General features: G+C 50.4%; 51 protein-coding genes and 1 riboswitch (1 of these 52 running past the window's edge). Of the genes, 29 read left to right on the top strand and 22 right to left on the bottom strand.

Annotation, left to right across the window (positions count from 1 at the left end):
- Positions 1-1,302 carry the 3' portion of a mechanosensitive ion channel family protein gene (locus tag TPRIMZ1_RS18365; protein WP_010254730.1) on the top strand. The gene continues 216 nt to the left of window position 1, outside the view, so only the last 1,302 of its 1,518 coding nucleotides appear in the window; the start codon falls outside the window, past its left edge; its stop codon occupies positions 1,300-1,302.
- A 107-nt stretch (positions 1,303-1,409) separates the two neighbouring features.
- A complete protein-coding gene (locus TPRIMZ1_RS0103470) occupies positions 1,410-3,074 on the top strand; it encodes a Na/Pi cotransporter family protein (protein WP_010254727.1) in 1,665 nt (554 codons plus the stop codon).
- A 62-nt stretch (positions 3,075-3,136) separates the two neighbouring features.
- Here TPRIMZ1_RS0103470 and TPRIMZ1_RS0103465 read toward each other — a convergent pair whose 3' ends face one another.
- Positions 3,137-4,399, bottom strand: a complete 1,263-nt coding sequence (locus tag TPRIMZ1_RS0103465) for an HD domain-containing protein (RefSeq protein ID WP_010254724.1) — start codon at positions 4,397-4,399, stop codon at positions 3,137-3,139.
- Between the two features lie 44 nt (positions 4,400-4,443).
- Here TPRIMZ1_RS0103465 and TPRIMZ1_RS20395 point away from each other — a divergent pair, with 44 nt between their 5' ends.
- Positions 4,444-4,599, top strand: a complete 156-nt coding sequence (locus TPRIMZ1_RS20395) for a hypothetical protein (RefSeq protein WP_157784172.1) — start codon at positions 4,444-4,446, stop codon at positions 4,597-4,599.
- 97 nt (positions 4,600-4,696) lie between these two features.
- Here TPRIMZ1_RS20395 and TPRIMZ1_RS18360 read toward each other — a convergent pair whose 3' ends face one another.
- From TPRIMZ1_RS18360 to TPRIMZ1_RS0103430, 6 genes are all read right to left on the bottom strand, one after another.
- Complete coding sequence (locus TPRIMZ1_RS18360; RefSeq protein ID WP_010254721.1) at positions 4,697-5,002, bottom strand: type II toxin-antitoxin system RelE/ParE family toxin; 306 nt, start codon at positions 5,000-5,002, stop codon at positions 4,697-4,699.
- Entirely contained in the window at positions 4,999-5,283 is a 285-nt protein-coding gene (locus tag TPRIMZ1_RS0103450) for a type II toxin-antitoxin system Phd/YefM family antitoxin (RefSeq protein WP_010254720.1), read from the bottom strand. Before TPRIMZ1_RS0103450 ends, TPRIMZ1_RS18360 begins: the two co-directional genes overlap by 4 nt.
- Positions 5,284-5,396: 113 nt before the next feature.
- Positions 5,397-6,299 carry a hypothetical protein gene (locus TPRIMZ1_RS0103445; RefSeq protein WP_010254718.1) on the bottom strand — a complete coding sequence of 301 codons (903 nt, stop codon included), beginning with the start codon at positions 6,297-6,299 and terminating at the stop codon, positions 5,397-5,399.
- A gap of 8 nt (positions 6,300-6,307) precedes the next feature.
- Positions 6,308-7,351: an MBOAT family O-acyltransferase gene (locus TPRIMZ1_RS0103440; RefSeq protein WP_198429892.1), complete on the bottom strand. Its 1,044-nt coding sequence runs from the start codon at positions 7,349-7,351 to the stop codon at positions 6,308-6,310.
- A 407-nt stretch (positions 7,352-7,758) separates the two neighbouring features.
- A complete protein-coding gene (locus tag TPRIMZ1_RS0103435) occupies positions 7,759-11,532 on the bottom strand; it encodes an alpha-amylase family glycosyl hydrolase (RefSeq protein WP_010254715.1) in 3,774 nt (1,257 codons plus the stop codon).
- A gap of 13 nt (positions 11,533-11,545) precedes the next feature.
- The gene (locus tag TPRIMZ1_RS0103430) at positions 11,546-13,567 is read right to left on the bottom strand and encodes a 4-alpha-glucanotransferase (RefSeq protein ID WP_010254714.1); all 2,022 of its coding nucleotides are present in this window, start codon (positions 13,565-13,567) and stop codon (positions 11,546-11,548) included.
- Between the two features lie 162 nt (positions 13,568-13,729).
- Here TPRIMZ1_RS0103430 and TPRIMZ1_RS0103425 point away from each other — a divergent pair, with 162 nt between their 5' ends.
- From TPRIMZ1_RS0103425 to TPRIMZ1_RS0103405, 5 genes are all read left to right on the top strand, one after another.
- Positions 13,730-15,298: a DUF1538 domain-containing protein gene (locus tag TPRIMZ1_RS0103425; protein WP_010254712.1), complete on the top strand. Its 1,569-nt coding sequence runs from the start codon at positions 13,730-13,732 to the stop codon at positions 15,296-15,298.
- Entirely contained in the window at positions 15,288-15,998 is a 711-nt protein-coding gene (locus TPRIMZ1_RS0103420) for a P-II family nitrogen regulator (RefSeq protein ID WP_010254711.1), read from the top strand. The genes TPRIMZ1_RS0103425 and TPRIMZ1_RS0103420 overlap by 11 nt, the downstream gene beginning before the upstream one ends.
- A gap of 82 nt (positions 15,999-16,080) precedes the next feature.
- Positions 16,081-17,304, top strand: a complete 1,224-nt coding sequence (locus tag TPRIMZ1_RS0103415; protein ID WP_010254709.1) for a hypothetical protein — start codon at positions 16,081-16,083, stop codon at positions 17,302-17,304.
- A 12-nt stretch (positions 17,305-17,316) separates the two neighbouring features.
- The gene (locus TPRIMZ1_RS0103410) at positions 17,317-18,702 is read left to right on the top strand and encodes a hypothetical protein (protein ID WP_010254708.1); all 1,386 of its coding nucleotides are present in this window, start codon (positions 17,317-17,319) and stop codon (positions 18,700-18,702) included.
- A 42-nt stretch (positions 18,703-18,744) separates the two neighbouring features.
- Positions 18,745-19,893 (top strand): Lsa36 family surface (lipo)protein, encoded by a 1,149-nt coding sequence (locus TPRIMZ1_RS0103405; protein WP_010254707.1) that lies wholly within the window; start codon positions 18,745-18,747, stop codon positions 19,891-19,893.
- Positions 19,894-19,909: 16 nt separating this feature from the next.
- Here TPRIMZ1_RS0103405 and TPRIMZ1_RS0103400 read toward each other — a convergent pair whose 3' ends face one another.
- The 6 genes from TPRIMZ1_RS0103400 to TPRIMZ1_RS18350 form a co-directional block, all read right to left on the bottom strand.
- Positions 19,910-20,836, bottom strand: a complete 927-nt coding sequence (locus tag TPRIMZ1_RS0103400) for an ABC transporter permease (protein ID WP_010254706.1) — start codon at positions 20,834-20,836, stop codon at positions 19,910-19,912.
- Positions 20,833-21,909, bottom strand: a complete 1,077-nt coding sequence (locus TPRIMZ1_RS0103395; protein ID WP_010254697.1) for an ABC transporter permease — start codon at positions 21,907-21,909, stop codon at positions 20,833-20,835. The genes TPRIMZ1_RS0103400 and TPRIMZ1_RS0103395 overlap by 4 nt, the downstream gene beginning before the upstream one ends.
- On the bottom strand, positions 21,902-23,524 hold the full coding sequence (locus TPRIMZ1_RS0103390) for an ATP-binding cassette domain-containing protein (RefSeq protein ID WP_010254695.1): 1,623 nt from the start codon (positions 23,522-23,524) through the stop codon (positions 21,902-21,904). Before TPRIMZ1_RS0103390 ends, TPRIMZ1_RS0103395 begins: the two co-directional genes overlap by 8 nt.
- An 18-nt stretch (positions 23,525-23,542) precedes the next feature.
- On the bottom strand, positions 23,543-24,559 hold the full coding sequence (locus TPRIMZ1_RS0103385) for a BMP family ABC transporter substrate-binding protein (protein WP_010254692.1): 1,017 nt from the start codon (positions 24,557-24,559) through the stop codon (positions 23,543-23,545).
- 112 nt (positions 24,560-24,671) lie between these two features.
- Positions 24,672-24,832: riboswitch (FMN riboswitch) on the bottom strand.
- A 42-nt stretch (positions 24,833-24,874) separates the two neighbouring features.
- The gene (locus TPRIMZ1_RS0103380) at positions 24,875-25,519 is read right to left on the bottom strand and encodes a TlpA disulfide reductase family protein (protein ID WP_010254686.1); all 645 of its coding nucleotides are present in this window, start codon (positions 25,517-25,519) and stop codon (positions 24,875-24,877) included.
- Between the two features lie 10 nt (positions 25,520-25,529).
- A complete protein-coding gene (locus tag TPRIMZ1_RS18350) occupies positions 25,530-26,447 on the bottom strand; it encodes a cytochrome c biogenesis CcdA family protein (protein WP_010254684.1) in 918 nt (305 codons plus the stop codon).
- Positions 26,448-26,564: 117 nt separating this feature from the next.
- Here TPRIMZ1_RS18350 and TPRIMZ1_RS0103370 point away from each other — a divergent pair, with 117 nt between their 5' ends.
- From TPRIMZ1_RS0103370 to TPRIMZ1_RS0103340, 7 genes are all read left to right on the top strand, one after another.
- The gene (locus tag TPRIMZ1_RS0103370) at positions 26,565-27,554 is read left to right on the top strand and encodes an ABC transporter substrate-binding protein (protein WP_010254682.1); all 990 of its coding nucleotides are present in this window, start codon (positions 26,565-26,567) and stop codon (positions 27,552-27,554) included.
- Positions 27,555-27,564: 10 nt separating this feature from the next.
- A complete protein-coding gene (locus TPRIMZ1_RS0103365) occupies positions 27,565-28,368 on the top strand; it encodes an ABC transporter ATP-binding protein (protein WP_010254680.1) in 804 nt (267 codons plus the stop codon).
- A complete protein-coding gene (locus TPRIMZ1_RS0103360) occupies positions 28,365-29,174 on the top strand; it encodes an ABC transporter permease (protein WP_010254678.1) in 810 nt (269 codons plus the stop codon). Before TPRIMZ1_RS0103365 ends, TPRIMZ1_RS0103360 begins: the two co-directional genes overlap by 4 nt.
- Before the next feature lie 815 nt (positions 29,175-29,989).
- Complete coding sequence (locus tag TPRIMZ1_RS21100; RefSeq protein WP_010254676.1) at positions 29,990-31,279, top strand: O-acetylhomoserine aminocarboxypropyltransferase/cysteine synthase family protein; 1,290 nt, start codon at positions 29,990-29,992, stop codon at positions 31,277-31,279.
- A 149-nt stretch (positions 31,280-31,428) separates the two neighbouring features.
- Entirely contained in the window at positions 31,429-31,848 is a 420-nt protein-coding gene (locus tag TPRIMZ1_RS0103350; protein ID WP_010254672.1) for a DUF4418 family protein, read from the top strand.
- Between the two features lie 13 nt (positions 31,849-31,861).
- Positions 31,862-33,073: an ABC transporter permease gene (locus TPRIMZ1_RS0103345; protein ID WP_010254671.1), complete on the top strand. Its 1,212-nt coding sequence runs from the start codon at positions 31,862-31,864 to the stop codon at positions 33,071-33,073.
- Position 33,074: 1 nt separating this feature from the next.
- Positions 33,075-33,755, top strand: a complete 681-nt coding sequence (locus tag TPRIMZ1_RS0103340) for an ABC transporter ATP-binding protein (RefSeq protein WP_010254669.1) — start codon at positions 33,075-33,077, stop codon at positions 33,753-33,755.
- Here TPRIMZ1_RS0103340 and TPRIMZ1_RS0103335 read toward each other — a convergent pair.
- Positions 33,735-34,235, bottom strand: coding sequence for a hypothetical protein (locus TPRIMZ1_RS0103335; protein ID WP_010254667.1), 501 nt, complete (start codon positions 34,233-34,235; stop codon positions 33,735-33,737). The two genes, TPRIMZ1_RS0103340 and TPRIMZ1_RS0103335, sit on opposite strands and share 21 nt — an antisense overlap.
- A 52-nt stretch (positions 34,236-34,287) precedes the next feature.
- Positions 34,288-34,839, bottom strand: a complete 552-nt coding sequence (locus TPRIMZ1_RS0103330) for an RNA polymerase sigma factor (RefSeq protein WP_010254666.1) — start codon at positions 34,837-34,839, stop codon at positions 34,288-34,290.
- 181 nt (positions 34,840-35,020) lie between these two features.
- Here TPRIMZ1_RS0103330 and TPRIMZ1_RS0103325 point away from each other — a divergent pair, with 181 nt between their 5' ends.
- A complete protein-coding gene (locus TPRIMZ1_RS0103325; protein WP_010254665.1) occupies positions 35,021-36,085 on the top strand; it encodes a virulence RhuM family protein in 1,065 nt (354 codons plus the stop codon).
- A gap of 16 nt (positions 36,086-36,101) precedes the next feature.
- Here the strand turns inward: TPRIMZ1_RS0103325 and TPRIMZ1_RS0103320 are convergent, their stop codons facing one another.
- Genes TPRIMZ1_RS0103320 through TPRIMZ1_RS0103310 form a run of 3 tightly spaced genes read right to left on the bottom strand, consistent with a single transcriptional unit; the run spans position 36,102 to position 38,237 of the window.
- Positions 36,102-36,989, bottom strand: a complete 888-nt coding sequence (locus TPRIMZ1_RS0103320; protein WP_010254664.1) for a transporter substrate-binding domain-containing protein — start codon at positions 36,987-36,989, stop codon at positions 36,102-36,104.
- A gap of 8 nt (positions 36,990-36,997) precedes the next feature.
- Entirely contained in the window at positions 36,998-37,717 is a 720-nt protein-coding gene (locus tag TPRIMZ1_RS0103315; RefSeq protein WP_010254662.1) for a hypothetical protein, read from the bottom strand.
- Positions 37,718-37,733: 16 nt separating this feature from the next.
- Entirely contained in the window at positions 37,734-38,237 is a 504-nt protein-coding gene (locus tag TPRIMZ1_RS0103310; protein ID WP_010254661.1) for a hypothetical protein, read from the bottom strand.
- 157 nt (positions 38,238-38,394) lie between these two features.
- On the opposite strand from TPRIMZ1_RS0103310, the gene ybaK reads away from it, so the two are divergent.
- The 10 genes from ybaK to TPRIMZ1_RS0103260 all read left to right on the top strand — a co-directional run bounded on the left by ybaK (position 38,395) and on the right by TPRIMZ1_RS0103260 (position 49,253).
- Positions 38,395-38,865, top strand: a complete 471-nt coding sequence (ybaK, locus tag TPRIMZ1_RS0103305) for a Cys-tRNA(Pro) deacylase (RefSeq protein WP_010254660.1) — start codon at positions 38,395-38,397, stop codon at positions 38,863-38,865.
- A 155-nt stretch (positions 38,866-39,020) separates the two neighbouring features.
- Complete coding sequence (locus tag TPRIMZ1_RS0103300) at positions 39,021-41,471, top strand: fibronectin type III domain-containing protein (protein ID WP_010254658.1); 2,451 nt, start codon at positions 39,021-39,023, stop codon at positions 41,469-41,471.
- An 11-nt stretch (positions 41,472-41,482) separates the two neighbouring features.
- Positions 41,483-42,700 carry a hypothetical protein gene (locus TPRIMZ1_RS0103295; protein WP_010254657.1) on the top strand — a complete coding sequence of 406 codons (1,218 nt, stop codon included), beginning with the start codon at positions 41,483-41,485 and terminating at the stop codon, positions 42,698-42,700.
- A 50-nt stretch (positions 42,701-42,750) separates the two neighbouring features.
- On the top strand, positions 42,751-44,184 hold the full coding sequence (locus tag TPRIMZ1_RS0103290) for a lyase family protein (protein ID WP_010254655.1): 1,434 nt from the start codon (positions 42,751-42,753) through the stop codon (positions 44,182-44,184).
- 27 nt (positions 44,185-44,211) lie between these two features.
- Positions 44,212-45,648: an IMP dehydrogenase gene (gene guaB, locus TPRIMZ1_RS0103285; protein ID WP_010254653.1), complete on the top strand. Its 1,437-nt coding sequence runs from the start codon at positions 44,212-44,214 to the stop codon at positions 45,646-45,648.
- Positions 45,649-45,733: 85 nt separating this feature from the next.
- A complete protein-coding gene (locus TPRIMZ1_RS0103280) occupies positions 45,734-46,006 on the top strand; it encodes a type II toxin-antitoxin system Phd/YefM family antitoxin (protein ID WP_010254650.1) in 273 nt (90 codons plus the stop codon).
- Between the two features lie 4 nt (positions 46,007-46,010).
- Positions 46,011-46,346 carry a type II toxin-antitoxin system RelE/ParE family toxin gene (locus TPRIMZ1_RS0103275; protein ID WP_010254648.1) on the top strand — a complete coding sequence of 112 codons (336 nt, stop codon included), beginning with the start codon at positions 46,011-46,013 and terminating at the stop codon, positions 46,344-46,346.
- Positions 46,347-46,550: 204 nt separating this feature from the next.
- Positions 46,551-47,540, top strand: a complete 990-nt coding sequence (locus TPRIMZ1_RS0103270; RefSeq protein WP_010254646.1) for an ABC transporter substrate-binding protein — start codon at positions 46,551-46,553, stop codon at positions 47,538-47,540.
- A 2-nt stretch (positions 47,541-47,542) separates the two neighbouring features.
- Positions 47,543-48,460, top strand: a complete 918-nt coding sequence (locus tag TPRIMZ1_RS0103265) for an ABC transporter permease (RefSeq protein ID WP_010254645.1) — start codon at positions 47,543-47,545, stop codon at positions 48,458-48,460.
- Entirely contained in the window at positions 48,453-49,253 is an 801-nt protein-coding gene (locus TPRIMZ1_RS0103260; RefSeq protein WP_010254644.1) for an ABC transporter ATP-binding protein, read from the top strand. The genes TPRIMZ1_RS0103265 and TPRIMZ1_RS0103260 overlap by 8 nt, the downstream gene beginning before the upstream one ends.
- On the opposite strand, the gene malQ is transcribed toward TPRIMZ1_RS0103260, so the two are convergent.
- The 4 genes from malQ to TPRIMZ1_RS0103240 form a co-directional block, all read right to left on the bottom strand.
- Positions 49,250-50,743, bottom strand: a complete 1,494-nt coding sequence (gene malQ, locus TPRIMZ1_RS0103255) for a 4-alpha-glucanotransferase (RefSeq protein WP_010254640.1) — start codon at positions 50,741-50,743, stop codon at positions 49,250-49,252. The two genes, TPRIMZ1_RS0103260 and malQ, sit on opposite strands and share 4 nt — an antisense overlap.
- Before the next feature lie 4 nt (positions 50,744-50,747).
- Complete coding sequence (locus TPRIMZ1_RS0103250) at positions 50,748-51,602, bottom strand: carbohydrate ABC transporter permease (protein WP_010254637.1); 855 nt, start codon at positions 51,600-51,602, stop codon at positions 50,748-50,750.
- Positions 51,599-52,441, bottom strand: coding sequence for a carbohydrate ABC transporter permease (locus tag TPRIMZ1_RS0103245; protein ID WP_010254635.1), 843 nt, complete (start codon positions 52,439-52,441; stop codon positions 51,599-51,601). The genes TPRIMZ1_RS0103250 and TPRIMZ1_RS0103245 overlap by 4 nt, the downstream gene beginning before the upstream one ends.
- Positions 52,442-52,521: 80 nt before the next feature.
- Entirely contained in the window at positions 52,522-53,847 is a 1,326-nt protein-coding gene (locus TPRIMZ1_RS0103240; RefSeq protein WP_010254633.1) for an ABC transporter substrate-binding protein, read from the bottom strand.
- Positions 53,848-54,091: 244 nt separating this feature from the next.
- On the opposite strand from TPRIMZ1_RS0103240, the gene purA reads away from it, so the two are divergent.
- From purA to TPRIMZ1_RS0103225, 3 genes are all read left to right on the top strand, one after another.
- On the top strand, positions 54,092-55,327 hold the full coding sequence (gene purA, locus TPRIMZ1_RS0103235) for an adenylosuccinate synthase (protein WP_010254631.1): 1,236 nt from the start codon (positions 54,092-54,094) through the stop codon (positions 55,325-55,327).
- Positions 55,306-56,976: a glutamine-hydrolyzing GMP synthase gene (gene guaA / locus TPRIMZ1_RS0103230; RefSeq protein ID WP_010254626.1), complete on the top strand. Its 1,671-nt coding sequence runs from the start codon at positions 55,306-55,308 to the stop codon at positions 56,974-56,976. The genes purA and guaA overlap by 22 nt, the downstream gene beginning before the upstream one ends.
- A 237-nt stretch (positions 56,977-57,213) precedes the next feature.
- The coding region (locus tag TPRIMZ1_RS0103225) for a sugar nucleotidyltransferase (RefSeq protein ID WP_010254624.1) at positions 57,214-57,671 on the top strand (458 nt) is incomplete at its 3' end.

The following is a 57,671-nucleotide window of genomic DNA, read 5'->3' as shown; positions in this document are numbered from 1 at the left end:
GCGGCATCCCACAAGGGGATCCTCGGGAATGCAGAAACACTGGGTGAGAATATAAAAAATGCCATCGAAGTGGATAACGGTTTTAAGCTGAATATCCTAATGCGCCTAGGAATTGCGGCGGCAATCATAATTGCCCAGGCCCTGTTTATACGGCTCATCTGGTATTTTTTTAAGTGGTTTCAGGGAAAGCTTACGATTTATGGGAGCAAACACTTTAAATCCCTGACCGTAAAAAAGTTCCATATCATGGATACCAAGCAGATACTGAACATACTTTTTACCCTATTAAAAATAGCTAAATATATTGTTACCGCCTTTCAGCTGTACCTTACCATTCCTATTGTATTCAGTCTGTTTACCCTGACCAAAAATCTAGCGGATAAATTATTCGGGTATGTTCTGAACCCCCTTAAAGACATCGGCCTTGGGATACTCGGTTATATTCCCAATGTTTTTACCATCGCAATTATCGTCATCATAACCAGATATGTAATTCAGACTCTCAAATTTTTCGCCCTTCGTATTGAAAAAGAAAGGCTGGTGATACCGGGTTTCTACGCCGACTGGGCCAGGCCTACCTTTAATATTTTACGGATCCTTTTATACGCCTTCATGGTGGCCATTATTTATCCCTATCTTCCCGGGGCCGAGTCTAATGCCTTCCAGGGAGTTTCCGTATTTGTGGGTATCATCGTTTCCCTGGGGTCCAGCTCCGCCATTGGAAACATGGTAGCCGGGATGGTGATTACCTATATGCGGCCATTTAAAATCGGAGACCGGATACAGCTCAACGATACGGTGGGCTTTGTGGTGGAGAAGTCGGCCATGGTTACCAGGATTATCACCCATAAGAATGAGTACGTTACTTTTCCTAATTTGATGGTCCTGTCCTCTAAAATCGTAAACTACCATACCTCCTCCACAGAAAACGAGGAAGGGCTGATCCTTCATGCGGAAGTTACCATGGGCTATGCGGTGCCCTGGCCCCAGGTACACGAGATTCTCCTTGCCGCCGCAAAAAAGACCGCTCTAACAGAAGAAAAGCCCGGTCCGTATGTATTACAAACCGCCCTGGATGATTATTACGCCCGGTACCAGATCAATGTATATACCAAGGCGGTAGAAAAAGTACCGGCCATCTACTCGGAGCTGTATCAAAACCTGCAGGATGGGTTCACCGAGGCGGGGATAAGCCTGACGGCGCCGGCTTACCAGATACGGCTGCCGCCTGAATCCTCCGCCGATCCTCAAACTCCCTCGCGTAAACGAGTTTTTGATTCCCCTCCGGAAGCGGGGAAGTAGGGTGGACAAAGAATTAGAAAATAGTATAATAGGGCATAGATGGAAATAATAAAAAATAGTTAATGTAATTAATTAAAAAACAATTGTTAGAAGGAAATCCATAAATTATGAAAATAATAGCAATTATATTTCAAATTTTTGGCAGCTTGGGATTCTTGCTGTACGGCATGAAGCTAATGAGTGACGGTATTCAAAAAAGCGCCGGGCAAACATTACACCGTGTTTTGAGCTTTATGACAAACAACCGTGTGATGGCGGTTTTAACCGGCGCCCTTATTACGCTTATCATTCAGTCTTCAAGCGCCTCAACGGTCATGGTCGTTTCTTTTGTCAATGCGGGAATTCTGACCCTTGAACAGTCCATAGGGGTAATTTTCGGCGCAAACATCGGAACAACCGGAACGGCATGGATTGTTTCACTTATTGGGTTTAAATTTAACATCACCGCCTTTGCGATTCCGGCATTTGGTATCGGTTTTCTTTTAATAACCCTAAAGCGCCTTCACCTGGAAAATTTAGGTGAAACCCTCATGGGTTTTTCGCTTCTTTTTTTAGGGCTGGAATGGTTGTCTGAGGCTATACCGGATTTAAACACCGATACTTTGCAGGTATTTTTATCGGGGATAGCAAGCTCAGGTGTAAAGGGTCTGCTTATTGGCGTCCTTGTGGGAGCGGTTGTTACCGCAATCGTCAATTCATCAAGCGCGGTAACCGCAATAATTATTACCATGGCCTATAACGGCTTGCTCACCTGGGAATTTGCCGCGGCACTGACGTTGGGCAGCAACATCGGTACCACAACAGACGCTCCTCTTGCTTCAATCGGCGCATTGGTAAACGCACGGCGCGCAGCGTTGGTACATGTTTTGTTTAACGTTTCCGGAACCATAATCGCCTGCTTATTTTTTAAACCCCTGCTTGCCCTGGTCGATTTTATTACACCGGGAACGGTGGAATCATCAATAGGAATTCACATTGCAATGTTCCATACCGTATTTAACGTTTTTTCTACAATTATTTTCCTGCCCTTTGTGAAACAAATAGCCCTATTTACCCAAAAAATTATCAAGGCCAATAACAGCGTAGAAATTCCCAGTGAATATCACCTTGAATTTATTTCGTCCGGTATAAAGGACAGCGGAGAAGCGCACATAATCCGTGTGGAGAAAGAAATAGCCGATATGACAATGGTCGTAAATACTATGTTTAAAGTTCTTAGGGAAGGATTTGTAGACTTAACGGATCAATTCGTTGAAAAAAAAATAGATATACTAGAAAAACAGGAAAATTATGCCGATCAGATGAAAGAGGAGATCTCAAACTATTTATTAAAATGCTCTGAATTATCTATAAACAAAAAAACAAAAAACAATATCCCTTTGTTGATCACCATTGTAAGCGACCTTGAAAATATGACGGATGATTGTTTTACCGTTGCAATGTTATTAAAACGCAGTCTTGAGAAGAAGATATCCTTTGAAAAAGCCGATTTTGAACGTCTTTTACCATATGCGGATATTACCAAAAAGTTTTTAGATTTCATTACGGTACATATTAACCGGCATTTGACCGGAGAAGAATTAAAAGAAGCAAAGGAATTTGAAATTCAAATTGATAGTCTTCGAAAGGAATTTAAGAAAATCGCTAAGAAACGGCTTAAAAACGGCGCTAATGTTAAAGCGGAGTTATTGTATATTGATCTTGTACGAAAAATAGAAAAAATCGGCGATTACGCATTCAGTATTTCTAAGAACCTTGCAAAAATTCAATAATTGATTTTGAAAAGATCCGGTCGATTACATTAATAAATTCCCATATAGCCGGGGGTGATAATTCAATATCCCCGGATGCTCCGTTTTCCCATCTTTTTTCCGTCTGCGGACCGGTATGGGTTACGGCGATTCCGCAGGTAGCTCTGATAGGCGGCGCTGCTTTCATAGTAGCCGTCCAGGCCCTTGAAGGACGAGGACTCGTCACAGCGGTAGAGTTCCAGCAGGGTAGGGAACAGGGGGGATTCCAAAATTTCCTGGGTTCTGATTAGGGGCAGCCTGGGCAAGGCCGCGGGGAGCATATGGTTTTTTACCAGGTAGTAAATATCTTCGATAAGCGGGGGATCGAATTCCAGGCGTTCCAGAAATTTCCGGGCCGCCCTGGCGCCCAACTCTGCATGACCATCGAAACGGCGGCTTCCGGAAGAGACTGCCAGGGGCTTCCCTACATCGTGGAGCAAAAGCCCCAGGGAAAGACGGAGATCGTAGGCCGAATGATTATGGGCCGTTTGGCCATTTCCCGAACTAGGGCCATGCCCTACAGTTTTCCGGTATCGAAAGGTTTCCAGGGTGTGCTTCCATACATTGCCTTCGGGATGGAATTCTTTGGAGTGATCCACGTCATCCAGAATAGCGAGTTCCGGCCAAAACTCCCGGATGAAACCGGCGGCCTTGAGAAGTTCCAGCCCCAGATCCGGACGTGGGGACACCAGGATGCCTGTTAGGAGGAGCCGTTGCGCTTCAGGTTTAGGCGTAAGACCCGGCTTAAGGGTATCCAGGAGCCGCAGAATTTTGACGATGGGTGGAGTGTGTGGATCAACGGTGGAATCCTCGTACTTGCCGTACCGGGCCAGGATGAGCGCGGCGTCCATGAGCGCCTGGTAACGATCGCCGCCGGGGGTAAGGCCGGTCCACCAGGGAGCGGAAACGGCGGGCTCGGGGATGGTGTTTTTTGGGGTGATGCCCCGGCCTTGGTCCCGTAGTTCCCGGATCAGGGGGTACATATCCAGGAGGTCCCGGAAACGTTTGGTTTTCCAATCCTGGGTTAGGGATAATAAGGTATAGGACGGATGGCGGATATCATCGGGATCAACACAGCGGAAGTACCAGCTTTGTCCATCCATATCCACCGCCCCATCGGCGATATCCGCGCCGGGAAAACGCAGCCCCTCCAGGAGCCGGGCCAATGCCGGAATATCGGCGCTGGTTTCCGCCAGGGTATAGGGCAAGGGGGCCAGTCTCATATAGCAATCCAGGGCGCTGAAACTATGAAGCCTTACCGAATAGCCTGCGGAAACAAGGGGGCCGAAGATTGCTGAATGGTCCATAAATTCAGTTTAGCACATCGACTTCCCTTGTAAAACCATCCGTGTTGGACGAAACCACTCGTCAGCGGGAATTGCAGCCCCTGCTTCTGATACGGGACAACTACGAGAAAACCATCCTTACCATGGACAAGACCTTCACCACTGATTACGAGGGAATACGGCTGCGGAATATCATCGACTTTTTGCTGGAGGCGCCATGAAACACGGTGTGATGAATAGGAGGCTCTTTGTGACTTCAGCAGTCCGGTTATGGGATGTACGATTGCTTTTACAATTTATTATCTATTACTTTACCTATTAATATTTTTCTATATTCCTTCTACCATCTAATACTAATAATATTTTTATTTTTTTGTTATCTTCATTTATTTTATAATATACTATCCATGGGTTTATTGTTAATTGATAAATATCATTTATTCCAATATCCTTTAATTCTGGGGATACCTTTGTTTTTATCTCATCAATTTGCAATAATTCTATTTCTTTATTAATTTTGTTAAATATTTTCCTTGCAGTATTTTCGTCGGCTCTTAAATAAAAATATTCTATAATTTCATTGAAGGAATCTTCCCCATCGGGAGTCCATTCTATTTTTCTCATTTTTTTATCTGCCGTAATGTTTTTTCAATTCTTTCCTTTACTTTCTCATGGGGTATTAATTTTCCATCTATTGCTGATTTTTCACTTAAATGTAATAATTTTGATAAAGCAACTGCATGAATTGTTTTTTCATAACTTTCTATATCCATTAAAACAGCCTTTGCTTCTCCATTTTGTGTAATTACAACAGGGGATCTTGAATCCCCAACATAATCCACAACCTCCGTAATATGGGCTTTTACATATGAAATTGGCTTTAAATCCTGTGTTAAATTTACCATAATACCCTCCGTAACCATATTACACTATTTTGTATTATTGGTCAATATATTGGTCAACATTTTAGCCAATATATTTCAATCGTATGCCGAATATTACTGAATGGTCCATAAATTCAGTTTAGCACATCTTCATTGTAATTGTCGTTAAGATACCGGGTGAATATCTCGGCACCCTTTGGATTTAAGTGCCCGATATCGCTGTATCCAAAATCCGGCAAGGGGAAATCAGAATAATCGAGGTAGTGGACACCTCTGTTTTCTAAATAACGGTGATAGTAATACCTGGCCAATTCCGGATTTCCATATTTTTCCGGCATATACGTAGGGGTATTGATCAAAACCAAGGTTATGCCGTTCTCCTCACACAGATCAATGATCTTCATCAAGTATTGGGATATTTGTAATTCCGTGTTTATCTCCTTATGTTTCACGTTTTCTTGATCTTCTGCGCTATCTTCATTAGGTATATTATTACTATTCGAATTTTTAAAACCGCCGATGTATAGATCTTTATAGCTAACTCTGCGGCGTATAATAAATTTTGCAATAGTTCTGACGTTTTTTAATGGCAATTTTAATATGGACCAATAAAAGTCCTTTCTATTTCTAAAAAAAGCAAATTCCTCAGCGGCAAACAATGTAATATATTTTGGGACAAACCTTACTATTCTATTATCTAAAATAGTCCGTCTGTAATCCTGGTTATTTAGAAAAACACTGCTGTGAAAAGACAACAGCAGCGTATCAATTTGGGGGTTATTTTTGATTAATTTTCTTAATTTGACATAAGAATACAGATAAGCGGTCGCACTTTCAGCCAGATTGACGGATTTAGTAAGAATACGGTCGTTAATTGCCCGTTCTGTATGAGAATCCCCTAGGATCAAAATGTTTTTATCCCTTGGCAGATTAAAACTTGCACTTGACACTATAAAGTAAGTCGCTCCAATAGAAAAACTCAGTACCCCTGCAACAATGGAGGTATATATCACAAATTTTTTGATGAATTTTTTCATATGTCCTCTCAAAATTGGAAATAGATGAATTCCTGCTGTGCGCCGCCTAATTCAACAATAACCATGGTGATACCTATAATGATGACCCATCGCAGCAATTTACTTTTTGGAAGTTTTTTAAGCCCGTATTCTTCGTCTCTGTTTATCCATTCGATACTGATAAGGATTATAATTGATATAAGGGCACCGACAATGCTGTATTTTGACACGATATTAAAAGCCGGTTTTTTAAAAATTGTTTTTGAAAATATTTTTGCTAAATAGCCCGCGCTGTCACGGATTGTATAGGAGCGAAAGAATATCCAGCCTATTACTGTCAGAAAAAAAGTACTAATGATCGATACCAGCTCTTTAAAACCAGGGAATGTTTTACCTGCCGCGGCAGTATCCTTGTTTTGACGGTTCCTTTTTAACAACATAAGGGGCAGAAAATAAAGGGCATTTATAAAGCCCCAGGCAATAAATGTCCAATTGGCGCCATGCCAGAATCCACTTACTAAAAAAATAATAAAAGTGTTTCTAATGCTTATAAGCGTATCCCGCTTGCTGCCTCCCAGGGGAATATAAACATAATCCCTGAACCAGGTGGTAAGGGATATATGCCATCTTCTCCAAAATTCTGCCATGTCCCGGGAAAAATAGGGGAACGCAAAATTTTTCATTAAGGTGACACCGAAAAGCTTGGATGTCCCTATGGCTATGTCGGAATAACCTGAAAAATCGCCGTATATCTGGAAAGCAAAAAGCACCGCCCCTAATAACAACGTACTGCCCGAATAGTTCTTATAATGGTCAAAAACCATATTTACATATACCGCGCAGTTATCGGCAATAACCATTTTTTTGAAAAAGCCCCACAAGATCTGCTTACAGCCGTCAGAAGCCTTCTCATAATTAAAAACCCTTTTTATATAAAACTGTGGCAGTAACTTTGCCGCCCGTTCTATGGGGCCTGCCACAAGCTGTGGGAAAAAAGCTACAAAAGCCGCAAAGGCGATAAAATTTTTTGTTGGCTCGAGTTTCTTTTTATATACATCAATTGAATAACTCATGGTTTGAAATGTATAAAAACTAATTCCCACCGGCAGGACGATATTTATATGCCTGAAGTTTATTGGTTTTCCAAAAAATGTAAATGCTGAAATAAAGCTATCAATAAAAAAATTGTAATACTTAAAGACCATAAGAAAAGTTAAGTTAACAAAAATACTTAGGGCCAAAAGAAATTTTCGCTTTTGTATATTCTGCTCGTTTAATAAGCCTAAACCGGTAAAAAAATCCGTAAGGGTACTGAAAAGCAGCAAAAATAAAAAACGCCAATCCCACCGGCCATAAAATATATAACTTGCTATAACGATCAATATATTTTGGGCTTTTAAGCTCTTTTTGGCGACAAACCAGTGTAAAAAGAAAACCAGTGGCAAAAAAACGGCGAAATCAAGAGAATTAAAAAGCATAATTACTTCTTAGGCCTTCCCGCCGAAAGCGCCCCCAGAAGTTCGTCAAGCTGGTACTCGGATTTTGCTTCCGCCTTGGCAAAGGTTTCGGCAAGGTCCGCTATCTTTGCAACCCGGTTCAGCCAGTTTTTGGCGGGCTCTGTCGAATCTGCTGCCTTTGTTTTGGCGGCGGCTTTTTTTAGCGGGCGCTTAACCGTTTCCAGGGCGCTGTCGCTTTCCAGGACTGTGAACAGGGGTGCGTAGAAAAGAACTTCCTCAAAGGCTTCCTTGTTGAACCATATGGTATCCTCAAAGATATTTACCCCCAGAAGCTTTCGGAAATCCTCCGCATGGTAATTGTCCAGGATAAGGGTTTCCGCTGGAGACAGAGTTTTGTCAACGGTTTTTGGAAGCGGTTTTTTCAATGCCGCAGCTTTTTTCTTTCCCGTGGTCTTTACTGGCTCCGTGGGAAAATCTGTTGAAAGCACAGGGCTGGTGCGGGCCAATACGGCCTTCATAATTTCCATGACCCGGTAGGCCTCGTCCCCGTTTATGCCGCTGCCAAAACATTCCCGCAGCTTCCGGTCCAGGGTCCAGTGATCCGAGAGGGCCTTGGCTTCAAGCCCGGAAGCTCCTGCGCCGATGATATTTCGCAGCAGTGATAGTGTTCCATAGGCATAGGCGAAGACTGCGATGGCCGGTCGGGCTATGATCTTTTCCCCCAGGCTCCGCAGAAAACGTATCGCCTGAGTATCAGCCTTGTGGGGTGTGCTGTATCCGTATTCCGTCAGGGTCTTCAGGCGGTCGAGGTAGGCGGCAAACTCTTTCCATATCTGTTCACCGGGTATTTTTTGGTAGGTCCATTCGGTGACAAAGGGATCGTACAGGGCGCCGTCAAGGAACTTTTCCGCAACGCTGATAAAGCTCAGGGCGGAATCTTTTAGGGAATCGATAAACTCCGCGATAGTAACACTGTTTTTGGCAGATTTTGACCGGGTGGATTTTGCTGCGCGGGGAACTTCGTTGCAAGTAGCGTCTTCCGCCGCCGGCTTTCCCGGTTTTTCAATGAGAATACTGAGCAGGGTATCCATATGGTCCCGCTTAAAGAGTTCGGTGAACCGGTAGTAAAGCTCACCAAGATAGATATCCTGGACCGCCGCGTGCACATCCTTGACGCCTCGGCCGTTGAGTTCCGCGTGAAGCCGGGCAAAACGTCCCCGCTTATCGTCTTCCACTTCGTGGATATCAATAAAGACCTGGGCTTCGTAGCCCTTGAGGGAAACAAAGAGCCCCCGTTCGGCGATTTCTTTGGAGGACCGGATATACCAGAGATCCTGCCGTTGTTCTTTGAGCAGGGCAAAAAAAGTACCCGATCCATGCAGGCCCAGGGATTGGCAGAGGCTGTCCTGGCGGAAACCGCCGTCTTTCTGGGGGATAGCCACCGCGCCCTTGTAGATCCAGCCGCCGGCTTCGGCATAGGCGTTGTTGAACAGCACCAAACTCCGGTCGTTACCGGCACTGTTGGAATAGGCAAACACATTTTCGTTCACCGAGCCCTGGGGGGTGTAAAGATCGTAGAGACAGAAATCGGCGCTTCCGGAATAAATATGGCGCTTCTTCATTAAGGGGAAGATTTCCCGTTCATGGCGATCCATCAGGTGGCGATCCGGCTTTTCATCCCGGTAAGCCCGGCGGTATTCCATGCCGTACTTTTCCTCAAAGCCCTCGATCTGGCCGTGGCCGAACATGGGGAGCCCCGGCATGGTTACCAGGAGGGTGGCAATGCCGAAGTACTTGTCCCCCTTGCCAAACTGGGCAACCGCAGTATCCTCATCGGGGTTGTTCATAAAGTTGACAAACCGTTTGAGAACCTCGGGATCAAACCCCAGGGTGTTTTTGATAGAAGCCCGGTATTTGGCGTTTTCTTCGTTTTTAAGCATGTTCATAAAGGCGGAGTTGTACACCCGGTGCATACCCAGTGTACGTACAAAGTACCCCTCCATCATCCAGAAGGCTTCCGCCAAAAGCAGGGTATGGGGAGCCTCTGCGGCACAGCGGTCCACCACTTCCCGCCAGAACTCGTTGGGGATACGGCGGTTAAATTCGTCTGCAGGAAGGGCGTGTTCGGCCCGGCTGGCTATGTCCCCGCCGTGTCCCGGTTCGGGGTACCAGAGCCGCTGGATATGCTTTTTGGCCAGGGTCATGGCCGCGTCAAAGCGGACTATGGAGAACTGCTGGCAGACCCCGATGATGGTGCGGATCACCGCTTCCCGGGCTTCGGGGTTCAGAAAGTCTATCTGTGCGGTATCGTTCCAGGGCATGGAGGTACCATCGTTACCGTGGTAGATGTAACGCACATCCCCGGTGTGGTGATCGATCCGTTTAAAAACCACCGCAGCGTCACTGCGGTTATAGTAATGGTCTTCAATCTGAACGGTAATACCATCCCGGTTGGAAAGGTTGCCGCCGTTAAACGTATAGGTAGGGAAAGGCGGGTAGCTGAGCTGAAGGAACCGGTCCGGATGTTCCATGACCCACCGGGAATCGATACCCGTGTGGTTGGGGACCATATCCGAACCAAGCCGTATACCCCGCTGGAAACAGCGTTCCCGAAGATTAGTCAGGGAACCCCATCCGCCCAGTTCCCCGGCGATGTCGTAGTCGTGGAGGCTATAGGCGCTGGCGGCGGCTTCGGGGTTTCCCGTCCACTGCTTAATAGTCTTAGAGGCGTTGCTCCGTTCCCAGAGGCCGATGAGCCAGAGCCCGGAAAAGCCCCGCCGGGCCAGTTCGTCCAATTCTTCGTCGGGGATCTGGTCCAACCGCTCAATGGGGCGGCCGTATTTTTTGGTCAGCTGATAGAGCCATACCAGGGTACTTTTTGCCATAAGCACCGTCCGGGGCATCCATTCCTGGTCCGGGCTGAACCGTTCGTATTCATCCAGCCCGTCGTAGGTATAGGCCTGGGTCGGTCCGGGGCCGAAAAACACGGGTTTATCCTCTTCCTTGATAACATCCAGGCCCATGAGAAGCCGGGCCATAAATTTCCCCAGCAGAATTCCCCATTTGTTCCGCATATATTCCAGCTGGCCGCTCAAGGTCGATGAAGCCAGAGCTGGGGCGCGAAGGAGGTCCCAGAGGTTCTGACCATCGGGACCAAAGGGGGGAGACTCCGTTAAATGGGCCCGCAGCACGGAAATCGCATCGGTATAGACCGTAGCGGTTTCCAGGTCCTTATCATCAAAGAGAAACGTAAAGGGGGTAAAGGCGGGGTTGAGGTTTGCCAGGGCCAGGAGCATCAGTTCCTCCAGGGCCAGGGATTTACAGCTCTCCCCTTCGTCTGTTCCCCGGAGATAGTCTATAACCGAAATTTTCCCGGCGTATACCCTTTGGGGCGGGAATTGGGCGCCAAAGGTTTCCAGAAGATGGGCGGTTTTTTCTTCCCCCAGGGACGTATTCAACCGCTCCAGGGCGGTTTCAAAGATGTCCTTTTGGATCTGCTGACGGTAGAGGGCAACTATAAAGTGAAGGATCTCGTCGATAAGGCCCATGGCATTAAGCTGTCCCGCCTTGATGATCCGTTCCGGATGGGCGGCGCCGTCCACCTTTGCGTTGAACTTCGCCGTAAGTTTCCGTACCTGCTGAAAATCCGCCAGGATTACGTTACCCCGGAGCGAAAAAAGGGCCGTATCAAGCCCATGCTCCATACGGACATCGTGACGAATATGAAACTCCATGGTAGCCCTCCGCTGCGCCGCCCATCCATCCTGAAAGGAAGTACCGATAGTAATTTTTTGCATAGAGTTTCCTTCTTTAATTTTTCTTTTTCTTCGGTACAACGACAGCTAACTCCTGAATCGATTTGATCAAAGACTCATCCGTCCCGATCTCCTTAATAGTCGCGGGAAGGCGATAGGTCCAGTTGAATTCGTTGACGTTACCGGGCACGTTGATCCGTTCCGATGCGGGATCCTCGGCATACCACTTGGTGGAAAGGTGAAGCAGGTCCTGGATCTGGAAGACCCGGAAACGGGATGCAGCAGCAGCGGCCTTGGAAAGGACAATCTTTGCCGTACCGGGATTATACACCTTCGGCAGGGAAGGAACCCCCAGGAAGGCGCTGAAGCCGTCCTGATCCGCTTCCCGGTCCCACCATTCCCGCAGGGTAGAGCTGTCATGAACCGAGGGGGTACATACGCTTAGTTCCGGGTACTCGTCGAAGGCATAGTAGGGCTGGCCCGGTTTGTCCCATTCGCGGTGCCACCGGATAACCCGAAGCCCCAGAATCTTGAGTTTTGCCAGTACCCGGGGCACACAATCCGGAACCGCCCCCAGATCTTCCGCACAGGGGAGCATTTTGGAGGATTCAAGCAGCACCGAAAGGAGTTTTTTGCCTTGAGTTTCCCAGGTTTTTTCCGATTCTTCCTGCCGCCTTTTCAATAAATCCTCCAGGGTGTTCCGTTCGTCCCCCGAGAGGGATTTGTAGGCCCGGGATTCCCGGAAAAGCCATAGGGGGAAGAACTTTCCCTTTTCATATTCCAGGAAGAGCCGGTTCCGCCAAGCCCAGCGCAGATAGTTGGTTGCAGCCGGGTGCAGTCCCAGGTCGGTAATATCCTTCTCGCCCCTGATGGTTTTTTTGAAGAGCCACAGCTCCTCACTGCCGATACGTTCCAATACCGTGGAGAAGATCTTCTCCGCCTCCGGAGCGGCGGCGCCGGTATCTTTCAGGGCGTCCCAGACTTCTCCGGTAGGGACATGCGGCTGGGAAAGCCAGCGGATCCGGGCTTCATCAAAGTGAAGCTCATCGAAGTCCTTTTTGGTAACCGGAGTATAGGGCACATAGCGGCCCAAAATAGCGTTATCGAAGTTGTTTTCCCGCAGGGAGGACCAGATACGGAAGAAACCGAGCACATGGTCTATGCGGTAGGCATTGTAGTACTTCTCTGCGGTTTTAAGCCGCAGGCGCCACCAGGAATAATCGTCCTTAGCCTGGGCGGTCCAGTTATAGGTGGGGAAACCCCAGTTCTGTCCGTTGGCATTGTACATATCCGGGGGCGCCCCGGCGGAAAGCTCGGGATAGAAATATTCAGGGTGCGCCCAGACATCGCAGCTATCTTCGTTCATCAGAATGGGAAGGTCCCCTTCCAGAAGTATCCCCTCCTTGTTCAGGGCCTTTGCGGCTTTACTGAACTGGGTATCCAACGCCTCCTGGAGCCAGGCCCAAAAGAGATGGTCCTTCTGCTGTTTCTGGTCCTTCCAGAGGATCTGAATATCTTCGGGGGTCACGGTCCGGTGGGTTTTCCATTCTTTCCAGCTTTTTTCTTCGTTAAGCTCTTTAAGCCGGCGGTATACGGCATATTCCTTTACCCAGGGATTTTTATCGATCCAAGCGGCCAGGGAAGCCCCTGGTTTAGCCTTTGCAATTATACTTTTTTCGTTTGCCGCGTATATTTCCCGGAGCAGATCCATCTTTGCCCGGAGTATTTTGTAGTAGGGAAACCGGGGCTCCTTGTCAAATTTCTTTTTAAGGGTCGTAAGTTTTTCCGCAAATTCCGCGGCTTCGCCCAGATCCCCAATCCTAAGGTAGAGAGGATTGAGGGCAAAGGCGGTCAGAGAGCCATAGGGGGAACTTTCGTACCCCGTATCGTTTACAGGCAAGATCTGGATAAGGCCTATCCCTGTCCGGGCACACAGACCGGCAAATTCGACCAGATCCGGAAATTCTCCAACCCCAATGCTCTGTTCGCCACGGAGGGCTCCCACCGGGACGACCACACCAATAAGACGCCCTGTGGAAATTTCAGCGGCATTTTGTTCTTTTTGAGCTTTTGCCATAATGTCCTCCCGAAAATAATAAATAACTTCATATATAAGTAATACGTAAGTATAGTATTACCCATATATTGTGAAAATGAAAGATGTTCATGTGGCGCCCCCTATAAATATTTTGATAAAATGATTAGAATTTGACTGATCCTGGTATGTCAAGGCAATGGTATGAACAAGATACTTAAAGAAAAAATCCGGGAAGCCTATTCCTCGGTTCTCCCGATTTCCGTGATTGTTCTCGTGGCGAGCGTGGTGCTGGTACCCATGCCTACCGGTACTATCCTGATGTTCATAGTCGGCGCGGCCCTGCTTATCGTGGGAATGGGGTTTTTTACTCTTGGGGCGGATATGTCCATGATGCCCATGGGGGAAGGTATAGGGGTTCAGCTTACCAAGACCACTAAACTGATCCTGACCTTGGTTATCTGCTTTTTCATGGGGCTCATCATCACCATCGCCGAGCCGGACCTTCAAGTCTTGGCCGCCCAGGTACCTGCGGTTCCTCCACTACAGCTGATTTTGGCCGTTGCCATCGGGGTGGGGTTATTCCTGGCCTTGGCGATATTCCGTATCCTTTTTAAGATACGGCTTTCGGTGTTGCTCTTAATTTTTTACGGCATTTTGTTTGCGGTTATTATTTTTATCCCCATGATCCCCCGGTACAGCTTCCTGACCGACTTTATCCCCGTGGCCTTTGACTCCGGAGGGGTTACCACGGGCCCCATGACCGTACCCTTCATCCTGGCCATGGGTGTCGGCGTCGCCTCGGTACGGAGCGACAGGAACTCCCAGGACGACAGCTTTGGTCTGGTAGCCCTTTGCAGTATCGGCCCGATTCTGATGGTCCTTTTACTGGGGGTCTTCTTCAGGCCCAGCGGGGCGGATGTGGCGATCTTCGCCATTCCCGAGGTTAATACCTCCCGGGATGTGATCAAACACTTCGCCATTGAATTTCCCCGCTATACCGAGGATGTGTTCCTGGCCCTGGCGGCTATCGTGGTGTTCTTTATTATTTTCCAGCTTGTTTCCAACCGGTATAAAAAACACCAGATCGGCCGTATCCTTATCGGGTTTCTGTACACCTTCATCGGCCTGGTGGTATTCCTAACCGGGGTCAATGTAGGCTTTATCCCCGTGGGCCATTTCCTGGGGGAACAGTTGGCTTCCTCCCCTTTTAAGTGGATTCTGGTTCCCCTGAGCATTCTGATCGGGTACTATATCGTGGCGGCGGAACCTGCGGTCCATGTGTTGAATAAACAGGTCGAGGAGATTTCCCAGGGTACCATACCCCAAAAGGCCATGAAACAGGGGCTCTCCATCGGCATGGCCGCCGCCCTGGGTATCACCATGGTCCGTATCCTGGTGGGGATACCCATCATGTATATCCTGGTTCCCGGCTATGTCCTGGCCCTGGCCCTTACGTTCTTTGTTCCCAAGATTTTTACCGGTATTGCCTTTGACTCCGGCGGCGTGTGTTCCGGCCCCATGACCTCTACCTTCCTGCTGCCCCTGGCCATGGGGACCTGCCAGGGCGTTGGGGGGGACCTGATGAAAGATGCCTTCGGTATCGTTGCCATGATTGCCATGACCCCCCTGATTGTTATACAGATCATGGGATTGCTTTACGGCCATAAGATCAGGACCGCGACGAAACGTGCGGCAGCACAGGCCCTGGATAGCACCGGAGCCGGAGAGATTGTTGAATACGGAGTGGAGGGATCCTCTAATGATAGATAGTAATGGGGTAAGAATACCCCTGTTAAAATGTGTAATCTTTATCGTTGACTGGACTAAGGCCCGGGTGGTTACGGATATTTGTGAGCAGGAAAAGGTCCGGTTCCACTATATCGTTAAGGGCCGGGGTACCGCCAGTTCTGATATCCTGGACCTTTTGGGAATAGGTAGTACCGAGAAAGCGGTGATCATGTGTCTGGAACAGGATGTTGGGGTAGCGCCGCTTTTGAAGGAGGTTACCAAGAAGATTGGTCTCCACAACCCCGGCGCCGGGATTTCTTTTACCCTTCCTCTTTCGGGGATAAATCAGCCTATTTTGCAGGTTTTTAAGGTAAGTATAGAGAAGAACTTTAAAATTTCGTTAGAAGCGGAGGCGGAGAAAGTGATTTCCGAAACTAAATTCGATTTGATAGTGTCGGTGGTAAACCAGGGTTATAGCGATGAATTTATGGCCGTGGCCCGGGAAGCCGGGGCCACCGGCGGTACCGTGATTAATGCCCGCGGTATCGTTCATCAGGGGCCGGTTAAATTTTTCGGTATCTCCGTTCAGGACGAAAAAGAAATTATCACCATCCTGTCCACCCGTGAAAAGAAGGCGCCGATCATGCAGGCGGTAAGCCAGGCCTTTGGCATTTCCTCAAAAGCGGGGGGGATCATCTTTTCTCTGCCCGTGGATGGCGTGGCCGGCCTTGATTTAAAATAAATCGTTTTTTTAAAATATTGCATTAGTTCCATAGTAATGATATAGTATGTCTCATTGATAGCAAGATCCAGGGGGTTTTTTGATGCGTAGTAAGTTATATGCCGTTTTTACCGGAATACTCTGTTTTTGTGTAGTGGTTGCCTGTGAAATACCACAGTCAGTAAGCGTTAAAGGTCATCCGGGGGTATATCTTAACCTGGGCAGCCCCTTTGGGAGTGACAATACCCTGGTTGATAAGTTCCTTAATGTGGATGGCTTAAAGGACCAGTTGGGAGGGAATAATTCTACCAGCCGTATATATACGTATCGGGGCGATATCAATGCGACAGGTGATGACGGCGTTCAGACCTATTTGATAAGCTTCCCGTTAATTCCGGAGTTTACGGTGCCGTCGCCGTATGATGCACCGATAGATATACCATTAAGGGATGATAAGGGCAGCAAATTTTCGGGTACCATTCCAAACTTGGCTTTACACGAGATTACGAATTTCTTAGGGGGCGTTAGCTTTGATTCGGTTCCTGCGTATTTATATGTAGCCGGAATGACCAGCGGTACAATGACTCTAAGCTATACAATTTCCAAACAAACAACGACACTGCTGTCTGATGCTGGAATTGATGGTACAAACAATTTCATTACAACTGCATTTGTGGAGAAGGGAAAAAATGTTAAAACATGGGTTGATCCGCTGCCCGCTGATCCTACCACCGATCTTAATGTTGCATTTAATGCCAACTCTCCTGTCACCCTGGGTTTTGAAATTGATGGAACCGTTAAGACGGGCGCCTCGGTTAAGGTTGACCTGGTTATAAAATTGCCGTTAAAATTTTCCGTTCCTCTCAAAGATAAGAATAATATTTCACAGGAAGTAACGTTTAAAAATAAAGCTGGCATCAACACAACGTATGTTAAATTGAATTTGGATGCCCTCCCTAAGGGAGATGAAGATTTATTCGGCAGAAAGGGAGGGAGTGATAAGAAAGAGGACGATGATGATATATTTGAACAGTTAGATTTTGTGACAATATTGGTTAATAACATTGAGAACACCGCAATTGATAATCTATTTTTGGGAATACAACAAAAAAACCAAACCATATCTTTGAATAATAACCCCGACGCCGATTACGAAATAGAATTTGATGACCTTGAATTGAAGCCTCCCTTTAATCCCGGATTTCTGGTCCTTGTGGAAAAAGCGAATAACAGTATCATCATAAAACCCCAGGCAGATGGTACGGAATCTAAATTTGATTTTAAATTAGCCTTGGAAGCCCAAGCCGATTTAAACATACAATTGTAGGAGCGGCAAAAAATGAAGAAACTTTTATTGGTTTTTATTATATCGTTCTTGGCTTTGGGATTGTACGCACAGGAAACCGATGAGCCTGCGCTTGCTCAGGGAGAAGTTCCGGCGGATAGTGTTGTAGAAGAACTGGAGGCGGTTGCTGCGGAAAGCGCAGAAACCGCCCAGGCCCAAGCCTATGTTCAGGAACAAAATGAATGGGAAGCGGAACCGGAACCGAAAGGAAAAAAAACCGTCTTTGCCGTTGTGTTGGATTACTTTACGCTGCCGGGAACCACACGGCATAACGAAGCCATCCGGTATATTGATTTTGGGTTTAATGTAGGCGGAGGTTTTGGGAACAGCCTTATCGGTGGGAGCGATATCTTAAAAAAAGAGGTCGTTATTGATCTGGATAGCTGGAATGATAAAATAACGAGTAGTGGTGTCGATATCGGTTTTGATGCTTCTTTCCATCAATTTCTGGATGTTAATTTCAGAGAGAGCGGATGGGGTGCGGGGGAATTTGTTAATGTTGACGGCCGGGGTGACGTGAATCTGCCCAAATCCTTGTTTGATCTTTTATCCAAAGGGAATCTGGAGGGGGATCACAACATGTCCGGTGAATTTGCTGTTTCCGGCGCTGTATTCGCGGATGCGGGCTTTCGTTGGTACGGAACTTTCCTTAATAAAAAATTGCGGGTCGGTGTTGCTCCGGCTTACTATGTCCCCCTGGTATATGTTCCCAAGTCTACCCTGAAATATGAATTGGATGCCGAAAGCGGATTGTATGTTGAAGTCGGCGGTAATCTGGATTTATATAATATTTTTAGTGACTCTTCCACTCTGGGAGGGGGCGGTGATATTTCCTTGAACGGTGAATATGCGCTCTTCCCTATTATTGATGTGGGGGGCACGATTAGTCATATTCCTATTGTTCCCGCCAAATTAGCTAATGGTAAGAAGTTTAAAGTCAACGGTATAATGATAGATAAGAAAGACCAAAGTCTTTTTGATGGGATTGGCGATATCGGAGAAATTACAACGGAGGATGGCGAAGCAATTGACGACCGGTTTGTGGTACGTCCCCTGCGCTTTGATTTTTATGTTCTGTACCGGCCCTTCAGAAGGGACTTCCTGACTATTAAGCCGAGCATTGGGTTTACCGTTCTGAATCCCAGCGAGGAAGCGTATTTTAACGGCGCCCTTGAGGCTCAGCTGAACGTGGCTCGTATTCTCTTTGTTACCCTGGGTACCGGCGTGGAAGAGGGATACTGGCGGCATAAACTGGGATTTGCTGTTGATGCGCGGGTCTTCGAATTTGATATTACGGCCGGATTAAAATCCCAGGATTATCTTAAGAGTTATCAGTTAGGCGGAGCGGAAGTTACTGTTGGACTGAAATTTGGGTTCTAAGAGTCTGATCGACATGTATATACAATATTTAAGGAGGATAGGGTGAAGTATTTTGGAAAATTTGTCGTGGTTTTTGTTCTTTTTACTTTTATTGGGGTGGGGGTTTTTGCCCTTGAAATCAAAGGTACGGAGCCGAAGGTCACCGGACCGGGACAATATGCGGCTATTGTTGGTGCATTGAATAGTCAAATCAAAGAATCTTGGAATGATGCATTAGATGATCTTAACGAGGAGGTCGAAAAAATAGACCCAAAGCCCGAGAAACTCATAAAAGGTTTTGCGGATGCATCGGTATTTGCCAGCCATGGGGCCACCCAGCGGGGCTATGGGGAACCCGATCTCTTTACCTTTACCATAGGCTCCACGGTGGGCGTTAAGATAGGATCGAGCCTTAGTGGGCTTGGAGATTATTTTGATAGTATTGCCGACGAGTTGGAAGATGAGGGGGATCTTAGCCTGGGGCTTAATATTCAGGCGATAAGCGGACAGTTTAACCTTAATACATCACGCTGGCTTTTAGATGGTCTTGACCTTGGGTTCAGGTTCGGTATGTTTAAGCTGGATGATAATCTTATTGATGGCTTTGGTTTTAACACCCTGTCCCTCGGGGTGGTGGGTAACTATCAGCTGCTGAAGGAGCTAACCATTGTTCCCTTCTTGCTCAAGTGGCGGGGTCTCTCCCTGGGAACCGGGTTGATATATCAGAATACCAAGTTAAATTATAGCATGGATATAGACGTAGACCGCCAAGCAATAGGGCAGGTATCGGTTTCAGGTGTGACTGTTAATGGCGGTTATATTAACATTGATCCGAAGCTTGTCTTTGATATGACCACCAATACCGTTACCATACCCCTGGAGGCTACTACCGCCGTCCACCTTCTTTCGTTCCTAAATATCGCCCTGGGAGTAGGGGTGGATATTGCTTTTGGGGGAAACGATATGAACCTTAAGCTAAGCAGTGATGTTACCTTGGAAGAGGTAGCTCCCGGTACCGGTATTAAGCAGTCAACACCCGGAACACTCAGCGTATCCGGAGGCGGGGATGTGGCCCCAACTTTTTTCAACCCAAAACTTATGACCGGTATTGGGTTTAAGATAGGGCCGGTTATTCTTGATATTCCTGTTACCCTGTACTTCGGGGATGGAACCGGTCTTAACGCAGGCATTACCTTAGGGGTTTCTTTATAATTTTAACAGAAGCGTTTTAATCCCGAGAAACCCCGCCGGGCAGCGGGGTTTTTTTGATCCTATTGATGAAGTTGGAAAGGGTATATAACACAAGGGCCAGCGCAGAGGGAAGTCCCAGAAATACCGTGGCGGGCAGGGTTCCGAAAAACTGAGCCCCCAGGCCGATGCGTTCCGCCAGGGCAAATACCAGGGCTGCGATGGCAACCCCCCACACATGGCGGAAACCCAGAAACACTGCGGCCAGGCATATCCAACCCCGGCCGGCTACCCCGCCGGGGGCGTAGGCGCCAACCCGGAAAGTCAGGGCTGCTCCGGCCAGGGCTGCGAGAAAGGCCGCTGCTGCCCAGGCGCCTTCCCGGTAGCGCTGGGGCCGTATTCCCCGTTCCGCCGCCGCCATTGTCGACAGCCCCGATGCCCGCAGCCGCAGGCCCACCCGGGTCCTGCCGATGATCAGGGCGGCCAGGAGGGTTAGGCCCCAGGCGGTATACACCGAAGGGCGTTCCCCCGAAAGTATCCCTCCGATGACGGGGATTCGCTCCAGCAGGGAAATGGTCACCGGTCCGGGGACCGGGATATTCGGATTACGGAGCACCCCCTTTGTACCAAACCAAATAATGGAAAGAGAGTCGGTGATGCCCACGGCGGCCAGGTTAAGGGCCAACCCTGCGATAAAGGGGTCGGCTCCGGTGGCGTGGACGAACCGGGAAAGGCCGCCGCCGGCAAGGCCCGCCAGGACTGCGGTAAGGATGATGCCCGCCGCCGCCGATCCGGTCCAGCCGGCGAAGATCCAGGAAAAGAAAGACCCCAGGGTCATAAAGCCTTCAATAAAAATTCCCAAGGTTCCTGATAATTCTGTAAAGAGCGCCCCTAAGCTGCCCATCATCAGGGGGGCGGCGGAACTGAGTAAGCTCCGTATCATTTCAGCGGAAAAGAGGCCTGTCATGGGGTTGATTCCTTCTTAAAAGGTGACTTTAGGATAAGCGGCGCCGAGAAGTGGATTGTGGCAAGGATAAGAACCACCGCCTGAATGAAGGCCGAAGTTTCAAAGTTCAAACCCCGGGCCAAAAGGGCCGATTCGGAACCGGCCTTAAGCCAGCCGTAAATAAGGGCCGCGGGGATCAGCGCCAAGGGCCGGTTCCGGGCGATGAGGGCCACCGCTATGGCGTTCCAGCCGAGGCCGCCGGAAAAGCCCTGGTGGCAAAGTCCGTAGGTACCGGCCACGGCGAAAAACCCGGCGAGCCCCGCAAGGCTGCCCGATACGGTCATAGCCGGAATCCAGCGCTGTTCGGGATTAATCCCTCCGTAGCGGGCAAATTCCGGGGCGGAACCGGCGGTTTTGAACCGGTAACCCCAGACGGTTTTGTAGAGGAAGATATGTCCAAGAAGGATCAGGCCCAGGGCAAACACAAAGGAAAGCGAAAGATTTGAGGGGGGGAGCAGCCGCGGGAGCAGCCGGTTTGCGGCAAAGCGCTGGGTAGCCAGAAGGTTTCCCCCGGGATTCCGCAGGGGGCCCGAGATGAGGTAATCCGCCACCGGAACCAGGGCCGCGGACAGCAGAAACGAGGTGATCAATTCATTTGCCCCAAAGCGCCTTTTTAGGATTCCCGAAAGCGCTCCCATGGCGCCCCCTGCAGCCATAGCTGCAAGGCAGGCAAGACAGAGCAGCCCCGCGGACGCCCCATTCCCGCTTGCGGGACTGAGGAGTACCGCCGAAGCGGCGATACCGCCAAGGTAAACCTGTCCTTCGGCGCCCAGGTTAAAGCAGCCGCCCCTAAAAGCTATGGTTATGCCCATGGACGCGGTGAGCAGTAATGCTATTCCATCCAGGGTATTCCCCAAAAACCAGGGGGAAGCCCAGGGGCTGATAAAAAAAGCAATGAGCGATGTTTGAGGGGCAGAGGTGTTAGACACGATAATGATTACCGTTAGTAACACTGCGCCGATAACCGTAATGAACGCCCCAATGAGGGCGGCGGGAACGAATAAAACAGATTTAGTGTGGCTTAATTTAAACATTGATCTGTTTACCCCCGGTCATGCCAACCATGGCACGGCTTATTCGTTCTTTAAGTTCCCGAAACATAACCGTTTCTTCCTGCCCGCGGAAAGACCCAAGGGAAATTCTATCGGAAAATTCTCCGTTCCGTAAAACCAGGATTTCATCTGATAGGGATAGCAGTTCATCCACATCGGTAGAAAAAATAAGCGCCCCCTTCCCCTGAGCAGCATTCTGTTTAAGCGCCCGGGCCAGCGCTTCCCGGCCGGGACGGTCCAGCCCCCAGCCGGGTTCCGCCAGTATCAGGAACGCTGCGTCCTCGGCAAATTCCCGGGCCAGGATGACCCGCTGCATCATACCTCCGGAAAGGGAATCCGCCTTGACCTTGGGGTTCCGGTCGACCTTGGCCGCTTCCAGAATACGCTTCATCCAGGAGTTCAGCAGTTCCTCATCCATGATGCCGAATCTGCCCCGGAAACCCCGCCGGGAACGGCGGTGGGCGTGGATAATGATATTATCACGAAGCCGAAGTGATGGATCCATGGCTTTGCCGGTCGCGCCGATGTAGGCCCCCCGGGCAGCCCGAAAAGCCCGGGGCCCCTTGCCTGTTATGTCCTGGCCGCAGAGGAAAATCTTCCCCGCCGAAGGATGCAGGAATCCTGTTATCCCCAGTTCCAGAGTTTCCAGGCCGCTGTCCCGGACCCCGGCAATGCCCAGAATTTTCCCCTGAGGCAGTTCCAGATCCACATTGCGGATAAAAGGCCGGCCCCGGACTTCTACCGACAAACCCTCTACCCGCAGTCCCTGTTTTTCCGCAGCATCACCCACACCGGGGTCCGGCGTCAGCGCTGTAGAGTTTAGCGTTACTGTCATGGCTGTAGTCTGTTCTACCGGTTCAATTCCAAACATCAGTTTGCCGGCCTTTTCACCATCCAGGGATGCGGCGTTTAGGACGGCGGCGGTTTTACCTCTTCTCAGAATACTTACCCGGTCGGCAAGGTTAAGGGTCTCCTCCAGCTTATGGGAAATGATACAGATGCCCCTCCCTTCCGCTTTAAGGCGCCTGAAAAGGGCAAAGAGGCTATCGGTTTCTCCGGGGCTCAGGACCGCGGTTACCTCATCAAAGATAAGATAACGTACCTCCCGATGCTTTCGGTGTAGTTCCCCCCGCAAAAGAAGTGCGAGGACGGCAGTTTTTTGCCGCTGGCTTACGGTGAGGGTCTCAGTGTTCCTGTCCAAGGGCAGATCGAAACCCCAGCGGTCAGAAACGGACTGCGTCAGTATTCGGGCTTTTTTACGGTTTACTATTCCTGCCGTACTAGGCTCCGCGCCGAGTATGCAATCCTCCCAAACCGTAAATCCCGGTACCAGGTGGGGGTGCTGGCGGACCATACCGATCCCGGCGGAAAGCGCATCCACCGGGGCGGTAAAATGGTGTTCCTTCCCGTCTATCAGGATATGCCCCGCTCCGGGTTTTAGGTATCCCGCCATAACATGCATCAGGGTAGACTTTCCCGCCCCGTTTTCTCCCAGCAGTGCGTGGATTTCTCCAGACCGAAGATCAAATTCAGCGTTATCCAGGGCGGTAACTCCGTTGGAAGGAAAGTATTTCTGTATGCCCCTAAGCTCCACCACCGTGTTCCACTCCCTCCATTATTTTCCTAAAACTAAAACCCCTGAACGAATCTGCTCAACAAGCAGGGTCTGTTTTTCCCGTAATTCTCCGCTGACCGCTGCGATATAATGGGGATCATCTTCAATAAAGTCCACATAGCCATCCGCTACCCCAACCATTTCGGCGCTGCCAAAGGGGAGACGGCCCTCCAGATATCGCTTTGTTTGCTCATAGGCAGCCCTGTTCTGATGCAATACCGCGCTCCCCACCACTGTTCCCGGGTGCAGATCATAGCCATTGATATCGAACCAAACCACCTTGGCCCCCGCTTCGGAGGCTGCTTGAAGGACCCCTGCTCCGGCGCCTCCGGCAATGGGAAGGATAACCGGCGCACCATTGCGGATCATTTCCTCCGCGAGCTGGGCGCCCCGTTCCGCATCAAACCAATTTCCCACCACCCGGAAATCCACGGTAAAGGCCGGATCAACCGCCTGGGCGCCTTCCCTATAGCCCGGAAGAATAATATCGTTCATGGCAGGATATTCCTGGGCTGCCACCAAACCAATTCTGGTTTGGCCCTGACCCGCAGCTTTAGTAACCAATGCTGCGATATGCCCCGCCATATAGGCCTGTTCCCATTGGTTATAACGCATGGTATAGATAGCGGGATTCCCCGATAATTCTCCATCCAGAAGCAGGAAATGCTGTTTGGGAAATTTTGCAGATACCTCCGAGGCAATCGCCGGAAGGGAAGGATTAGAGGAAACGATAAGATCATAATCCCCGGAAGCGGCCATGGATGTTACCCGGCTTTCCCACTCCGCCTGGTTATAACCGCCCTCGATAATCGTTGTTTCAACGCCGGTGTTTTCCGCCGCCGCCCGCTGTACCCCGAGGGCCAGCATTTCGTAGAGGGGGCTTCCGGACATAACCCCGGGGATGAATATGCCTATGGATACGGTCTTCGCTGGGCCGGTCTTGGATCCGCCGGAGTTACCGCCGCGACAACCGAACAGTAACGCTGTAAGAGTAATGAGTATTAGTACCTTTTTCACAGAGGCCTCCAATGGGATTTCCAATCGGGGCCAAAAAAAGCCCCGGCACGCTACGGAATGTTCCGCAGCAAAAATCCAGGGCGCAGGTTCATGGGAAATTCGGGCTCGGACCCGAGATTTTCTTCCATCCGGACTATACCGTCGGCACCGGAATCTCACCGGTTCGATCCCGGACCTACGAACCTTTGGTTCGAACAATCCCGGATTCGCGGGCTATAACCGCCGGTTGGGAATCATGAAGCTGCCTTCAATCACCCGACCCTGAAAATCTATTCTTAAAAGATAGCAGCAATAATCCATTGGGTCAATAGGGATTTACTCTGCCGCCGGAACTTTCAGCAAAATCTGAAAGAGCTCAATTAGCTCCGGGATATCCCAGTTTATCGCCCCCACAAGTCTGGTGATGATCCTCCCATCCCGGCCTATGATGTACGTTGTGGGGAAAGCTTCAATTCCGTAGATCGCCGCAATATCTCCCCTGGGGTCCAGGGCCGCAGGAAAACTAAGGTCGAGCTCGTCCATAAAGGCGGCGACGTCTTTTTTACTTTCCCGGACATCTACTGCCAGGATCTCAAGCCCCTGATCTTTAAAGCGTCGGTACAGGATTTCCATGGAGGGCATTTCCATTCTGCAGGGGCCGCACCAGGTAGCCCAGAAATTGAGGAATACCACCTTGCCCTTGAAATCCGATAGTTTGATGAAAGATCCGTCTAATAGCTCTGCGGAAAAGTCAAATATAGGAATAGGCCGGTCTACAACCGGAATGCCCAGTTCTTCGAAAGCCTGTTTTACACCCGGGTCTATTTCCGGCAGGGAATCCCAATCGATTTCTTCCGCCGGAGCCGCCGTGCCGGTGGTATCGTTGTTTTTTTGTGACGCCCCTTTGGCTGGAACGCACTGGGGGAAGAGCAGCAGGGCTCCCAAAATGAACAGGGCGCATAAAAACTGTTTGTTTATCATTGTTAAACTCCTATATGGTCTGCCGGTAGAGCAGCCAGCGGGCAATGAGACCCGCGCTGTCCAGCATTCCCGCAGCCTGGACAATACCCAGGATACTAAAGATACCGGAAAAAATGATAAGCGGCCAGGACCGCAGGGGTCGTCTCTTGAGGAGCCGGAACACCGGGGGTAAGGCGGCGATAATGAAAAAGAAGATGGCCGGCAAAAGACGTGCCGGGAGACCCCCGGTTTTAGCCCAGGACGAGAAGGCATATTCAGCTTTTAGCAGGAAGATATTCAGCCGCTGGTACTGGCCCAGGAGGATGAAAATACCGATACCGATGAGGAAGATTCCGCTGATCCGTTTTATCAGGGGCAGGTGGGAGCGGAGTTTTGCAGCGCCCCTGAGAAAGCGGTTAAAAAAGACCGCCGCAGCCAGAAAGGGCAGCCCCAGCCCGGCGGAATACACCGCCAAGTACAGCATAGCCTGACCGGCTTTTCCGCTTTGCCCGGCCATGAGGAGTATGCTGCCCAGGATGGGCCCTACACAGGGACTCCAGCCTGCGCCAAAGGCGATACCCACCAGGAAAGCCCCGGCCAAGCCCTTGGGACGTCCGGTAAGCGTTGCCCGTTTTTCGTAATTCAGGAATTTAAGAAAGTCGAAGAGGACATTCAAGCCAAGGAGGATGACCATGATCCCCGCCGCTATGTTGATATACCGGGCTGCTCCGCCTAAAAGGAGAAAGGTTCCCGAAAAGAGTATGCTCAGGACGGTAAAGACCACGCTGAACCCCAGGATAAAGCTTAGGGTTGCCGCAACCAGGTGGCGTTTGTTTGCCATACCGCCAAGGAAGGCGAGATAGGAGGGGATCAGGGGTAATATACAGGGGGATAGGAACGAAAGCAGGCCCGCCCCAAAGGCCAGCAGGATGGACACCTGGTGAAACATGTTTTTCCTCTACAAAAAATTGTTGACATTAATAAGTATATAGTATAAATTGGTACAAGTAAAGCATACTAAACCTATGTGTTTTATATCTATTATGAAAGGAGAAATAAGAAAAAGATGAAGTTATGTGAAAAGTTCCTGTTTTTCTTCCTTGCGGCTCTGGTTGTCACTCCATCGGCGGTATTTGCCGGCGGTGGGCAGCAGAAGCCATCGGATCCCAATGCGGTGGTAGAATTCAAATACCCCGAATGGGTTTATTATGACCTGATCTACCTGGCGGATGATCTGGGCTACTTCGATAACGCCAAGGTTAAACCTAAGTATGTGGGGCAGATCGCCGCAGGGCAGATGATTCCCGCCCTGACTACCGGCGACCTGGATGTGGCGAACCGTCATACCCCGCTGGTGGTGGCGGCGGTGGCCAGCGGCGCCGACATTAAAATCTTTGCAGCGGGTAGTAAATCTACCCAGGCTAATCCTCATATGAAGTACTTTGTTACGGCCAATTCGAATATCCAGTCTATCAAAGAATTTGGTGGAAAGACCCTGGGGATCAACAGTTTTGGGGCCTGCTCCGAATATGTGACTAAAAAATACGCCCTGGATAACGGGGTTGATCCCAGTTCCATTAAAATGAGCACCGCCCCGGATGCTGAGCAGGAAGTGCCGCTGCTAAGAGGGGACACGGATGTTGCCATCATCCACCCCCTGTCTTCGGGCAGGGCCAGCGCTAATACCACCGACTTCCGGCTTCTCTTTAGTGACTGGGATATCGACGGCGGGATCAGCGGCATGTGCCCCTACTCGGTGAGCGGGAAATTCCTCAAGGATCACCCCGAGGCAGTGACGGAGTTGACGGAAATCCTCTCACGGGCAGCCCAGTGGAACAACGACCACCGGGAAGAAGCCCGGGCCTTGATGGCCAAGCGCTTTGGTTTTAAACTAGAGGAAACCGAAATGTTCGAGTTCTATCCGGACCAAATCATTCCGGACCTGAACGTCCAGTACTGGCTTGATCGGCTTGAGGCGGAAAAGAAATTGACCCCCGGCCAGGTTAAGCCGAACCAGGTTTTCACTAATCAGCTTAATCCGGCGAATAAGGTGTAATGATACGGTTATGGTAAAAATCCAGGCCCGGCAGGTACACCGGGAATTTCAGATTAAAAACAGCCTCGGTAAAAAAGAAAAACTTACGGTGTTGGATAATTTTGATCTGGATATCAATGAGGGGGAATTCCTTTCCCTCCTTGGACCCTCGGGATGCGGGAAGTCAACCTTCCTCAATATCCTGGCGGGCCTGGACGATTACGACCAGGGGGAGATCCTGGTGGACACAAAGCCCCTGGAAAAGCACAGCTTTAACCGGGGTATTGTGTTTCAAAGCTATGCCCTGCTCCCCTGGCGCACGGTGATACGGAATCTGGAGGTGGCCCTGGAGATCCGCAAGGTGGAACGTAAGGAACGCCGGAAGATCGCGCACCACTACCTGGATTTGGTGGGTTTATCGGCCTTTGAAAATCAGTATCCCCATCAGCTTTCCGGCGGTATGCGCCAGCGGGTGGCCATAGCTCGGGTTTTAGCCTATCACCCGGACCTGCTCCTCATGGACGAGCCCTTCGCCGCCCTGGATGCCCAGACCCGGGAGACCCTGCAGATAGAATTACTGCGAATCTGGGAGGCGGATAAAAAAACCATCGTGTTTGTTACCCACAGTATTGATGAGGCCATACTCCTTTCGGACCGGGTGGCCTTTATGAGTTCCCGTCCGGGACATATCAAGGAGATTTTCCCCATTGACCTCCCGCGGCCCCGGACTGAGGAAATACGCAACTCGGTGGAATTCGCCCGGATCAGGAAAAATGTGTGGGAGCTCCTGCAGCAGGAAGTACTGCAAGTCCAGAGTTTCGGAGCCTACCTATGAAACGGCTAAGCGTTACGAAGTATCGCAAGATGCTCTACGAAAAGGGCGGGGATCTCTTCTCCCGCAGCATTGGTCTTATCCTCTTTATAGCCCTCTGGGAATTAGCTCCCCGGTTTCATCTGGTCAGGGCCACTTATCTGTCTCCTCCCTCGGCGGTACTCCGGGCCTTGTACCTCATGGCGTGGCGCGGCGATCTGTCCAAACATTTTTTCATCAGCCTGAGGAGGGCGGTGGTGGGCCTTTCGGTTTCCGCGGCGGTGGGGGTCGTGCTGGGGCTTTTCATCGGGTATTTCAAAAACATTGACCGGTACCTCAACTTGCTTTTCCAGTCCTTTCGTCAAATGTCCGCCTTTGCCCTGTTCCCGGTTTTCATTTTGTTCTTCGGCCTGGGGGAACTTTCAAAGACGATCATCATCTTTTGGGCCAGTCTGTGGCCGGTACTGCTCAATACCGCCACGGGGGTAAAAAACATAGACAAGGTACTGGTCCGCTCCGTTGTTTCCATGGGGGCTTCTAAAAGATACATCTTTCTTAACATCGTCCTCCCTGCAGCGGCGCCGGAAATCTTTACGGGTATACGCTTGGGGGGATCCTACTGCGTCATGGCGGTGGTTGCCGCCGAGATGATAGGGGCTACATCGGGGCTGGGATATCTGGTAATCTATTCGGAGCAAACCTTTAACACACCGGAGATGTACGGGGGGATTGTGATGCTCGCCGTGTTGGGCCTGGGACTGAACTATGTGCTCCATACCATTGAACGGTTCTTTACTTCCTGGAAAGAAGATATACGCGCCGGAGAATAATGATGAGCGGTAATGATGAACTGAAAGAAAAAATTGTCTCTTATGCGGATCAACTGGGGTTAAGCCTTTTGGGTTTTGCGCCGGTGGAGCGGTGGCAGGAGACGGGGAATCAGCACCGGGAATATTTCCCGCAAAGTATTTGGCCGTGGAGCAAAACAGTTATTGTGGCCGGGGTGCCTATCTTTCTGCCCATGGCGGAAACTACCCCGTCTAATCTGTACTCCGAGCTGTACAACACTACTAACCGGTTGCTGGACGATGCGGCTTATAGGATGGCGAGCCTGCTTTTCTCCCTGGGCCATAGGGCGCACTTTTTTCCCCGGGACGGGTATGGGGAGATTTCCGCCCTGGTGAAAAAACCGGAAGCGGCTTTCTCCCAGGTTATGGCGGCCAAGTATGCCGGGCTGGGGACCATCGGGGCTAACCACTGCCTCCTTACGCCGGAGTACGGGCCCCGGGTACGCTGGGTGTCGGTGATTACCGATGTGGAATTTACCGGGAGCCCCTTGCAGGAGAAGGAGCTTTGCATCAGCTGCGGACGCTGCCAAAGGGGTTGTCCCATCGGCGCCTTTACACCCCGGCCGGATTCTATCATCAACGATATGGAAAAGTATAAGTGCGCGCAGTACCACCAGTTTCTGCGTACGGAATTGCGTTATCCCTGCGGGGTCTGCACCGTGGTGTGCCCCGTGGGGAATGATAAGAAACTCTACGGGGACAAGGCCATCTCCGAAGAGGGATTTTACCATGTTCAGAATTTTGGTTCCAAAGAAAGGAACGCTACCGAATTCTATAAAGCCAGAAGGAGATACATTATGGCAAACAAGAATTACAAGTTTGAAACCCTCCAGGTCCATGTGGGCCAGGAGAAGCCGGATTCCGCCACCGATGCACGGGCGGTACCTATCTATCAGACATCCTCATATGTCTTTAAGGATTCCAAAACCGCCGCCGGTCGTTTTGCCCTGAGCGAAGGGGGGAACATCTACACCCGTATCATGAACCCCACCTGGGATGTCTTCGAGCAGCGGATCGCCGCCCTGGAAAAAGGTGTCGCCGCGCTGGCCACCGCGTCCGGGGCTGCCGCTACCACCTACGCCATCCAGAATATCACCAGAGCGGGGGATCACATCGTTTCTGATTTCCAGATCTACGGCGGTACCTACAATCTTTTCGCCAACACCTTTAAGGATCTCGGTGTGGAGACCACCTTTGTGGACGGCAGTAAGCCTGAAAACTTTGAGAAGGCCATTAAGCCCAACACCAAAGCTATTTTCTTTGAAACCCTGGGCAACCCCAATTCATCGGTGGTTGATATTGAAGCGGTGGCGAAGATCGCCCACGGCCACGGTATCCCGGTAATTGTGGACAACACCTTTGCTACGCCCTATCTTTTAACCCCCATTGAGTACGGAGCGGACATCGTGGTCCATTCGGCTACTAAGTTTATCGGCGGGCACGGAACCTCCATTGGCGGGGTTATCGTGGATGGCGGTAAGTTCGATTGGGCAGCGAGCGATAAGTTCCCCGGCCTCAGTAAGCCGAACCCCAGCTACCATGGCGTAGTCTTTACCGATGCTGTGGGCCCCGTGGCTTACATCATCAAGGCGCGGACCACCCTGCTCCGGGATACCGGCGCGGCCCTCTCTCCCTTCAACGCTTTCCTCTTCCTCCAGGGACTGGAAACACTATCCCTGCGAGTGGAACGCCATGTGTCCAATACCGTTAAGGTGCTGGACTTCCTCAAGACCCATCCCCAGGTAGAAAAGGTGAATCACCCGCTGCTGGCGGATCACCGGGACCATAATCTTTTCCTACGCTACTTCCCCCGGGGCGGCGGTTCAATCTTTACGATCGAGCTTAAGGGCGGCGCGGAAAAGGCCAAGCGCTTCACCGAGGAACTGCACCTCTTCTCTCTCCTGGCTAACGTGGCGGACGTAAAGTCCCTGGTGATCCATCCGGCTTCCACCACCCACTCCCAGGTTGAAGAAAAGGACCTGTTGGTCCAGGGCATAAAGCCCAACACCGTGCGGCTGTCCATCGGGACCGAACATATTGATGATATCATCGACGACCTGAAGCAGGGCTTTGAAGCGGTAAAGTAAGCTGAGAAGTAAGAGCGAAATGAGAAGGGCTGTCCGGTATTGAGAAGGGCAGCCCTTTTTTAATTGAACATTATGGATATTTCTTCCATTGACAAATTTTTCATTATAAACTAGTATTTACTTAAGTTTACTAAGATATAGGAGAATATATGTCAAAAAAACATATTTCCGCGCTTCCTATTTCCGCGGTTTTTTTCATTATAATTGGCCTTTTTATCGCCCTTGGCCCACTTACCCTGTTTCCCGTGTGCAAGGTGGTGGGAACCATGATCATGAAATGTTTCTGGACCGCCCGGGCTGAATTGGGTATAGGTCTGGTCATTGCAATTTTGGGCGCCTTAAACTTTTGGTTCAAATCTCCCCAAATCCGGCTAGGGCTGGGTATTGGGATTTTTCTAAACGCCCTGTTGGCCCTGTTCATCCCCACGGTCCTAATCGGGGTTTGCGATCACGGCCGCGCCTCCTGCCGGGTTCTGGCCCTGCCGGCGCTCACGGTTCTGAGTAATATTCTGCTCCTCGGAGCGATTCTTAATGGTCTGATATTAGTTAAAACTAAACTAAATAAATAAAAGGAGAAAAAATATGGGATACAAATCTTTAACAACCAGGCGGATTGCGATCCGTAATTTGCTGCATAAGCCCTTCCGTACTGCCTGCTTGGTCATTGCAGCGGCTATTGTGGCCTTTACCCTTTTTAGCGGCGCAGTCTTAACCGCGAGTCTGCGGAACGGTATAGATCGTATGATCCAGCGTTTTGGGGCAGACCTGATGGTGGTCCCCTCGGGTTACAGTGAAAAGGCGTCGGCCCTATTGCTCAGGGGAGAGCCCCAGGTTTTTTATTTTAATCAGGCGCTGGTTCAAAATATCGCCCAAGTGGACGGGATAAAACAACTAAGCCCCCAGTTTTATCTGACCTCCCTGGAGGATGAATGCTGTTCTCTGCCGGTTCAGCTTATCGGGTTTGATCCCCAAACCGATTTTGTTGTCCAGCCATGGATTGCAGAGGTTATGCATGACGGTATTAAGGACGGAGAAATGGTGGTGGGTAGTGAAATCACGGTACAAAAATCCGGAGCCTTGAAATTTTTTAACCATGACTACCCGGTAGCGGCAAAGCTGAGAAAAGCCGCCTCCGGGCTGGATACATCTATTTTTATGACCATGAATACCCTCCGTGACTTGGTGGATGCCGCTCATAAGGAGGGATATATCTTTATTGCCGACCGGGAACCGGAAGGGGCGATTTCTTCTATTTTAGTACGATTAGATAAGGATAGTAACATTACCAAGGTCAGCAGGCTGATAAAGGATGAAAACCCCGGGGTGGATGTTATCGCCTCAAGCAGAATGTTTCAGGGAATTACGGAAAGCCTGACCGCACTGACCGCGTATGCCAAGGGTTTTTCTGCGGTCCTTTGGATCCTCGCAGTGGTGGTGTTGGGAGCGGTATTTTCAGGATCGATCAATGAACGAAAAAAAGAATTTGCCGTTATCCGGGTATTAGGGGCTACCAGGGAAAAGTTGGCGGCCATTGTATTGCAGGAAGCCGCCTTGACCGGGCTAACGGGGGGGCTTATCGGCACGGCACTTGCGGCGTTGGTGGTATTTCCGTTCAGTACTTTTATCAGCCTACGGCTGCAGCTGCCCTATATTCAGCCCAGGGGCTTGGAGCTTCTTTGGATTACCGTCGTAAGCCTGGTCCTATCCTTCATAGTGGGACCCCTGGCTTCGATTTACAGCGCCGTCAAAATCAGCCGGGCGGAAACCTACTATACCATGCGGGAAGGAGAATGATATGCGTTTAGAGATTAGGGATCTTACCAAGGAATATAAACGGAACAAAATTCCTTTTACCGCGGTTAATAAGGTAAACCTGGACATAGGTTCCGGGGATTTTATCAGCATCATTGGACGTTCCGGGAGCGGTAAAACTACCTTTCTGAATATTATAGCCGGTCTCTTAAAACCCGACTCGGGCTCTGTAACTTTAGACGGCAGGAGCATCCTTACCCTGCCGGACCGGGAAGCCTCCCTGCTGCGGAATACGCAAATCGGTTATGTTCCCCAGGGGCAAAGCCTTCTGGCCAACCTTACGGTTCTGGAAAATGTAAGCCTTCCCCTGTACCTTTTCAAAAATGAGGTGGACCCGGAGGAAATTGCAGCCCGGTCGCTTGCCCTGCTGGAACAGGTGGGTATAAACCATCTGGCCGCATCCTACCCAAAACAGCTTTCCGGGGGGGAGCTTCGCCGGGTTTCTATCGCCCGTTCTCTTATCAATAAGCCTGAGCTCCTCATCGCCGATGAACCCACCAGCGATCTGGACAGTGAAACTACTGCGGGTATTATGGAACTTTTCCGCCGCATAGCCGGAGAAGGCGCCGCGGTACTCCTGGTAACCCACGAACTGGATACCCTGGATTACGGGAACCGTGTATACTCCATGGCAGGAGGGAACTTAGGACCCGTGCGGGAATAATATACCTATTCCGGTCCCCTGGTTCGGTGACGACTCGGGGACCTCCTCTCCATCGGCGGGGCAGAATATGGTATGGCTGCAAAACTCCTTGTCCACTTTCCGTAAAAGGCAGCCGCCGGTTGCCCAGGCCAACCCGAGGTTAAGAAACACAAAAAACAGCAGAACTACGCAGGCCGCCGAAGCCCAGCGGACGAAGCGGAAGGCGCCCTTAGAGAGGGGACGGCGGCTATGCTTAACGGAACGGTTTTTAAGATCCCGGATCACGGTTTCCAATTGATCCCCGCTTAGGCTGGGGAGCGGCTGCCCGTCCAGGGCATACAGAGATTTTACCATGCCGTCTATATGTTCAGGATTCGGACCTTCTCCGGATTTATCCATTTCCTTTTGTAGATTTGCGATTAGGGCATCCCGGGATTTTGATATCCCATCGGATTTGAGCAGCAATTTCATCGCCCTATAGTCCTCATCTTCCGGTTTCATAACACGATTCTCCTTACTATTAACTCATCGTTCTCATAAAAAGTTGCATATTTTACCCATCCTTCATTAAGTCATGGGCAAGATCCAGTATCTTATGGCGCAGCCGGTTAATCCGGGATTTTGCGGCGCTTTCCGATATGTCCAACGCTGCGGCCACAGCCCGAATACTCTGCTTATCCCGGAAGGCAAGGGTCCAGACGGCCAGTTCCCCTTTTTTTAACTGCCCCATGATGGATTCGGTACAGGAGCGGATTTTCGCATCCTCCTCCTCCGGGTCTGTGGACGTATCCTCGTATAAAAAATTTTCCGGCAGGGCTGAAAGATCTTCCGCCCCCTCATCGGGCAGGCTTACGGTTTTTTGGCGTTCCCTCCGCTGGACAGCCATATACTGTTTGGTGATGTTTCCCGCCGTTTTATAGAGCCAAGAGCCGATTTTTTCATAATCCCGCAGTTTATGTAAATTGTTATACAAAATCAGGAAAATGTCCTGGGTACAGTCCTCTGCCCGGTTACCCTTAAGAAAATAGGAACAATAGGCGAGTATCTTTTCATAGTAGGTCTTGACGATGGCATTGAAGGCCTCATCGTTGTTTGAATTTGACATAACCTTTTTTCCAAATTAATAAAACAATTAGTTAAGTCTAACTGAATATTAAGTTTGTTTCAATTAGCCGCTGTATAATACCCCGCTCAACCACCGCCTATGACTGCTTGCGTCCATAGGTTCCATGATATAATATGAACAGGGGAAATAAAACTGTGCTAAATAAACTGGGGAAAAGCTGATGGCTAAGGCAACGGGGAATAAGAAAAAACAAGAAATAACCATACGCAGTTCAGCGGCTGAATATCTTACCTTTGTGGCGGCAACAGGCGATAGCAAACAAAGTTTTGAAATGCGTTACGAGGACGAAAACATTTGGCTGACTCAAAAGATGCTTGCAACGCTTTATGATGTGAGTGTTCAAAATATAGGACAGCATATCAAGAAAATCATCGACGATGGTGAATTGCCCCACGAGGCAACTATAAAGAAATTCTTTATAGTTCAAAATGAGGGTAATCGCCAAGTTGAGCGTGAACTTGAGCATTACAATCTGCAAATGATTATCGCCGTAGGGTTCAAGGTGAACAATGAACGGGCCGTTCAGTTCCGCAAGTGGGCGGGGCAAATTGTCAAAGACTACACTATTCAAGGGTGGACAATGGATGTTGACCGCTTAAAAAAAGGGCATATGTTCACAGACGAGTATTTTGAGCGTCAGCTTCAATATATTCGGGAAATACGTTTGTCGGAACGTAAGTTCTACCAAAAGGTGACAGATTTATACACGACGGCATTTGACTATGATAAAGACGCAAGAGCGACAGGAGAATTTTTTAAGCTGGTGCAAAATAAACTGCATTACGCTGTTCACAGGCATACTGCGGCAGAACTCATTGTCGAAAGAGCAGATGCTGAAAAGGAATTTATGGGGCTTACAACGTGGGAAACGGCGCCCACCGGCAAGATAATTAAGGCGGATGTTGTAATCGCAAAAAATTACCTGAACGAACAGGAAATGAACTATCTTGAGCGTATTGTTTCCGTTTATTTGGATTTTGCGGAACTACAAGCCGAACGAAAAATTCCTATGTCAATGAATGATTGGGCTAAGCGGCTTGACGGATTTTTGGAATTCAACGGCAACAAAATTTTGACAGATGCAGGACACATATCGCACGAGCAAGCAAAACTTCACGCGGAAACTGAATATGAAAAGTACCGTATTGTGCAGGACAGGCTGTTCACGTCGGACTTTGATAAACTGCTGGAACAAACAGCTTTCAATCAAGAGGATGAAAGCTAATGTTTATAAGGAAGCTTTAGTATTGGTAGGGTTGGTTTCTATCCGGCTGTATAATACCCCGCTCAATCACCACCGTTTCGGGATTACCCGCGGCGCCGTAAACCGGCCGCAGGGTCGCTTCATAGGCCTTATGGAAAAAATCCGCCTCCACCCGGCGGCTTATTACATCGTTCAGCCAGAGGATGAGGCCGTCGTTGCCCTTCCGTACTGCGGGGGCTATGGTGTAAACCGGTCCGGCGCTTTCCACGGCTGCCGAATACCCACGATGTTCCTTTGTCCATGCCAGAACTACTGCGCTGTCGTGGATCAGCGCTGCGCCGCGCCCATCCAACAGCGCGCTGGCGGCCTCGGTAAAGCGGTCAAATTGCAGCAGGTTTATGTGAGGATACTGTTCCCCAACCCAGAGTTCCTCCGGAGTTCCCCGTACAAGGATAAGGGTTTTCCCTTCAAGCTGGGCAAGTTCCGTGACAGAAGCGGAATCCGGGGAGACAATTCCTGTGGCAGCCCTTCTGTAGGGCAGGGCGAAGTCCACCGCCGCTGCATTTTCCGGGCTTACCGCAAAGTTGGCGATGATAAAATCAACCCGGCCGTTGTCAAGATATTCTGCCCGCCTAGCCGCCTCTACCGGGACAAAGCGGATGAGGCTTTCCTTGTCCAGTAGTTCTTTGCCTATGCGTTTGGCAAAATAGGCGTCGTAACCCTGGTAGAGCCCATTGGCATCGGTATAAGCGATGGGCGGCTCATCGTCCGGAATACCGATGCGGACCTCTCCATTGTAGTGGATCCGGTGTACCGCCTCAATGTCGTGATCATTGAAGGGGGCGGCGGGATCACGCCCACCGTTGGCAAAACCGGAGAATACTACGCATATCGTAATTAAAAACATAAACGCTGCTTTTTTCATTATACCTCCTAAGGCTGGGTCTTGTTATCATAGATAAAGGGGATATCCCTTCCGCCGGGGGGAATTACCGGGCTTACGGTAAAGGTTTCTTCCCCGGTAAACTTGAAGGTATATACAACCAGGGTTTTCAGGTCTTCCTTCAGGGCAAGAAAAACATTGCCGCTGATAAGGTAACTGTAATCCCCCCGGTCAAGGGGCCGGCCTTCGTGGATATGCCAAAAATGGAAGGTCCCGTCATCACGAAACTCCCAACGGTCATGCATATTGTTAATATGGGGGGCATTCCAGTTTTTACCGCTGAAGGCGTCGGCTCTGACGGTACGATTGTGGTGTCCATCCTTCTCGGGAGCTTCCTCCCTGTTTCCATGAACAACTCGGGTATACACCGCCGGGACACCTTCTTTTACAAGTTCAATGACATTATGGTCCGTACCCGTAACGATGTACTTGTCCGGGGTATCTGTCCCGGCGGCCAGGGTGATAAGCGTATTTCCCCGGATAAGGTAGGCGTCGTTTTTATTCCCCTTTTCCCCATCCTGGCGCGCCGTAAAGGTTCCGTCGGGCCGGAAGGAGTAGGCATATTCCTCCTCCTGCCACTCTCCAATAAGGGGGTTTTCCGCCGGGACATATGCATCCCGGACGGAATTCCCATGACCGGCGGTGGCGCAGCTAAGGACCACAAGGCCGGATACGATAATTACCAGGCTGTAAAGAGCGGCCTTTTTCATGGATACCCTTTAAATTCTAATTTTCGTGATGTTCCACAGCTTCTTCGCTGTGTCCCTGGGGCGCGCTATGCTCTGCACTGCCGTCCTGGTTTAGTTGGGCAAGTTCATCCCCATGCAGCTGGGTATAGGTGTCATTACCGCCATGGGGAAGGGGTTTCCCTCCGGTAATCTCTTTCAGAACAAATGCGGGACGGTCATGGTTGATAAACTCAAGGGTATATTCGCTTACCGATTTGTCCGGCGCCGTAATGGTAAAAGCCGTATCTTTGATGTGATAGGTATAAACGCCAAGATCAACACTATTGTCCGCGCTGTGGTAATGGGTCCCCCGGAACGTTCCATCCTTGTTGAAGGTCCATACATTCCACATATGGTGGTCGTCGGGGCCGGATTTCCAGCTTTTCCCACTGAGCCCATCGTCCTGGGCTGCGGTATGGTCGCCCCCGGTGGTAGCGCATCCTGAGAGGACCGCAAAAGCCAGGGCAAAACTTAACCAGATTGTGATGTTGCTTTTTTTCATCTAAAACTCCTTTTGTTTTCATATAATATTAGTTCTATATATTTACTCGGATAAATAAGAAAAAGTTGCATTTTTTGTTGAAATTTTTGCCTAAACGGAGATAAAAAGAGATATCCAATCATGGTATAGTCCTGCCAAAAGGATATATAACAGGAAAATGCAAAAGACCAATGTCCACCGTCTTTTAGATGCGGTGGGAATTTCCTATACAAGTGTAGAGTACGAGGTTGATGAAAAGGATCTGTCCGGCGTCCATGCTGCGGAGCTTACGGGTATTCCGGCGGAGCAGGTTTTTAAAACCCTGGTACTGCAGGGCAGTTCCGGTGAGTATATCGTCTGTTGTATCCCGGTTGCGGAAGAATTGGACCTAAAAAAAGCCGCCCGGATATGCGGTGAAAAGAAGGTCGACCTGATTCCCGTAAAAAACCTTCCCGCCCTTACCGGTTATATCCGGGGCGGCTGTTCCCCCATGGGTATGAAAAAGCAGTTCCCTACCTATATTGATGAAACGGCGGAACTGTTTGACACCATTGGGGTCAGCGCAGGGGCCCGGGGCTGCCAGGTTCTTCTGAAACCCGGGGATTTGCTGGAGTTTGTTGCGGCGAAGCTTGCGGATTTAACCGTGTGACCAACAAACGCACCATGGATTATGAATAAAGCTTGATTATTTGCAGAATTAGGTCCAAATACCATAAATTAACAATGAAGGTATTGTCATATATTTGAATCTATGATAAAATTATACGAATTTCTAGTATTTTAATAATCCATTAGGGAGGTTCTATGAAAACGAAAATGAATGTCTTTCTCGGCCTAACGGTGTTAGCGTTGAGTCTTGTGATTCTTGGGTGCGGCGGCGACGACAGCTCAAGCGTGCTGAGTAAGCCTAAAAACTTAGTGGTGACGGCTATTTCAGCCTATGAAATAGAGGTTACCTGGGACGCGGTAGAGGACGCCGAAAGCTATAACATTTACCGAACCGTCGGCACCGATGAGACTGATGATGCTTCAGTGTATGACGTGTTGGGAAAAAGCGATCTCGCCTATTCCGATACCAGTGTAGGGCCTGGGACAACATATTATTATGCTGTAGCCGCTGTCGATGTCTACGGAAAAGAGGGCTCCAGGGCGAAAAAACACAACGAAAAACTTCTGTCCATAGACAAGGCGGATGGGGTAAGTTTAGATTCGTTTGAGACTCCGGCGGATTACGATCCGGAAGCAGCTTTTAACAGCGTTACCATTGAATGGTCCACGCCAACTATCTCGGCAGGTACAGGGAGTGTGGAAGGATATAATATCTATCGTGTGGGAGGCGGTAAAACAATCTTTGTTGCTAAAGTCCCTGCCGGTACGACGAGTTTTACCGATAGCGATGTGTCGCCGGGCACAGAGTATACCTATACAATAGCCGTTATTATAAATACAGGGACTGCGGGTGCTCCTGACCTGAAAGAAAGCACTGGAGTATTGGAGATCCCTGCTAAGACGGATGTATCGCCTGAGCCGCCAAAAAATGCCTCGGTTGCAGAAAATATCACCGCCGGGTCAAAATTTTTGATCGCCGGGGACTATGATAATGCCATAAAATATTATGAAGAGGCCTATAAAACGGATAATAAAGACCCTGCGGCCATAGTCTATTCATCCTTGGCAAAACTTGCGTCCATAGCCACGGATACAAAGACTCAAAACCTGTTTAAAAACCGCCTTGGCGTGAAGGGTTATCCCAACCAATTGGGGAAACTGCTTACCAGCGACTGGATGAAGCCGTATACCGAGGAGTGGATACAAGGGTACTACCAGTGGACTGTAGAAGGCACTAACCATTGGGCCTATTGGTATGAAAAGGGTGAGGATAAGTTCTGGACTGGGACTGGATATACTGATGTTAATAAATCAGGGTATTATGAGTCAAGTTCTGCTCTAATTTATATCGCTGGTCCTACAACCCCAGTTTATGATACCAATGATATTGGAGATGGCGAAGGAGAAGGAAATATCAAGTCCATTCAGTTGGATGGTTACTGGTATGATTGGTATGCGAAAGATTCGGTATCTTATTATGGCAGCACGTATACTTTTCCTCATGATGGTTATTATGCCCAAACTTGGTCGTACTCCTACACGCTTATTGATAAAGCGGGAATCTACCAAACTGAGATTTCCCGGCAGCCGGAACTATCAGTTCCCACATGGGTTACGGGGTACACAGCCTACACGGAAAGTTTGACCAGCAAGGGGCTGCAGAGTACGAGTACCTGGACCACGCTTCTTTTCGCCAATCTTTTGGACAAAAATACCAATGGGCTCAATACCCTTCTGGATGAAGTAATCGACACCGTATTCGGTTCTAACTTCAACGAGGTGGTCAGCCGTGTGGCAAAACTGAGTTATGATGATGCCGTTGCCTTAGACCAGACCCTTATAGACGGGTTTGGTTTAGGGGATCTCCTGGAAGGCGGTGTAAGCGTAGGCAAGGTGGAACTTGATCTTCTGGTAGGAGCTCTGCGGCTGGTTAAGGGCACCCTGGAATGGGTTACTTCCTATGACTGGAATACCAATCTTAATTTCCTGAAGTTTGATTGGGCCGCCGGATTTGAAGGTGGGATAGAAAATCTGCAGGCAATAAGCAACGGCGATCTTCCTCTGAGAAACAATTTCTTGAAAGCCCGGTCCAATGCGGCAGCCAAGCTGGTGAGCGCTAAAGCGGATTATCTTGCGGCTATTGAGGCCACTATCAACGCCTATGATCATCTTGCCGGTTCGACCGTAATTCCCCCGGGTGTGAAGGACCAGATAACCGCAAATAGCTGGATAAAAGAAGGCTTAACCGAATTAAAGGCCGCCATAACGGCTGGAAGTACATTCGGTGTTCCTAACCAACTGCCCTCCAGCGGAGGAACCTGGGCTGCTCTGGACAAGCCGCTTACCGTCAATTTTGGGAAATTCTTTACCGCCGGACAGTTATCTGTGAACAATCTGATAACTACCGAAGGTACGGGAAACAAAATTGCGCCGGTATTTTATGGACTAAATTATGAAAGTGGTGAGGACTGGAGTAAAATCACCGATGCCGCCACAATCGAAACTTTTGATATCGTTGGAATTGAGCTTAATCTCGCGCCGCTCAATGAGCTTGTTACGGGATTAGGTTTCTCAACAGACCCGTGGATACAAGCTTCATTGTCGCCGGACCTTGGAGCATTAGTCTATGGACTCTATCATAAGTAAAATTTCCGGGTATGTTTGACCGTAAGGAAGCCCCGGCCATTGCGCTGGGGCTTCTTTTATTATTTTGCAGTTTTCCTCTCTGCGCCGACGGGGAACGATTTTCCCTTAGCGGTTCTACCGGTACCCTCTGGGTTGAAGAGGACGGCGCATCCGGATATTGGCAGGGCGGGTTTTCATACCGATACGGCGGCAAGATCCCCTTTTATACCGCTCTTACTGCGGCGGGACTTCATTCTACCCTACCCTGGGCGGATCTGAATGGTTGGGGCCTTGGCTTCCACGGCGGTGTGGATACAAAACCGGTAGGTTTCCGTTTGGACGGTGGGTTTTTTCAACATTCCCGCATTGATGTCATTACCGGCGGCATGGAAATTTACAACGATGGGGGGGAAGTGGGCTATTTCCGCCTGGCTGTTCCCGCGTATGCCGGTTATTTTACTATTGAGCCTTCCTACCTTTATGGTTTTGGTTCCTGGGATAATGGCAGTTTCTACTGGTTTTTTGGCAAACCGGATCTTCCGGACCTGCATAGCCTGGGATTATCCCTGGGGTATACCAAGCAGCATACCCTGAATTTCAACTATCTTTTTGCAGAGCCCGCCATTCTCAATCACCTTGATGAGCGTCTTTTGGATGCCAGGCTGGATTGTTTTACCCTTTTCTACAAATTTTCCTTGGATAGAACCCCCTTTGCTTTTGCGGGAACCCTTGGCTGGTTCTACGCTGATGGGAAGCTTGAGGGCGCTGTTACCGCAGTAAACCAGCATTATTCTTTTTTCCCTTACCGTTTCTACAATATAGATGCGGACCTGAGCGCCCACCTTGCGTATGCCGCCCTTGATATAAACTATCGCCGCAGGATCTTTCAGTATCGTGCGGTTCTGGGGGCGGTCCACGGATTCAGCGGGGAAGTCTCCGCCAAGGTCAAGTATAAAAAGGCGGTTCTCTTCGGCGGCGCTGAGGGCAGCGAAAACCTAACCCCCCTCCGATTTGAAGGACTGGGGGCCGCCTTTCTGCTGCTTGATGCGGGGCTTCCCGCTCTGCGCATAGGCCAGGGAAAATACCTTGCCATTAACCTTAGTAAATTATTTGCGATCCCCTGGGGCTATGAACAATTCTTCGGTGAGGAAGACACCGGTGGCGGTGGTACCGGCGGTGGCGCTTCGGACCAGTTGGTACGCAGTATCCTGTTGTCCGGACTGTCCCTGAATGTGAAGCTGGGGTTCTAAGCAATTTCACGGGGAGTGGACATAAATTTTGTTATGTGCCATAGTCTGGTATGGAAGCCCGTAATATTTTCCAAAACATTTCACCGATAGATCATCGTTATTCTATTTCTGAAAAAGATCTGTTTGATTCCCTCAGCGCCTGGATTTCCGAGGAAGCATCGATAGCCTCCTGCGTGAAGGCGGAGATAGCCCTGGTTATTGCCCACCTGAGCGTCCGGGGCAGTCTGACGCCGGCCCTGAAAGCTTCCCTGGAAGCGGCTGGGGCGAAGATCGATCCGGCGGAGGTCTACGCCGAAGAAGAAAAAACAAAGCATAATATCCGGGCATTGGTGAATGTCCTTAAAACCAAGGTTCCCCCCGAAACCGCGCCCCTGGTGCATTTGGGCGCCACCAGTGTGGATATTTTGGACACCGCCCTTTCTTATCGAATGACCGGGGTTACCCGGGAAGTGGCGCTCCCCCTGTTAAAAAAACTGGAACTCCTGCTCTGCGACTTTACGGAGCGCGAGGCGGAAACTCCCCAGGTAGGGCGTACCCACGGCCAGCATGCGGTACCTATCACCCTGGGCTTTGCCTTTGCGGAATACGTATCCCGGCTGGGGAAGTCGATCCTGGAAATACAGCGCCTTTCGGGGCAGCTTAAGGGAAAACTTGCGGGTGCCGTGGGGGCCTACAATGCCACCAGCATGATCGTCCGGGATCCGGAGGAACTGGAGCGGCTCTACCTGGCCGGTCTGGGGCTTGAAGCTTCTGAACATGCTACCCAGCTTGTGGAGCCCGAATATCTTTTGCGGCTCCTCCTGGAATACAACGTTGCCTTTGGAATTATCGCCAATCTGGCGGACGACCTTCGGAACCTTCAGCGAAGCGAAATAGGGGAACTCCGGGAAGGCTTTTCCGCCGACCAGGTGGGGTCTTCCACCATGCCTCAGAAGCGGAATCCCTGGAACTCGGAACACGTTAAGAGCCTCTGGAAGGCTTTTATGCCCCGGGTTACAACCTTCTTTATGGACCAGATAAGCGAACACCAGCGGGACCTGTCCAACTCGGCGAGCCAGCGTTTTATAGCGGACTATGCCGCGGGGTTCTGTCTGGCGGTGAGCCGCATGGCCTCGGTTATCCAAGGCCTGGGGGCGGACCGGGAACGGCTGCTCCGCAACCTGCGGGGCGAGACCGGCATTCCCGGCGGGGTTCTCGCGGAACCGGCCTACATACTTCTTGCGGAGACCGGCGTTTCCGACGCCCACGAGGTGATACGGAAGATCACCCTGACAGCGGAAAAAGAGAACATTAGTTTTGCTGCGGCCCTGACAAAGGAGGGGGATGTCCTTTCCCGGATTGGCGGCAAAATGGCGGAACTGGGGCTTGTGGCGTCCGCTTCCGATGCCCTGTCGTTTTTTGAAAAGCCCGAACGGTACTGCGGTCTTGCGGTAAAGAAGGCAAAAACCTTAGCCGCAAAATACAGGCAATTAATGATCAATTAGTAATACTATTTTTGGGAGATTATAGCTATGTTTGTAGAAGCCCTATCCTACGATGATGTCCTGCTCTTTCCGGGGTACTCGGATATCCTGCCTAAGGATTGCGATGTGCGTACCACCCTATGCGCCGGTGTGGACCTGAATGTACCCATCATTTCTTCGGCCATGGATACGGTGACCGAAGAAAAGCTGGCCATTGCCATTGCCCTGGAAGGGGGCGCCGGGGTGATACACCGAAATCTGAACCCCGAGGAACAGGCTCAGCAGGTGTCCAAGGTAAAACGCTACCTCAACTGGATTATCGATTCCCCGGTTACGGTGCTGGAAAATGCCCTGATCCGGGATGTAAAGATCCTGCGGGATAAGTTCCGGGTTTCCGGGATGCCGGTACTGAACCAGGAGGGGCAGCTGGTGGGGATTATCACCAACCGGGACCTTCGGTTCTGCCAGGATGATACCCAGGCGGTGGCGGATGTAATGACCAGGGATCCGGTAACGGAGCAGGGGACCCCCACGGTTTCCAGCGCCCGAGATAAGTTTGATAAGCATAGGATTGAAAAGCTGCCCGTGGTTGACGCCAAGGGACTGCTTACAGGGCTAATCACCGTTAAGGATATGGAGAAGCACGCCCGTTACCCCAAGGCGGCCACCGATAAGGGAGGGCGGCTCATCGTGGGAGCGGCGGTTTCCCCTATGGATTATCCGGTACGTATGCCCCTCCTCAAAAACGCCAAGGTAGATTTTGTGGTTCTGGATACTGCTCACGGGGATTCGAAGAACGTTATGGATGCGGTACGGGGTATAAAAGAACAGTTCGGCATCCCGGTTGTGGGCGGGAATGTGGCTTCCAAAGAAGGTACCCGCAGGCTTATTGAGGCCGGAGCGGACGCCGTAAAGGTGGGGATAGGCCCGGGCTCGATCTGTACCACCCGGGTTGTGGCCGGCGTGGGGGTGCCCCAGTTCACCGCGGTTTGGGACTGCGCCGAAGAGGGGGCGAAACACGGCATACCGGTTATTGCCGATGGGGGGATTAAGTTTTCCGGCGATATCACCAAAGCTATCGGCGCCGGGGCCAGTGTGGTGATGGTAGGGAACCTTTTTGCGGGGCTCAAGGAAGCGCCGGGCAGTGAGATTATCTATGACGGCAGGATCTACAAGGAATACCGGGGCATGGGCAGCCTAGGCGCCATCAGCGATGGTTCCGGCGACCGGTATCAGATAACCAAGGATGAAACACCGGTACCCGAGGGCATTGAAGGCCGGGTTCCCTATAAGGGAGAAATGCGGAGTTACCTTCATCAGCTGGTGTCCGGCCTCCGCAAGGGCATGGGTTACTGCGGGTGCAAGACCATTGAGGATCTTAAGACATACCGTAATTTCATACGGATCACCTCCGCGGGGTTGAAGGAAAGCCACGCCCACGATGTGACTATCACCCAGGAAGCGCCGAACTATAGCCGGGTTTAAATAAGAATAATTTAGACGAAATATCGCCAAGAATTTTGACAAGATAAACTAAATATGGTACCATATAAAGTATAGGTGGTAAAGAATGATAAATTTAGTCAAGGATATTAGACCAATATCTTACGTTAAAGCACATACGGCTGATGTTTTTAAGCAATTGAAAGAAAAGAATAGCCCTGTGGTTATAACTCAAAACGGAGAGGCGCAGGCTGTGTTGATGAATGTAAATCATTATCAAAATATAATGGATGCTTTGAATTTACTGAAAATATTATCTATTGGTGAAAATGATATAAAAAATGGAAGAACATTTACTGAAGAAGAAATGGACAAAAAAATAGAAAAAATATTAGGCTGAAAAAATGAAATATAAAATCAGCTGGTCAAAAGACGCAGGGGAGGAATTAATTGAAATTATCTCATGGTATAAATATAATGTAGGCATAAACGTTGCACGAAAAATATCTACAAAAATAAATTTCCAAGTTAAAAAATTAAAGGATATGCCAAGAATTGGAAGGCCAGTATCATTGTTAAAAGATATGGGAATAAATGAATATTTACAAATAGCAATAGAACATTGGATAGTATATTACAAAATTGGAAAAGATACCATAAATATTATTTCAGTAATTGATGGAAGGAGAGATTTGGAAGAAATATTATATAAAAAGATCATAGATGGAAAAATTCAATGAATAAAGTACAGTGGTACTTCGTCTAATAAAATTGTATACGCTGTATGAAGTCGGGGCAAAATATAGTAAAAATCGTTCATTAATTAGTCCGTGAGGTCCGTGCTTGAATTCCTGAGGGCAGCAAAATGGCGCTTGACAGGAGTATATTTTTGGTATATTGTTTCTATGTATAGTAACGTAAAAAGATTATTATAGGAGTATCTTATGAAAGCGGTTTATAGGTTAGTTTGTGGCATCTTGCTGGCGGGTATGGTATTGGGCGGTTGTGCGAAAAAGGACGGGGCTGCGCCGGGGGCTGTTGCCGCGAAGCGGTATTCTATCGGGTTTATCCAGCTTATCGACAACGTTACCTTCAAAGAGATGCGCGACGGGTTTTACGCGCGTATGGCGGAGCGGGGGTATGGCGAGGACCGGCTTACGATCAATTATAAGGATGCCCAGGGCGATACCGGTACGCTGAACACCATTTGCCAGGAAATGGGGAATGGGAAGTACGATGTGGTGGTAACCCTGGCAACGCCGGCGACCCAGGCCTTTGTTAATCTGGAAAGCGGTATTCCGAATATCTTTATTTCGGTGGCCGATCCGGTTGCGGCGGGTGTTCTTACGTCCATGGCAAAACCTGACAAAAATGCCACGGGGACATCAAACTTTATTCCGGTGAGTGAACTTTTTAAGCTTGCGGATAAACTGAGCCCCGGTATTAAACGCTATGGCATGATTTACAATTTTGGTGAGGTGAACGCGGTTTCAACGGTCAACAAGGCGAAGGAGTATCTTGAATCTACGGGTGTCGCATATCAGGAAATCATGGTAACCAATTCGTCGGAGGTACAGCAGGCGGCGGAAGCCCTTGCGCCCAGGATTGACGCCTTTTTTATTCCCAATGATTCAATGGTAGTTTCCGCCATGCCCCAGGTTGTTGAAGCGGCGAATGGCCGGAAGATTCCGGTGTACGGGACAGCGCTTGCCCACGTAAACAGCGGCGCTCTTGCCACGGTGGGAATCAGCGACGCCCTTATCGGCGCACGCTCCGCAGATATGGTGATCCAGTATTTGGAAGGGACGGCGATTGCGGACATGCCGGCAGTCACCTTTGATACGCTTTATACTATTATTAACAAGAAGACGGCGGATACAATCGGTGTTACAATCCCGGCTGAATTTGCTTCCGCAACATTGATTGGGAATTAAGCATGAACATCCTTGGTTCTTTGCAGCTTGGGTGTATCTACTCCCTTTTGGCGCTCGGTGTGTTTATCGCCTTCCGGGTGATGAATACACCGGACCTGACGGCGGACGGGAGTTTTACCCTTGGTATGAGCGTTTCGGCGGTGTGCGCCGTGGCGGGGCATCCGTTTTTGGGGCTGTTCGCGGGGCTCCTGTTCGGCGCCGCTGCAGGCATTGTTACCGGGCTTTTGCAGACAAAGGCGGGCATCCACCCCATCCTTTCCGGCATACTAACCATGACCGGCCTGTACAGTATCAATCTTTTGGTGATGCAGGGGACGCCGAATATTTCATTGCTTGGCCATGGGACGCTTTTTTCTCTTGTACAACAAAGCTTTCCGCCGGGTGCGAAACAGTTTGTCCGCCTGGGGATTACCCTGGCGATATGCCTGACGTCTATCGCGGTACTGGCATGGTTTTTTAAGACCGCAGTGGGCCTGCGTATCCGCGCCACCGGCAGCAACGAAAAAATGGTACGCGCCTCCTCGATTAACGCCGATACCATGCGTATCGCGGCAATTGCCCTTGCCAACGGGTTTATCGGCCTGTCCGGGGCTTTCCTTGCGCAGTACCAGGGCTACGCGGACATTAACGCCGGTACGGGTATCGTTATCATCGGGCTTGCCTCGGTGATCATCGGAGAAACGTTGTTTCGGCTGCGTTCCTTGAGCGGCGGGCTTGTTGCCGCCGCCGCCGGCGCGGTGATTTACCGTCTTTTGATAGCCCTTGTGTTGTGGCTGAATTTTTTCCCCGCCTATATGCTCCGGTTCTTATCCGCAGTAATTGTGACCATAGCCCTTGCCGCTCCGCAGCTCAGGCGGCTTTTCCGTACCCGCAATAAGCGTGTGCAGCAAGCCTCTGTACAGGGGGGTGAACATGCTTAGTGTTCAAGGCGCGTATAAAACCTTTGAAGCCGGTACACCTAACGAAAATGCCGTTCTGCGCGGGTTAAACCTTGAGCTTAGCGCCGGGGAGTTTGTAACAATAATCGGCTCAAACGGCGCGGGGAAATCGACGCTGTTTAATGTAATCGGGGGAAACATCCCATTGGATGGGGGTTCCATCATCCTTGACGGTGAGGATATCACCAACAAAAAGGAGTTCAAGCGCGCCCGGGATATAGGACGGCTGTTCCAGGACCCCCACACGGGTACTGCGCCGGATTTTACTATTGAAGAAAACCTTGCGCTGGTATATTCAAAGGTAAGCAGGCGATTTGCCCTTTCGCGGGCGCTCCGTGCAAAGGACCGCAGTTATTTTGCGGATGTTGTGTCCCGGCTTGATATGGGGCTTGAAAGCCGCCTGAAAACCCCAGCCAGCCTGCTTTCCGGCGGACAGCGGCAGGCGCTGACTCTTTTACTGGCAACCCTCGTACCGCCGAAACTGCTCCTGCTTGACGAGCATACCGCGGCCCTCGATCCGGTGAGCGCCAAAAAGGTTATCGATCTTACCGCGGAAATTACGAAAACACACAATATTACTACACTGATGATCACCCATAGTATTTCCCAGGCCCTGGAACTTGGAACGCGTACCGTAATGATGCATAAGGGTAAGATTGTGATGGATATTTCCGGGGATGAGCGGCATACGCTTAGCGCCCAGGGTCTGCTTGAACGTTACAAGGAAGCGGTCCATGAGGAGCTTGATACCGATAGAATACTGTTGGAAACCTAGCGCCCGTAGATATGGGTTAAGTGTTCAATCTTCTTCGCCAGTTCACCCTGTAGCGCCTCACCGTGCATACGCCAACGCCAGTTGTTGCCCCCGGTGGTGGAGGGGGTGTTCATCCGGCCGGTGGTTCCCAGGCCCAGGTAATCCTGCATGGGGATGATGGCGAGATCGGCGACGCTTGAAAGGGCGGAACGGATAAAAGCCCAGTGGCCCTCCCGTATGTCCCGGAGGCCTAGGTACTCCCTTGCAAGTACCACATCCTCAAAGCGGGCGGTCTTAAACCAGCCCAGGCTGGTGGGATTGTCGTGGGTGCCGGTATATACCACACAGTGCCGTTCAAAGGTGTGGGGCATATAGTCGCTGGATTCCCGGGAATCAAAGGCAAACTGCAGTACCTTCATGCCCGGATATCCCGATGCCCGCAAAAGTTCCCGTACTTCCGTGGTAAGGTAGCCAAGGTCCTCAGCAATGATGTTGGCCCCGGGCAGCTCACGGTTTATTGTATTAATAAAACTGAGCCCCGGGCCTTTAACCCATTCACCCCTGCTGGCATCTTTGTCCGCCGCAGGGATGGAATAGTAGCTTTCAAAGCCCCGGAAATGGTCGATCCGGGTTACATCGTAAAGCTGCATACAGGTCCGCAGTCGGAAGATCCACCACCCATAGCCGCTCTGTTCCAGAACATCCCAGCGGTAGAGGGGATTCCCCCAGAGCTGTCCCCCCGCGGCAAAAGGATCCGGCGGGCAGCCCGCCACCCGGATTGGTCTGCGCTGATCGTCCAACTGAAACAGCCCGCTGTTCGACCAGGTATCGGCGCTGTCCAAGGCAACGTAGATGGGGATATCGCCAATAATCGAAACACCGTTACTGTTCGCATAGGCCTTGATGTCTTCCCACTGGGTATGGGCCTGAAATTGTACCCAGGAATGGTATTCAATATCCTCCGCCAGCTTTTCTTGATATTTGACCAGGGTTTTCTCTTCGCGGAAACGGAGCTTCTCCTCCCATTCAAGCCAGGACGCACCCTTATTATGCCGTTTTAAGGCCATGAAGAGACTGTAGTCATTAAGCCACGCGGCGTTTTTCCCCCGAAATCCCTGAAAGGCATTTTCGCCATGGGCGGAAGGATTATCCTTGAACCGGGCGAATGCCCTGCGTAATAGTTTTCCCCGATGCGCATACAGCGTGGAATAGTAGACCCGATTTGGTTTAATACCCCAGGGAACGGCTTCAAGTTCTTCCCGGGTAAGAAGCCCCTGGTCCCGAAGTATATCCGGATCAATGGAGTAGGGGCTTATGGCAAAGGCGGAGAAACTCTGATAGGGACTATCCCCCCAGCCGGTAGGCCCCAGGGGCAGGATCTGCCAGTATTTCTGCCCGGCCTCTTTCAGAAAATCTATCCACCGCCGGGCGGCTTCCCCAAAGGTTCCAATACCGTAATGGGAGGGCAGACTACTTACAGCCAGCAGTATTCCTGCGGATCTTTCGGACATGGCCCTAACCCTTCACCGATCCCGCGGTAACGCCCTGGATGATGTGTTTCTGGCATACAAAGTAGAAGATAATAATCGGGATAACCGCCAGACCTATCATGGCCATCATATAGCCCCAATCGATGGAACCATAACCGCCCCGCAGGTATTGTACCGCCACCGGTATGGTCCGGTATTCCGAACCGATTACCAGGTTGGGCAGGAGGAAGTCGTTCCATACCCACATGGCGTTGAGGATCGCCACGGTTACAGCAATGGGGGCCAGCATGGGAAAGATCACCGAGAAGTAGGCGCGTATGGGGGTACAGCCATCAATAGTCGCCGCTTCTTCCACAGCAATGGGGACGGACTTAACAAAGCCGCTGAAGAGAAACACCGACTGGGCCGATCCGAAGCCAAGGTAGAGCACCAGAATACCCAAGGGATTGTCCAGGTGGAGGAAATTCGCAACCTTGGTCAGGGGGAACATTACCATCTGGAAGGGAACAATCATGGCAAATACAAAGGCATAGTAGAGGCCCTTGCAGAAGCGGCCGGTACTTCGGGTGATATACCAGGCGGTCATGGAAGTAAAAAGCACGATGATTGCCACGGAAAACACGGTGATGAAAAGTGACCAGCCGAAGGCGCTGAAAAATCCCGTGGCGGCAATTCCGCTGACATAATTGTTGATTCCCGTAAAGCTTTCATCGTTGGGGAATGCAAAGGGGGTATTGATGACGAAGAGTTTTCCCTTAAAGGAGTTGAGGAATACTAACAGGATTGGCGCTATGAAGAGCAGGGAAATAATAAGGAGAGACAGAATTATTACCAGTCCGCCGAGGGTTAGGGGTTTCCCCTGTTGTTGGATATCACTCAATTGGTTATCTCCTTACGCCGGGTAATGGTAAGCTGTACCAGGGTGATAACCACCACCACCAGGAAGAACATCAGCGCCTTAGCCTGGCCGACCCCTTCCCAGCCGACACGGCTGTAGAAGGTATTGTAAATATCCAGGGCCACCATGGCGGTTTCCTTACCCGGCGCACCAGCGGTAAGCGCCAGGTTCTGGTCGAACATCTTAAAGGAATTGGCAATGGTCATAAAGAGGGTGATAGTTATGGAGGGCATCACCAGGGGTATGGTGATCTTCCGCAGCACCGTAAAGGGACCAGCCCCATCGATGGTGGCGGCCTCCATAATATCCCCGGGTATATTCTGTATCCCCGCAATAAAGATGATCATCATATAGCCGATGAACTGCCAATTGCTCAGGATTACCAGACCCCAGAAACCGTACTTGGCGTCCACCGTGATAGTCACCCCAAAGATGCTGAGGAATCCGTTGATGATAAACTGCCAGATATACCCCAGTACGATACCGCCGATAAGGTTGGGCATGAAGATCATGGTACGGAAAATATTGGTACCCATGATCCCCCGGGTAAGCAGCAGGGCCAGGGAAAAGGCGGCAACGTTGATGATGATAACCGAAACAACGGTAAACAGGGCCGAGAATTTCAGGGCATTTACAAAATCACTATTGGAAAAAGCCCGGACATAATTACTGAACCCCACCCAGCTTATATCGGTCATGGTGGTAAAGCGGGCAAAGGAAAGGATGATCCCCGCAATAAAGGGAATCACAAAGGCGATTAGAAATGCTATCAGCGTGGGACCCACAAAGAATAGAAAATACTTTTTAAGTGATTTCTCCATACACGCTCCTTTTAAAATCCGAAAATGAACCGGCAGAGCAGGAATTCTGCCCCGCCGGTATTTCTCCGGTGAAGAAACCGTTATTGAATAGCCGCTTTTTCCGTAGCCCAGCTCGTGACCGTTTCCTTGGTAAGGTCGTCCCAGGACTTGTTACCTAGGGCATATTGATACAAAGCTGCCCCCAGCTCGTTTTTGAATTCCTGACTGGGGAAGGTGGGAAAGTTCCAGGCCACGGAGTTCAGGCCGGAATCATCCAGGTACCGGAACATTTCCTTAACCAACGGGTCTTCAGGCCGTTCCTGCGGACCAAAGGTGCTGAAGGGCGCCACGAACCCCAGCTTTTCAATGACGTTCTTTTTCCCCGCCGGAGTATTAAAGAGCCATTCCAGCAGTTTGAGGGAAGCTTCCTGATCCGCCGCGGGGGCCCGGGCGTTTACGCAGATGAAATTTTCCGTACCCGTACAAAGCCCCTGGGTCTCTTCCCCATTTACACCGGTATAGATGGGCAGGAACTTAACATCCTCCGGTTTTACCACATTCCCCGATTCACCAGCGATCTGACTCCAACCCCAGTTACCGTTCTGTACCATAGCCACCTGCCCCAGGGCAAACTCCGACATGGAATCTCCCACGGTCTTGGAGCCAATCATTTTGCGGTCCGTTATGGAATTGTTGATATAGAGGTCGAAAATGTTCTGATAGTTTTTCGTATAGGTTAGTTCGATTTTTTCGAGGTCCCCCACGTTCTTGGCCTGATATTCATAGTAGATAGGCAGGTTAGCCAAGTGGGTCTGCCAGCGCCAGTCTTCACCGGGGCTGAAGGAGGTAGAGGCAAAAACCCCGCCGATACCCAGGGCAGCCTTGTTTTTCGTCATATCCTCTACCACCGCCTTGAGGGTGGCAAAGTTTTTAATATCCCCCACACCGGCGATATTCACCGCCTTATTGGGCAGGGCGAAGTACTTCCGCATAATGGCGTCGTTGTAGATGATGCCGTAGGTTTCCACCGCATAGGGGATACCGTAGACCCCGCTGCCGGAATTGATCGCCATACTCTTGTCCAGAAGCCAGCTGTAGAGCTGGGTATCCTTAAGATCCGCGCAGTAGCTGGCCCAGGTTTTATACCCCACGGGACCATTGATATTGAACACCGTCGGGGGGGCGGATTTGGCAATTTCCGAACGCAGGGTCTGTTCGTAGCCTCCGCTTGCGGCGGTAACCACCTTCATGGGAATACCGGTTTCCTGGGTAAACTGGGCGGCCACCTCTTCCCATTGAGCCTGGATTTCCGCCTTGAAATTGAGCAGATAGACCGATGGGACGGCATTCTTCTTCGCACAACCGCCGAACAGGGCCGCCGCCATAAGGGCTGACAGCAAATACCGGAAAACCTTGTTTTTTTTCATGTAATTCCTCCAAAGAATATCATTTATAGTATAATCATCTAACTTAGGACCTAATTTGTCAATGAAAGGGCAAGTATATCAAATGAAACTTCGTATGAAAGCATGGTGAAGCTGTTATTGGGCTATTACTGGTGGATTTTAAGTTCCGGTAAAAATGGGCATAGGGACAAAATGGCATATATCGACCTTAAGGAATTTTTCAGCCCCCTAGCGTAGGGACCGGCCCTTATGCTACCCTAAGCCCATGAATGTGGTTGTTATCGGCGCCCAATGGGGTGATGAGGGAAAAGGCAAAATTGTTGATTATCTGGCCAACGAGGCCCAGATTATCGTTCGTTTTTCCGGCGGGGCCAATGCCGGCCATACTATCGTTATTGGAGCGGAGCAATATGCCCTCCATTTAATCCCTTCGGGGATACTGTATCCTGATAAGATGGTGATCCTCGGGGCCGGTATGGTTATCGATCCGGTTGCCCTGTTTAAGGAGATTAAGATGCTCCGGGACCGGGGTATCGACACCATGGGACGGGTTTTTATTTCCGATCGCGCCCATATCGTGCTTCCCCGGTATATTGAGATTGATAAGGCCCGGGATCTGGCCCGGAAAAAGCCCATCGGTACCACCGGCAGGGGTATCGGAATCACCTATTCCATGAAAAGCGACCGGGATGGTATACGGATAGCCGACTTGGATTGGAAGGAAAAGATGGAAGAGCTGGATGCCGCGGACCGGGAATTTCTGGCCCCCTATGTGGAACAGCTTAAAGCCATGTCCATCGATCTTTCTTCCTTCCTGTTTCACCATAAGAATTCCCAAACCTTATTTGAGGGCGCCCAGGGAACCCTTCTGGACCTGGATCTGGGAACCTACCCCTATGTGTCCAGCGGTATGTCCTGCGCCGCCGGCGCCGCTATTGGCGGCTGTGTGGGACCCCGGAGTCTGGACAAGGTCCTGGGGGTATTCAAGGCCTACTCCACCCGGGTCGGCAACGGCCCCTTCCCCAGCGAATTTAACCTTGATGCGGAGGACGAGCTTTGCCGCTTTGTCCGTGAAACCGGCCGGGAATACGGCGTAACCACCGGCCGTCCCCGCCGCTGCGGCTACCTGGACCTGGTGGCCCTGCGTTACGCCTGTCTCACCAACTCCATCGATTCCTTGGTGATGACCCACCTGGATGTGTACGACACCCTGGATGAAATCAAGGCCTGTGTCGCCTACCGCATCGGGGATAAGATGGTGGAAACCTTCCCCGCCTCCGTGGACGCCCTGAACAAGGCCCAACCGGTGCTCCGCACTTTTCCAGGCTGGAAAAAGTCCCTGACCAATGCGCTGACCTATGAGGAATTTCCCATTCCCGCCATGGAGTATATTGAGTTTATCGAACGGTTCTGCGAGACCCCCATTGATATCGTATCCGTGGGATATGACCGGAAGGAGACCATTATCAGGAAGAGTCCGTGGACAAAATACTCATCCTAGATTTCGGCAGCCAAACCACCCAGCTTATTGGGCGGCGTATCCGGGACCTGGGGATCTACACGGAGATCCTTCCCGGGGACATGGTTCTGAGCGATGCTGTTCTTTCGGGAACCGCCGGCAGTACGCTTCGAGGTATCATCCTTTCAGGTTCCCCCGAATCGGTCTACACCCCCGAAGGTTCCGTGCCGGACCAACGGGTCTATACACTGGGCCTCCCCCTCCTGGGGATCTGTTATGGTCTCCAGCGTATGACCGCCGACCATGGCGGCTTAGTGGAGCCTTTGCCTAAAAGAGAATACGGTAGGATAGGTGTAACGATTAAAGCCTCCGAAGCTGAGGGGATCATTCACCGTTTTCTTGTTGGTTTTGATAAGACCATCCCTCTGGAAAAAATCGTCGAAGGGAACGCTATTAGTAATACTGCGCGTACCGCGGATTTTTCTTTTACCGCCTGGATGAGCCACGGCGATACCCTGACTAAACTTGCCCCGGGGTTTCGGGAATACGGCGTCAGTGACACCGGCTACCCGGCGGTGGCTGCCCATGATAAAAAGCCCTGGTTCGGTCTCCAGTTCCACCCCGAGGTTACCCATACTGAGCGCGGGTCTGAAATACTCGCAGCATTTGTGTTCGGGGTATGTGGCTGCAAGAAAAGCTGGACCATGGAACGATATGTGGAGGAAGTCCGCGTATCCCTGCAAAATCGGGTAGGGACAAATCCGGTGCTGCTCCTTATTTCCGGCGGGGTCGATTCCACCGTGGCCGGGGCGCTGCTCCTCAAGACACTTAAGGCGGACCTGGTGCACCTCATGTACATGGACACCGGGCTTATGCGGAAGGACGAAACCAAAACGGTGAAGACCGCCCTGGAGCGGCTCGGCGCCAAACATCTCCACATCATATATTGTGAGGAAGAATTTCTCGGCGCCCTCAAGGGGCTTGATGATCCGGAGGCGAAGCGAAAGGCTATCGGAGATCTCTTCATCACCATCCAGGAACGGGAAGTGGCGCGCCTTGGGCTGCCGGATTCCTACTTCCTCGCCCAGGGTACCCTCTACACGGACCTTATTGAAAGCGGCAAAGGGGTGGGCAAGAAGGCCCACCTGATCAAGAGCCATCACAATGTGGGGAGCCCCCTGGTGGATGCCAAACGCAAAGCCGGCCGTATCATAGAACCCCTGGACCGGCTGTATAAGGATGAAGTTCGCCGCCTTGGACGTATCCTGGGAATTGATGAGGAAGTGGTCCGCCGCCATCCCTTCCCCGGCCCCGGTCTCGCGGTCCGCATCCTGGGCGAGGTTACCCGGGAGAAGTGCGATATACTCCGGGATGCCGATGCAATCTATATTGAGGAGCTGAAAAACAGACTATCCCCGGCGGGGGAACGGCTCTACGACGAAATCTGGCAGGCCTTCGCGGTGCTCCTCCCCATACGGTCCGTGGGGGTCGCCGGCGACGTCCGTAAATACGGCTGGGTTCTCGCGCTCCGGGCTATAGTCAGTGCGGACGGCATGACCGCCGATGTCTATCCCTTCCCGGTTAAGGATCTGCTGGAGATTTCCACCCGTATTACGAATACGGTGAAAGACATAGGCCGGGTGACCTACGACATTTCATCCAAACCCCCGGCAACTATTGAATGGGAGTAATACTATGAAAAGCAGAGTCGTGGGCTTATAACGCACTTCCTCCTATGCCGCCTGGCTATTGAGCATAAATAGCCGAAAAATTCATCTAATTGCCAAATTTGGCCATTCCACCCTAAAATAGCGTAATTCGTTATACTATAATGAAATAGGATATTTGCTGGAGTAGACAGAAATAGATATTATCGCTAGTTGGACTTACTTAACACAATACCAAGGTATGTATATAATGCACATATTATGAAGGGCATAATTCTTGCCGGAGGCGCCGGTACCCGCCTGTATCCCATTACCCGGGCAGTCTCCAAACAGATCCTCCCCCTCTACGACAAGCCCATGATCTACTACCCCCTATCGGTGTTAATGCTTGCCGGTATCCGGGAGGTGCTGATCATCTCCACCCCCCGGGACCTTCCGGTCTTCAAAGAGCTATTCGGTGCAGGCGATTGGCTGGGGATGCGCTTCGAGTACCAAGTCCAGGAAAGCCCCCGCGGCCTTGCGGACGCCTTTATCGTCGGCGCGTCGTTTATCGGCAATGACGCCTGCGCCCTGGTCCTGGGAGATAACGTGTTCTACGGCCGGGGTTTCAGTGCCACCCTGGAACATACCGCATCGAAGGTGGAAGCGCACCAAGGCGGGGCCATCTTCGGCTACTACGTAAAGGACCCCACCGCTTACGGCGTGGTGGCCTTTGACGA

The sequence above is a fragment of the Treponema primitia ZAS-1 genome (assembly GCF_000297095.1).
GTDB lineage: Bacteria > Spirochaetota > Spirochaetia > Treponematales > Breznakiellaceae > Termitinema > Termitinema primitia_A.
The sequence above is the reverse complement of the archived record's forward strand: the minus strand, read 5'-3'. Positions and strand labels throughout refer to the sequence as shown.

What these genes read in the sequence shown, in the direction of transcription:
- TPRIMZ1_RS0103370 (WP_010254682.1), top strand. Translation starts at nt 26,565, where the DNA reads ATGAAGTTATGTGAAAAGTTCCTGTTTTTCTTCCTTGCGGCTCTGGTT.
- TPRIMZ1_RS0103470 (WP_010254727.1), top strand. Translation starts at nt 1,410, where the DNA reads ATGAAAATAATAGCAATTATATTTCAAATTTTTGGCAGCTTGGGATTC.
- TPRIMZ1_RS0103240 (WP_010254633.1), bottom strand. Translation starts at nt 53,847, where the DNA reads ATGAAAAAAAACAAGGTTTTCCGGTATTTGCTGTCAGCCCTTATGGCG.
- TPRIMZ1_RS0103245 (WP_010254635.1), bottom strand. Translation starts at nt 52,441, where the DNA reads ATGGAGAAATCACTTAAAAAGTATTTTCTATTCTTTGTGGGTCCCACG.
- TPRIMZ1_RS0103325 (WP_010254665.1), top strand. Translation starts at nt 35,021, where the DNA reads ATGGCTAAGGCAACGGGGAATAAGAAAAAACAAGAAATAACCATACGC.
- TPRIMZ1_RS0103430 (WP_010254714.1), bottom strand. Translation starts at nt 13,567, where the DNA reads ATGGCAAAAGCTCAAAAAGAACAAAATGCCGCTGAAATTTCCACAGGG.
- guaB (WP_010254653.1), top strand. Translation starts at nt 44,212, where the DNA reads ATGTTTGTAGAAGCCCTATCCTACGATGATGTCCTGCTCTTTCCGGGG.
- TPRIMZ1_RS0103280 (WP_010254650.1), top strand. Translation starts at nt 45,734, where the DNA reads ATGATAAATTTAGTCAAGGATATTAGACCAATATCTTACGTTAAAGCA.
- TPRIMZ1_RS0103315 (WP_010254662.1), bottom strand. Translation starts at nt 37,717, where the DNA reads ATGAAAAAGGCCGCTCTTTACAGCCTGGTAATTATCGTATCCGGCCTT.
- TPRIMZ1_RS0103440 (WP_198429892.1), bottom strand. Translation starts at nt 7,351, where the DNA reads ATGAGTTATTCAATTGATGTATATAAAAAGAAACTCGAGCCAACAAAA.
- ybaK (WP_010254660.1), top strand. Translation starts at nt 38,395, where the DNA reads ATGCAAAAGACCAATGTCCACCGTCTTTTAGATGCGGTGGGAATTTCC.
- TPRIMZ1_RS0103350 (WP_010254672.1), top strand. Translation starts at nt 31,429, where the DNA reads ATGTCAAAAAAACATATTTCCGCGCTTCCTATTTCCGCGGTTTTTTTC.
- TPRIMZ1_RS0103400 (WP_010254706.1), bottom strand. Translation starts at nt 20,836, where the DNA reads ATGACAGGCCTCTTTTCCGCTGAAATGATACGGAGCTTACTCAGTTCC.
- TPRIMZ1_RS0103420 (WP_010254711.1), top strand. Translation starts at nt 15,288, where the DNA reads ATGATAGATAGTAATGGGGTAAGAATACCCCTGTTAAAATGTGTAATC.
- TPRIMZ1_RS0103270 (WP_010254646.1), top strand. Translation starts at nt 46,551, where the DNA reads ATGAAAGCGGTTTATAGGTTAGTTTGTGGCATCTTGCTGGCGGGTATG.
- TPRIMZ1_RS0103415 (WP_010254709.1), top strand. Translation starts at nt 16,081, where the DNA reads ATGCGTAGTAAGTTATATGCCGTTTTTACCGGAATACTCTGTTTTTGT.
- TPRIMZ1_RS0103425 (WP_010254712.1), top strand. Translation starts at nt 13,730, where the DNA reads ATGAACAAGATACTTAAAGAAAAAATCCGGGAAGCCTATTCCTCGGTT.
- TPRIMZ1_RS0103275 (WP_010254648.1), top strand. Translation starts at nt 46,011, where the DNA reads ATGAAATATAAAATCAGCTGGTCAAAAGACGCAGGGGAGGAATTAATT.
- TPRIMZ1_RS0103450 (WP_010254720.1), bottom strand. Translation starts at nt 5,283, where the DNA reads ATGGTAAATTTAACACAGGATTTAAAGCCAATTTCATATGTAAAAGCC.
- TPRIMZ1_RS0103295 (WP_010254657.1), top strand. Translation starts at nt 41,483, where the DNA reads ATGTTTGACCGTAAGGAAGCCCCGGCCATTGCGCTGGGGCTTCTTTTA.
- TPRIMZ1_RS0103410 (WP_010254708.1), top strand. Translation starts at nt 17,317, where the DNA reads ATGAAGAAACTTTTATTGGTTTTTATTATATCGTTCTTGGCTTTGGGA.
- TPRIMZ1_RS0103335 (WP_010254667.1), bottom strand. Translation starts at nt 34,235, where the DNA reads ATGAAACCGGAAGATGAGGACTATAGGGCGATGAAATTGCTGCTCAAA.
- TPRIMZ1_RS0103360 (WP_010254678.1), top strand. Translation starts at nt 28,365, where the DNA reads ATGAAACGGCTAAGCGTTACGAAGTATCGCAAGATGCTCTACGAAAAG.
- purA (WP_010254631.1), top strand. Translation starts at nt 54,092, where the DNA reads ATGAATGTGGTTGTTATCGGCGCCCAATGGGGTGATGAGGGAAAAGGC.
- malQ (WP_010254640.1), bottom strand. Translation starts at nt 50,743, where the DNA reads ATGTCCGAAAGATCCGCAGGAATACTGCTGGCTGTAAGTAGTCTGCCC.
- TPRIMZ1_RS0103300 (WP_010254658.1), top strand. Translation starts at nt 39,021, where the DNA reads ATGAAAACGAAAATGAATGTCTTTCTCGGCCTAACGGTGTTAGCGTTG.
- TPRIMZ1_RS0103445 (WP_010254718.1), bottom strand. Translation starts at nt 6,299, where the DNA reads ATGAAAAAATTCATCAAAAAATTTGTGATATATACCTCCATTGTTGCA.
- TPRIMZ1_RS0103395 (WP_010254697.1), bottom strand. Translation starts at nt 21,909, where the DNA reads ATGTTTAAATTAAGCCACACTAAATCTGTTTTATTCGTTCCCGCCGCC.
- TPRIMZ1_RS0103310 (WP_010254661.1), bottom strand. Translation starts at nt 38,237, where the DNA reads ATGAAAAAAAGCAACATCACAATCTGGTTAAGTTTTGCCCTGGCTTTT.
- TPRIMZ1_RS18360 (WP_010254721.1), bottom strand. Translation starts at nt 5,002, where the DNA reads ATGAGAAAAATAGAATGGACTCCCGATGGGGAAGATTCCTTCAATGAA.
- TPRIMZ1_RS0103340 (WP_010254669.1), top strand. Translation starts at nt 33,075, where the DNA reads ATGCGTTTAGAGATTAGGGATCTTACCAAGGAATATAAACGGAACAAA.
- TPRIMZ1_RS0103265 (WP_010254645.1), top strand. Translation starts at nt 47,543, where the DNA reads ATGAACATCCTTGGTTCTTTGCAGCTTGGGTGTATCTACTCCCTTTTG.
- TPRIMZ1_RS0103320 (WP_010254664.1), bottom strand. Translation starts at nt 36,989, where the DNA reads ATGAAAAAAGCAGCGTTTATGTTTTTAATTACGATATGCGTAGTATTC.
- TPRIMZ1_RS0103435 (WP_010254715.1), bottom strand. Translation starts at nt 11,532, where the DNA reads ATGCAAAAAATTACTATCGGTACTTCCTTTCAGGATGGATGGGCGGCG.
- TPRIMZ1_RS0103465 (WP_010254724.1), bottom strand. Translation starts at nt 4,399, where the DNA reads ATGGACCATTCAGCAATCTTCGGCCCCCTTGTTTCCGCAGGCTATTCG.
- TPRIMZ1_RS0103330 (WP_010254666.1), bottom strand. Translation starts at nt 34,839, where the DNA reads ATGTCAAATTCAAACAACGATGAGGCCTTCAATGCCATCGTCAAGACC.
- TPRIMZ1_RS0103260 (WP_010254644.1), top strand. Translation starts at nt 48,453, where the DNA reads ATGCTTAGTGTTCAAGGCGCGTATAAAACCTTTGAAGCCGGTACACCT.
- TPRIMZ1_RS21100 (WP_010254676.1), top strand. Translation starts at nt 29,990, where the DNA reads ATGGCAAACAAGAATTACAAGTTTGAAACCCTCCAGGTCCATGTGGGC.
- TPRIMZ1_RS0103365 (WP_010254680.1), top strand. Translation starts at nt 27,565, where the DNA reads ATGGTAAAAATCCAGGCCCGGCAGGTACACCGGGAATTTCAGATTAAA.
- TPRIMZ1_RS18350 (WP_010254684.1), bottom strand. Translation starts at nt 26,447, where the DNA reads ATGTTTCACCAGGTGTCCATCCTGCTGGCCTTTGGGGCGGGCCTGCTT.
- TPRIMZ1_RS0103380 (WP_010254686.1), bottom strand. Translation starts at nt 25,519, where the DNA reads ATGATAAACAAACAGTTTTTATGCGCCCTGTTCATTTTGGGAGCCCTG.
- TPRIMZ1_RS0103345 (WP_010254671.1), top strand. Translation starts at nt 31,862, where the DNA reads ATGGGATACAAATCTTTAACAACCAGGCGGATTGCGATCCGTAATTTG.
- TPRIMZ1_RS0103290 (WP_010254655.1), top strand. Translation starts at nt 42,751, where the DNA reads ATGGAAGCCCGTAATATTTTCCAAAACATTTCACCGATAGATCATCGT.